Source organism: Bartonella bennetti, assembly GCF_045945445.1.
Taxonomy (GTDB): domain Bacteria; phylum Pseudomonadota; class Alphaproteobacteria; order Rhizobiales; family Rhizobiaceae; genus Bartonella.
Genome location: NZ_CP174576.1, coordinates 57672 through 115342, shown reverse-complemented (window position 1 = coordinate 115342; position 57671 = coordinate 57672). Strand labels below are relative to the sequence as shown.

The 57671-nt window shown below is 35.3% G+C and carries 49 protein-coding genes, 3 tRNA genes and 3 pseudogenes (2 of these 55 cut by a window edge); 18 read left to right on the top strand and 37 right to left on the bottom strand.

What is annotated here, in order from left to right:
• The 3 genes from ACJTDF_RS00530 to ACJTDF_RS00520 form a co-directional block, all read right to left on the bottom strand.
• Positions 1 to 1410, bottom strand: the 5' portion of a protein-coding gene (locus tag ACJTDF_RS00530; RefSeq protein WP_407965674.1) for a glutamine synthetase family protein. Its footprint begins 18 nt before the window's first position; the window shows 1410 of its 1428 coding nt (coding positions 1-1410); it begins with the start codon at positions 1408 to 1410; the stop codon falls past the left edge of the window.
• Positions 1411 to 1585: 175 nt separating this feature from the next.
• Positions 1586 to 1662, bottom strand: a tRNA-His gene (locus tag ACJTDF_RS00525).
• Between the two features lie 102 nt (positions 1663 to 1764).
• Positions 1765 to 2853, bottom strand: a complete 1089-nt coding sequence (locus tag ACJTDF_RS00520) for a quinone-dependent dihydroorotate dehydrogenase (RefSeq protein WP_407965673.1) — start codon at positions 2851 to 2853, stop codon at positions 1765 to 1767.
• Between the two features lie 440 nt (positions 2854 to 3293).
• On the opposite strand from ACJTDF_RS00520, the gene mscL reads away from it, so the two are divergent.
• The gene (mscL, locus tag ACJTDF_RS00515) at positions 3294 to 3707 is read left to right on the top strand and encodes a large conductance mechanosensitive channel protein MscL (protein WP_407965672.1); all 414 of its coding nucleotides are present in this window, start codon (positions 3294 to 3296) and stop codon (positions 3705 to 3707) included.
• 467 nt (positions 3708 to 4174) lie between these two features.
• On the opposite strand, the gene ACJTDF_RS00510 is transcribed toward mscL, so the two are convergent.
• Positions 4175 to 6769 (bottom strand): DNA translocase FtsK, encoded by a 2595-nt coding sequence (locus ACJTDF_RS00510; protein WP_407965671.1) that lies wholly within the window; start codon positions 6767 to 6769, stop codon positions 4175 to 4177.
• 267 nt (positions 6770 to 7036) lie between these two features.
• Here ACJTDF_RS00510 and ACJTDF_RS00505 point away from each other — a divergent pair, with 267 nt between their 5' ends.
• From ACJTDF_RS00505 to rpoH, 3 genes are all read left to right on the top strand, one after another.
• Positions 7037 to 8467, top strand: coding sequence for an aldehyde dehydrogenase family protein (locus tag ACJTDF_RS00505; protein WP_407965670.1), 1431 nt, complete (start codon positions 7037 to 7039; stop codon positions 8465 to 8467).
• Positions 8468 to 8504: 37 nt separating this feature from the next.
• Complete coding sequence (locus ACJTDF_RS00500; RefSeq protein WP_407965669.1) at positions 8505 to 9506, top strand: RluA family pseudouridine synthase; 1002 nt, start codon at positions 8505 to 8507, stop codon at positions 9504 to 9506.
• Between the two features lie 154 nt (positions 9507 to 9660).
• Positions 9661 to 10536, top strand: coding sequence for an RNA polymerase sigma factor RpoH (gene rpoH, locus ACJTDF_RS00495; protein ID WP_407965668.1), 876 nt, complete (start codon positions 9661 to 9663; stop codon positions 10534 to 10536).
• Between the two features lie 113 nt (positions 10537 to 10649).
• Here rpoH and ACJTDF_RS00490 read toward each other — a convergent pair whose 3' ends face one another.
• Positions 10650 to 12071 (bottom strand): hypothetical protein, encoded by a 1422-nt coding sequence (locus ACJTDF_RS00490; protein WP_407965667.1) that lies wholly within the window; start codon positions 12069 to 12071, stop codon positions 10650 to 10652.
• A gap of 221 nt (positions 12072 to 12292) precedes the next feature.
• Positions 12293 to 13582 carry an adenylosuccinate synthase gene (locus ACJTDF_RS00485; RefSeq protein ID WP_407965666.1) on the bottom strand — a complete coding sequence of 430 codons (1290 nt, stop codon included), beginning with the start codon at positions 13580 to 13582 and terminating at the stop codon, positions 12293 to 12295.
• A 746-nt stretch (positions 13583 to 14328) separates the two neighbouring features.
• Here ACJTDF_RS00485 and ACJTDF_RS00480 point away from each other — a divergent pair.
• Positions 14329 to 14404, top strand: a tRNA-Phe gene (locus tag ACJTDF_RS00480).
• Positions 14405 to 14460: 56 nt separating this feature from the next.
• Here the strand turns inward: ACJTDF_RS00480 and ACJTDF_RS00475 are convergent.
• Positions 14461 to 14553: pseudogene (locus ACJTDF_RS00475) on the bottom strand (DNA-binding protein); the annotation flags it as partial.
• On the opposite strand from ACJTDF_RS00475, the pseudogene ACJTDF_RS00470 reads away from it, so the two are divergent.
• From ACJTDF_RS00470 to ACJTDF_RS00450, 5 genes and pseudogenes are all read left to right on the top strand, one after another.
• A pseudogene (locus ACJTDF_RS00470) lies at positions 14552 to 14786 on the top strand (hypothetical protein); the annotation flags it as partial. The pseudogenes ACJTDF_RS00475 and ACJTDF_RS00470 sit on opposite strands and share 2 nt — an antisense overlap.
• A gap of 244 nt (positions 14787 to 15030) precedes the next feature.
• Positions 15031 to 15732 (top strand): enterotoxin A family protein, encoded by a 702-nt coding sequence (locus tag ACJTDF_RS00465; protein ID WP_407965665.1) that lies wholly within the window; start codon positions 15031 to 15033, stop codon positions 15730 to 15732.
• A gap of 631 nt (positions 15733 to 16363) precedes the next feature.
• A complete protein-coding gene (locus ACJTDF_RS00460) occupies positions 16364 to 16678 on the top strand; it encodes a hypothetical protein (RefSeq protein ID WP_407965664.1) in 315 nt (104 codons plus the stop codon).
• Positions 16679 to 16801: 123 nt separating this feature from the next.
• Positions 16802 to 17056, top strand: coding sequence for a hypothetical protein (locus tag ACJTDF_RS00455; RefSeq protein WP_407965663.1), 255 nt, complete (start codon positions 16802 to 16804; stop codon positions 17054 to 17056).
• A gap of 339 nt (positions 17057 to 17395) precedes the next feature.
• Positions 17396 to 17689: pseudogene (locus ACJTDF_RS00450) on the top strand (lysozyme); the annotation flags it as partial.
• A 391-nt stretch (positions 17690 to 18080) separates the two neighbouring features.
• On the opposite strand, the gene ACJTDF_RS00445 reads toward ACJTDF_RS00450, so the two are convergent.
• Positions 18081 to 18153 (bottom strand) — tRNA-Thr (locus ACJTDF_RS00445).
• 468 nt (positions 18154 to 18621) lie between these two features.
• On the opposite strand from ACJTDF_RS00445, the gene ACJTDF_RS00440 reads away from it, so the two are divergent.
• The gene (locus tag ACJTDF_RS00440; protein ID WP_407965662.1) at positions 18622 to 18828 is read left to right on the top strand and encodes a SlyX family protein; all 207 of its coding nucleotides are present in this window, start codon (positions 18622 to 18624) and stop codon (positions 18826 to 18828) included.
• Between the two features lie 454 nt (positions 18829 to 19282).
• On the opposite strand, the gene ACJTDF_RS00435 is transcribed toward ACJTDF_RS00440, so the two are convergent.
• On the bottom strand, positions 19283 to 19426 hold the full coding sequence (locus ACJTDF_RS00435; protein WP_407965661.1) for a hypothetical protein: 144 nt from the start codon (positions 19424 to 19426) through the stop codon (positions 19283 to 19285).
• A 176-nt stretch (positions 19427 to 19602) separates the two neighbouring features.
• On the opposite strand from ACJTDF_RS00435, the gene ACJTDF_RS00430 reads away from it, so the two are divergent.
• Genes ACJTDF_RS00430 through ACJTDF_RS00415 form a run of 4 tightly spaced genes read left to right on the top strand, consistent with a single transcriptional unit; the run spans position 19603 to position 22930 of the window.
• Positions 19603 to 21036 (top strand): amino acid permease, encoded by a 1434-nt coding sequence (locus ACJTDF_RS00430; RefSeq protein ID WP_407965660.1) that lies wholly within the window; start codon positions 19603 to 19605, stop codon positions 21034 to 21036.
• A 37-nt stretch (positions 21037 to 21073) separates the two neighbouring features.
• Positions 21074 to 21751, top strand: coding sequence for an energy-coupling factor ABC transporter ATP-binding protein (locus ACJTDF_RS00425; RefSeq protein WP_407965659.1), 678 nt, complete (start codon positions 21074 to 21076; stop codon positions 21749 to 21751).
• On the top strand, positions 21748 to 22371 hold the full coding sequence (locus ACJTDF_RS00420) for an energy-coupling factor transporter transmembrane component T family protein (protein ID WP_407965658.1): 624 nt from the start codon (positions 21748 to 21750) through the stop codon (positions 22369 to 22371). Before ACJTDF_RS00425 ends, ACJTDF_RS00420 begins: the two co-directional genes overlap by 4 nt.
• Positions 22372 to 22375: 4 nt before the next feature.
• A complete protein-coding gene (locus tag ACJTDF_RS00415; RefSeq protein ID WP_407965657.1) occupies positions 22376 to 22930 on the top strand; it encodes a biotin transporter BioY in 555 nt (184 codons plus the stop codon).
• A 557-nt stretch (positions 22931 to 23487) separates the two neighbouring features.
• Here the strand turns inward: ACJTDF_RS00415 and lldD are convergent.
• Together lldD and ACJTDF_RS00405 are read right to left on the bottom strand one after the other, a co-directional pair.
• A complete protein-coding gene (lldD, locus tag ACJTDF_RS00410; protein WP_407965656.1) occupies positions 23488 to 24639 on the bottom strand; it encodes an FMN-dependent L-lactate dehydrogenase LldD in 1152 nt (383 codons plus the stop codon).
• A 91-nt stretch (positions 24640 to 24730) separates the two neighbouring features.
• A complete protein-coding gene (locus ACJTDF_RS00405) occupies positions 24731 to 25819 on the bottom strand; it encodes a 2'-deoxycytidine 5'-triphosphate deaminase (RefSeq protein WP_407965655.1) in 1089 nt (362 codons plus the stop codon).
• 327 nt (positions 25820 to 26146) lie between these two features.
• Here ACJTDF_RS00405 and mutL point away from each other — a divergent pair, with 327 nt between their 5' ends.
• Both mutL and ACJTDF_RS00395 read left to right on the top strand, forming a co-directional pair.
• Positions 26147 to 27985: a DNA mismatch repair endonuclease MutL gene (gene mutL / locus ACJTDF_RS00400; RefSeq protein ID WP_407965654.1), complete on the top strand. Its 1839-nt coding sequence runs from the start codon at positions 26147 to 26149 to the stop codon at positions 27983 to 27985.
• Positions 27986 to 28105: 120 nt separating this feature from the next.
• On the top strand, positions 28106 to 28339 hold the full coding sequence (locus ACJTDF_RS00395) for a DUF2093 domain-containing protein (RefSeq protein ID WP_078679830.1): 234 nt from the start codon (positions 28106 to 28108) through the stop codon (positions 28337 to 28339).
• A gap of 43 nt (positions 28340 to 28382) precedes the next feature.
• Here the strand turns inward: ACJTDF_RS00395 and lpxK are convergent, their stop codons facing one another.
• The 9 genes from lpxK to ACJTDF_RS00350 all read right to left on the bottom strand — a co-directional run bounded on the left by lpxK (position 28383) and on the right by ACJTDF_RS00350 (position 37251).
• Positions 28383 to 29405, bottom strand: coding sequence for a tetraacyldisaccharide 4'-kinase (lpxK, locus tag ACJTDF_RS00390; RefSeq protein ID WP_407965653.1), 1023 nt, complete (start codon positions 29403 to 29405; stop codon positions 28383 to 28385).
• A gap of 2 nt (positions 29406 to 29407) precedes the next feature.
• On the bottom strand, positions 29408 to 30718 hold the full coding sequence (waaA, locus tag ACJTDF_RS00385) for a lipid IV(A) 3-deoxy-D-manno-octulosonic acid transferase (protein ID WP_407965652.1): 1311 nt from the start codon (positions 30716 to 30718) through the stop codon (positions 29408 to 29410).
• A gap of 10 nt (positions 30719 to 30728) precedes the next feature.
• Positions 30729 to 31484: a lysophospholipid acyltransferase family protein gene (locus ACJTDF_RS00380; RefSeq protein ID WP_407965651.1), complete on the bottom strand. Its 756-nt coding sequence runs from the start codon at positions 31482 to 31484 to the stop codon at positions 30729 to 30731.
• A gap of 75 nt (positions 31485 to 31559) precedes the next feature.
• Positions 31560 to 31805, bottom strand: coding sequence for a DUF4170 domain-containing protein (locus ACJTDF_RS00375; protein ID WP_407965650.1), 246 nt, complete (start codon positions 31803 to 31805; stop codon positions 31560 to 31562).
• Positions 31806 to 31851: 46 nt separating this feature from the next.
• Positions 31852 to 32661 carry a 3'(2'),5'-bisphosphate nucleotidase CysQ gene (locus ACJTDF_RS00370; protein WP_407965649.1) on the bottom strand — a complete coding sequence of 270 codons (810 nt, stop codon included), beginning with the start codon at positions 32659 to 32661 and terminating at the stop codon, positions 31852 to 31854.
• Positions 32648 to 33982 carry a TldD/PmbA family protein gene (locus ACJTDF_RS00365; RefSeq protein ID WP_407965648.1) on the bottom strand — a complete coding sequence of 445 codons (1335 nt, stop codon included), beginning with the start codon at positions 33980 to 33982 and terminating at the stop codon, positions 32648 to 32650. The genes ACJTDF_RS00370 and ACJTDF_RS00365 overlap by 14 nt, the downstream gene beginning before the upstream one ends.
• A 94-nt stretch (positions 33983 to 34076) precedes the next feature.
• Positions 34077 to 34910 carry a patatin-like phospholipase family protein gene (locus ACJTDF_RS00360; RefSeq protein ID WP_407965647.1) on the bottom strand — a complete coding sequence of 278 codons (834 nt, stop codon included), beginning with the start codon at positions 34908 to 34910 and terminating at the stop codon, positions 34077 to 34079.
• 417 nt (positions 34911 to 35327) lie between these two features.
• A complete protein-coding gene (rsmD, locus tag ACJTDF_RS00355; protein WP_407966191.1) occupies positions 35328 to 35882 on the bottom strand; it encodes a 16S rRNA (guanine(966)-N(2))-methyltransferase RsmD in 555 nt (184 codons plus the stop codon).
• A 1-nt stretch (position 35883) separates the two neighbouring features.
• Complete coding sequence (locus ACJTDF_RS00350) at positions 35884 to 37251, bottom strand: pseudouridine synthase (protein ID WP_407965646.1); 1368 nt, start codon at positions 37249 to 37251, stop codon at positions 35884 to 35886.
• A gap of 269 nt (positions 37252 to 37520) precedes the next feature.
• Here ACJTDF_RS00350 and ACJTDF_RS00345 point away from each other — a divergent pair, with 269 nt between their 5' ends.
• The gene (locus tag ACJTDF_RS00345) at positions 37521 to 37973 is read left to right on the top strand and encodes a nucleoside deaminase (RefSeq protein ID WP_407965645.1); all 453 of its coding nucleotides are present in this window, start codon (positions 37521 to 37523) and stop codon (positions 37971 to 37973) included.
• 114 nt (positions 37974 to 38087) lie between these two features.
• Here ACJTDF_RS00345 and ACJTDF_RS00340 read toward each other — a convergent pair whose 3' ends face one another.
• The 17 genes from ACJTDF_RS00340 to gshB all read right to left on the bottom strand — a co-directional run.
• Entirely contained in the window at positions 38088 to 38654 is a 567-nt protein-coding gene (locus ACJTDF_RS00340; protein ID WP_407965644.1) for a hypothetical protein, read from the bottom strand.
• 211 nt (positions 38655 to 38865) lie between these two features.
• Positions 38866 to 41781 carry an isoleucine--tRNA ligase gene (ileS, locus tag ACJTDF_RS00335; RefSeq protein ID WP_407965643.1) on the bottom strand — a complete coding sequence of 972 codons (2916 nt, stop codon included), beginning with the start codon at positions 41779 to 41781 and terminating at the stop codon, positions 38866 to 38868.
• Positions 41782 to 42032: 251 nt separating this feature from the next.
• Positions 42033 to 42917, bottom strand: a complete 885-nt coding sequence (locus ACJTDF_RS00330) for an outer membrane protein (RefSeq protein ID WP_407965642.1) — start codon at positions 42915 to 42917, stop codon at positions 42033 to 42035.
• Between the two features lie 130 nt (positions 42918 to 43047).
• Positions 43048 to 43860 carry an outer membrane protein gene (locus tag ACJTDF_RS00325; protein WP_407965641.1) on the bottom strand — a complete coding sequence of 271 codons (813 nt, stop codon included), beginning with the start codon at positions 43858 to 43860 and terminating at the stop codon, positions 43048 to 43050.
• 146 nt (positions 43861 to 44006) lie between these two features.
• A complete protein-coding gene (locus ACJTDF_RS00320) occupies positions 44007 to 44843 on the bottom strand; it encodes an outer membrane protein (protein WP_407965640.1) in 837 nt (278 codons plus the stop codon).
• A 396-nt stretch (positions 44844 to 45239) separates the two neighbouring features.
• Entirely contained in the window at positions 45240 to 45566 is a 327-nt protein-coding gene (locus ACJTDF_RS00315) for a hypothetical protein (RefSeq protein ID WP_407965639.1), read from the bottom strand.
• A gap of 626 nt (positions 45567 to 46192) precedes the next feature.
• Complete coding sequence (locus tag ACJTDF_RS00310; protein ID WP_407965638.1) at positions 46193 to 46813, bottom strand: ribonuclease D; 621 nt, start codon at positions 46811 to 46813, stop codon at positions 46193 to 46195.
• Positions 46806 to 48200 carry a M20/M25/M40 family metallo-hydrolase gene (locus ACJTDF_RS00305; protein ID WP_407965637.1) on the bottom strand — a complete coding sequence of 465 codons (1395 nt, stop codon included), beginning with the start codon at positions 48198 to 48200 and terminating at the stop codon, positions 46806 to 46808. Before ACJTDF_RS00305 ends, ACJTDF_RS00310 begins: the two co-directional genes overlap by 8 nt.
• 74 nt (positions 48201 to 48274) lie before the next feature.
• Positions 48275 to 49150, bottom strand: coding sequence for a bifunctional DNA-formamidopyrimidine glycosylase/DNA-(apurinic or apyrimidinic site) lyase (gene mutM, locus ACJTDF_RS00300; protein ID WP_407965636.1), 876 nt, complete (start codon positions 49148 to 49150; stop codon positions 48275 to 48277).
• Between the two features lie 29 nt (positions 49151 to 49179).
• A complete protein-coding gene (locus ACJTDF_RS00295) occupies positions 49180 to 50427 on the bottom strand; it encodes an aminopeptidase (RefSeq protein WP_407965635.1) in 1248 nt (415 codons plus the stop codon).
• A 32-nt stretch (positions 50428 to 50459) separates the two neighbouring features.
• Positions 50460 to 51308 (bottom strand): cell wall hydrolase, encoded by an 849-nt coding sequence (locus ACJTDF_RS00290; RefSeq protein WP_407965634.1) that lies wholly within the window; start codon positions 51306 to 51308, stop codon positions 50460 to 50462.
• A 475-nt stretch (positions 51309 to 51783) separates the two neighbouring features.
• On the bottom strand, positions 51784 to 52500 hold the full coding sequence (gene phoU, locus ACJTDF_RS00285; RefSeq protein ID WP_249677105.1) for a phosphate signaling complex protein PhoU: 717 nt from the start codon (positions 52498 to 52500) through the stop codon (positions 51784 to 51786).
• 27 nt (positions 52501 to 52527) lie between these two features.
• A complete protein-coding gene (gene pstB / locus ACJTDF_RS00280) occupies positions 52528 to 53286 on the bottom strand; it encodes a phosphate ABC transporter ATP-binding protein PstB (protein ID WP_249677184.1) in 759 nt (252 codons plus the stop codon).
• Positions 53287 to 53326: 40 nt separating this feature from the next.
• Positions 53327 to 54619: a phosphate ABC transporter permease PstA gene (pstA, locus tag ACJTDF_RS00275; protein ID WP_407965633.1), complete on the bottom strand. Its 1293-nt coding sequence runs from the start codon at positions 54617 to 54619 to the stop codon at positions 53327 to 53329.
• Positions 54616 to 56064: a phosphate ABC transporter permease subunit PstC gene (gene pstC, locus ACJTDF_RS00270; protein WP_407965632.1), complete on the bottom strand. Its 1449-nt coding sequence runs from the start codon at positions 56062 to 56064 to the stop codon at positions 54616 to 54618. The genes pstA and pstC overlap by 4 nt, the downstream gene beginning before the upstream one ends.
• Before the next feature lie 62 nt (positions 56065 to 56126).
• A complete protein-coding gene (locus tag ACJTDF_RS00265; RefSeq protein ID WP_407965631.1) occupies positions 56127 to 57170 on the bottom strand; it encodes a PstS family phosphate ABC transporter substrate-binding protein in 1044 nt (347 codons plus the stop codon).
• Positions 57171 to 57265: 95 nt separating this feature from the next.
• Positions 57266 to 57671 carry the end of a glutathione synthase gene (gene gshB / locus ACJTDF_RS00260; protein ID WP_407965630.1) on the bottom strand. 533 nt of this gene lie beyond the right edge of the window, so the window shows 406 of its 939 coding nt (coding positions 534-939); its start codon lies off the right edge, out of view; it ends in the stop codon at positions 57266 to 57268.

Genomic DNA, 57671 nt, shown 5'->3' with positions numbered 1-57671 from the left:
ATATTCACGCTCCCACGGACTAATAACTTCCATAAAAATTTCAAACTCTTGTCGTTTAATAGCGGCATAAGTGCTTACAAATGTATCTCCTAAAATAGCACGCAATTCTTTATCTTGTTCAAATAAATTGACAGCTTCAACGAGGCCACGTGGTAATTCAATATTATGAGAATTTACAGTTTTTGTTGTTGGTTTATCCGGCTCAAGTTTTTGTTGCAAGCCAATAAGACCACAAGCCAAAGAAGCTGCAAGTGCCAAATAAGGATTAGTATCTGATGAAGGAATTCTATTCTCAACACGCCGACTCTGTGGAACAGAACGTGGCACACGAAAAGCTGTTGTACGATTATCATATCCCCATCGCAAATTAACCGGTGCTGAGATTCCAGGCATGAGACGTCGGTAAGAATTAACATAAGGAGCAAGCATAACAAGAGCTGCTGCCATATGTCTTTGTAATCCACCAATAAAGTAGTGAAAATATATACTTTCTCCACCATCCTCTTCTGTAAAAATATTCACACCTGTTTCTTGATCTATAACAGATTGATGAATATGCATAGCAGATCCTGGCTGCCCCTGGATAGGCTTTGCCATAAACGTTGCATACATATTATGTTTAAGTGCTGCCTCACGGATAGTTCGTTTAAACATAAAAACTTGGTCAGCTAATTCAATAGGATCCCCATGACGTAAATTAATTTCAAATTGGCTTGCTCCTTCTTCATGAATAAGTGTATCAATTTCCAATCCTTGTGCTCCAGAAAAATGATAAATATCATCAATTACCTCATCAAATTCATTCACACCAGCAATCGAATATCCCTGTCCTCCTCCAATTGCACGCCCAGAACGACCAACTGGAGATACCAAAGGATAATCAGGATCGGGATTCTTTTGCACAAAATAAAATTCAATTTCTGGTGCAACAACTGGCTTTAAACCCATCTGAGTATAAAAATCAACCACTGTCCTCAAAACATTACGCGGAGTATACTCAACAGTCTGTCCATTTTGATAGATAATATCACAAATCACTTGTGCTGTAGGAGCCTCTTCCCACGGTACAATGGTCAATGTAGAAAGATCAGGCTCAAGGCGTAAATCACCATCTGCTTTTGGATATTCAAAACCGTTGCCATCTTCAGGATAATTTCCTGAAATTGTTGACATAAAAACAGATGAAGGTAACGCTAATGATGTATCTGATGTGAACTTTTTAGAAAGCATCATCTTGCCACGTGCTACCCCTGCCTGATCGGGTGTAATACACTCGATATCTTCTACGTTTCGGAATGCAAGCCATTGTGAAACTTGCTCCCAATCTTTTACACCACGTAAATTGTTGAGAAAATCAGAAATAGACTTACAATTTTTGTTCTTCATCTGTTTATCATTTTTCAAAGTCATAACACGCCAATTCAAGAAAAATTAAGCTCTCTTTGTTATAACATAATTTTATATAATCTATTATGCAAAAATTGCTCAGCTTAATTTTTATTTAAAGAATGTAATAACGTTTATCAAGATAAATACATCTAACGGTTTTCCAAAACACCGTTTAATTTACTAAAATAGTGTGAGATGGTACGGTTGGTGGGATTTGAACCTACGACCTCTGGTGCCACAAACCAGCGCTCTAACCAGCTGAGCTACAACCGCATAAATACTTACTTTTTGTTTGTGTGACATACGGAAGATCAAAAGAGTTTGCAAGCCTCTTTAAAAAAAACTTACACTTTTTATCAAAAAACAAAAATTTTATTATAAAGAAAGTGCGCATTTTGCCCAATTGTCAACATGATAATCACGATAAGCTTTTATATTATCAGTACCATCTTGCTGCATCAACTGCAAAATTTCTTTCATAATGGTCACAGCAATATTTGGTCCTTCATAAATCATTCCACTATAAATTTGTATCAAATCTGCGCCAGCTTTAACTTTTTCCAAAGCTGTTTGTGCATCCCTCACACCACCAACACCAATGATTGCAATATTTTTCCCTAATTTTTTACGCATTTTTGCAAGAACAATAGTAGAACGTTCAAATAATGGACGCCCTGATAGCCCACCTTCTTCAGCAGCCCATCTGTTATCCGTAAGTCCTCGACGTGAAAGAGTCGTGTTAGAAACAATTAAACCATCAAAATCAGAAGCACTTATTTCTTGAGCCACATCATCCAATTCTTTCTCCGTCAAATCAGGAGAAATTTTCAAAAAAATTGGAATAGAGAATCCATGTTTTTCCTTTTGTTCGCTGCGTGCTTGCGAAATTGCCTGAATCAAAAAACGCAAGCTATCACGTATCTGTAAATTACGTAAGCCTGGTGTATTAGGAGAAGAAACATTAAGCGCAAAATAATCAGCAACACTGTAAAAGTAAGAAATACCAGAAACATAATCATCAATCCTATTTACTGTATCCTTATTCGCACCAATATTGACTCCTACAATACCAACTCGTTTACGCGCACAAAGCTTACGATAAACAATTTGATATCCGTCATTATTAAAGCCCATTCTATTAATAATAGCTTCATCTTCTATCAAACGGAAAAGCCGTGGTTTTGGATTTCCAACTTGTGGTTTTGGTGTAACTGTACCAATTTCAGTAAAACCAAACCCTAAGCGTAAAATAGAATCTACAACTTCTGCATTTTTATCAAAACCTGCAGCAAGACCAATAAAATTTTCAAATGCAAGTCCTAAAATATTGACACATAAGCGCTTATCAAAAATCTTCTGACAACAACCCAATCCACTTTTTAGTCCAGAAATAGCTAAACGATGCGCGCGCTCTGGATCTAACATAAATAAAGCGGAACGACCAATACAACGAAAAAAACTCATGAAACTGCCTTTATACGATAAAATCTATCTTTTGCATTTTATTGAAATTTTTGCACATCAAAAACCACCAATAAAGACAAAATAGCATATAAATGAGGAAATAAATCTCTATAGTACAAAAATGTACAATATCACTAAGTGATTAACTTTACTCTATAAATATTGGAAAAAAGTTAGATAAATCACTGAGGTGAGTTTATACATCTCACATATTTTCATAATTCATGATTTTTAATATAGCTATTTTAATATAAAATACCTTTAATATTAACCTAAAATGAAACATTCATTAGAGAATTTTCATTTATCATAAGAATTTTGTAAAATATTGTTGATATTTACATTATAATTGATCAAGAAAATTAAAATTACTCTTTTCTTTTTTATTAAAAGCGATAGTTAAAATTGTTATACATCGCAGATATAAATAGGAAAACACAATGCTTAAAGAATTCAAAGAATTTGCTCTAAAAGGAAATATGATTGATTTAGCTATCGGTGTCATTATAGGAGGCGCTTTTGGTGGTCTAATTAATTCAATTGTTAACGATATTTTTATGCCAGTAATTGGTCTTATCACAGGTGGCATTGACTTCTCTAATATGTTTATTCAACTCGCTGGTGAAAAAAAAGCGACTCTACATGCTGCGAAAGAAGCAGGTGCAACCATTAGCTACGGAAATTTTATAACACTTCTTATCAATTTTCTGATTATTGCTTGGATTCTTTTCCTTTTTGTCAAAGGAACCAATAAAATTCGCCGCCAACAAAAAGAAGCAGAAAATCCAACAGATATGTCTCTTGAAGAGAAACTTTTAACAGAAATCCGAGACCTATTAGCCGATAAAAAATAAGTTCACACACATAACTTTAATCATGGAATACAAAAACAATAATTTCTATCTTTGTTCCTACCTTTGTTCCGTGATTAAGTTTTAAAAATAATAAGTTTGGCTCCCGATCTCTTCTAACACTATCTGATAACTAATGAAACCCAAGCCAGTTTCCGTAAATATACTGTCACAATACCTACTATCTATTTGATCATAAAGTTGAATCGTTCGTACAATTTCTTTATCATATTCTATTGTTAACTGTTATCTCTCATTACATTTTGAAGTACGTTTTTCCTCTATAAGAATAGATGGATAACAAGTTATTGAACTGAAATCTTCAAATAGTCTTTCTGCTTTGTCACTCTTTATTTAATCTTATGAAAATTCACGATAAAAAAATAAGCGCGGAATCATGCTCGCGCTTAAAAAAATGAACATTTAGCTCCTAATATAGATCTGATAGTTATAGGATTTTAATATTGTCTTTAATTGCACTTACTAAGCAAAATTTCACGTTTTCCTACATGATTGGCTGCCCCAACAATACCCTCCTCTTCCATTCTTTCTACAAGAGAAGCTGCTTTATTATAGCCGATTGCAAGACGACGCTGAATATAAGATGTTGAACATTTTTTATCACGCAATACAATTTTAACCGCTTGTACATAAAGCTCTTCACCATCTTCGCTAGAACTTCCTACTGAAACAATTTCAGAAACAGAATCAGCAATTTCAGCATCGTTATCATTCTCCTCACTATCCGTTACTGTTGTTAAATAATCAGGTTTTCCCTGCTTTTTAAGGTGTGCAACAACTGATTCTACTTCTTTATCAGAAACAAAAGGTCCATGCACACGCACAATACGGCCACCACCAGCCATGTGAAGCATATCTCCCTGCCCTAAAAGGGTTTCAGCACCTTGTTCACCTAAAATTGTACGACTATCAATTTTCGATGTAACTTGAAAAGAAATGCGGGTAGGAAAATTTGCCTTAATTGTGCCCGTAATCACATCCACAGAAGGACGTTGCGTAGCCATAATAAGATGAATACCAGCAGCCCGAGCCATTTGTGCTAAACGTTGAATAGCACCTTCAATCTCTTTACCAGCCACCATCATGAGATCTGCCATTTCATCAACAATAACTACAATATAAGGCAACTGTGTCAAATCCATAGTTTCTTCATGATAAAGTATTTCTCCGCTTTCCTTATCAAAGCCCGACTGTACAGTACACATAATTGTTTCACCTTTTTCCACAGCAAGTGCAATCCGTGCATTAAAACCATCAATATTACGTACACCCAATTTAGCCATTTTTCGGTAACGCTCTTCCATTTCACGAACCACCCATTTTAAAGCCGTCACAGCTTTTTTGGGGTCAGTTACAACAGGTGTTAGAAGATGTGGGATACCATCATAAATAGAAAGTTCCAGCATTTTAGGATCAACCATAATCAAACGACATTGCTCTGGCGAAAGTCGATAAAGAATCGACAAAATCATTGTATTAATAGCAACTGACTTTCCTGATCCTGTCGTTCCAGCAACTAACAAATGGGGCATTTTTGCCAATTCTGCTGTTACAGGATCACCATTAATCCCTTTCCCTAAAGCAAGAGCTAATTTAAATTCACTATCACTAAAAGTACTTGATTGAATTAATTCGCGCAAATAAACAGTCTCACGAACTGCATTTGGCAACTCAATTCCAATAACATTCCGTCCAGGAATCACAGCAACACGAGCAGAAATAGCAGACATAGAACGAGCAATATCATCAGAAAGACCAATAACCCGCGATGATTTAACCCCAGCAGCTGGTTCAAATTCGTACATTGTCACCACTGGTCCTGGGCGAACATGAATAATTTCACCCTTAATGCCAAAATCCTCTAAAACGCTTTCCAAAAGTCCTGCACTACACTCCAATGTTTCCTGCGAAATAATTGCACCTTCCTGAAAAACAGGCTCTTGCAATAAATCAATTGGAGGAAATTCATAAGCATTGCAGTTTACAGAATGAAAACTTGGTACAAAAGCTGAATCATGACCACGAAACGGTATACTCGTAGTTTTCTGTTCACTTTCTTTTTTGCTCATTAGAGAAACGTCTACTGTATTCTCTCTTGCCGTTATGCAATCAATAACATGAAGCGAGTCATTATGCGCTACAGTATCCATTATATTGTTTATTTCATGAATAGATTCTTCAACAACAGATGAATCTTGTCTCTTTACAACTTCTTTATTACCTTCATTATCTTCGTCCTTCAAAAAAGATTCAACGTGACACATTTGAATCTCTTGAACAACTTCACTTTCCGCACAATTCATATCAAAAGTTTTCTCAGAATCCTTTATCTCTCCTGTTGAATCTTTTGATACACTCATATTACAAAGCTGAGGATAACGACATTCAAGCACACGATAAAAAGCAGTAATTGATTCATCAACGACAGAATCAGTCTCTAATAAATCTTCACTATGAATAAAATTAACTGATATTTCTTCTCTTGAAGCCTTCTGATTAATTTTTCCTAATGTAAAAGAATCACACTCAAAAAATGCATCATCAGATAAATAATTAGATAGATACAATGTATGATCTGTTTTTTGGGTTACATTTTCTACTTCTACCAAAGATGAATGATGTGCTCTATTTTCTTCAATTGGTGTAACCATAGTCTGTTGTATAAATTGCTTAAAAGCAGCTGAAGAATAAAGCGATGCTTTCTTTTCAGACAACGAAATATTCATTTCATTCTCTGTCAATTGAGGTTCCATTGCTACTTTATCCAATTTTGTTATATTTGTAAGTCTTTGCTGCTTTTTCTCTGCAAAACCTTTAAATTGTTTTGCAAAAATTGGATCTGTTTCTATACGACGACGTAAGATCTCCACTTCTGGTGTTCGAGTGAAACGTACGTTCTGCCCAAGAGAAAATGCTTTTTTCCACACCGCAGGATAAGAAAGTATTTCAACAACATTAGCTGATGAATTTTTTTTTGATACATCTTCTGTACTTTTATCAGCAGGAAAAGACGTAGAAATAGATTTTTTTTCCAAATGACGCATAATACCCAACAAATTATAGAAATGAAAATAACTATTTTACAATGAGAATATATAAATGTTATATTATGAAAGTTAATAACCTTTTGCCAACGGTCAATTTTTTTAATTCGAAATAAAAGAATTTAATTAAAGAAAAATACAATCACTGATATGGTAGTATGGTATTATTCCTTTACTTTAAACCCGTTCGCATTTCAGTGAAGAGCCTCTTGTTACAAAAGCAAGCTGTACTCTGCAATTTGCAGACAAAGAAATGGTAAATAGATTATGCTAAATAAGAGACAATTTTATATCAACGGTCTATGGGAAAACCCGAGTACAAACAATGATCTTCATGTTATTAACCCATCAACAGAGGAAATCTGTGCTGTTATCAGTGTTGGGAATGTCAAAGATGTAGATAAAGCAATTACTGCTGCCAAAAATGCTTTTCAAAATTGGAAAACAACTACACCAGAGCAACGTCTTGCCTTTATTGAAAAAATTTTAGAAATTTACGAAAAACGCTCCGAAAATATCGCCAAAACTATTTCAATGGAAATGGGTGCACCTATTGATATGGCGCGAAATTCTCAAACTGCTGCCGGTAGCTACCATATTCGCAATTTTATCAAAGCTTTCAAAGATTTTTCTTTTCAACAAGTTTTAATAAAAGACTATAACCATGCAATCTTGCAATACGATCCTATTGGTGTCGTCGGATTGATTACACCATGGAATTGGCCCATGAATCAAATAACTTTAAAAGTCATTCCTGCGTTATTGGCTGGCTGTACTATGATCTTAAAACCCTCTGAACTTGCTCCTCTTTCTGCAATGCTTTTCGCTGAAATTTTAGATGAAGCTGCTTTACCTGCTGGGGTTTTTAATTTAATCAACGGTGATGGAACCAACGTAGGCTCTTATTTATCTTCACATCCAGATTTAGAAATGATCAGTTTCACGGGCTCAACAAGAGCAGGAAAAGCTATTTCTAAAAATGCTAGTGATACCTTAAAACGCGTCTGCTTAGAACTGGGGGGAAAGGGGGCTAATCTTATTTTTGCTGATGCTGATGCTGATGCTCTTCAACGTGGCGTAAACAACTGTTTTCATAATAGTGGGCAAAGCTGCAATGCACCAACACGTATGCTTGTGGAACATTCGATCTATAATAAAGCTGTAACAATAGCACAACATATTGCTGAAAAAACAATGGTAGGACTAAGTTATCAATCAGGGAATCACATTGGTCCCGTTGTATCAAAACAACAATACGATAAAATTCAAGCCCTTATCCAATCTGGAATTGACGAAGGAGCAATTCTTGTCGCTGGTGGTACAGGTCTTCCTATAGGTATGAAACGGGGCTATTATGTACGACCAACAGTCTTCGCTGATGTAAAACCACATATGCGCATTTTCCGAGAAGAAATATTCGGCCCAGTTCTTTCAATTATTCCCTTTAATACAGAGGAAGAAGCTGTAACCTTAGCCAATGATACAAAATATGGTCTCACCAATTATATACAATCACAAGATCGAAATAGATGTCAACGCATTGCTGCACAACTACGTTGTGGTATGGTAGAAATTAACGGATACGATTTGCCTGATGGCAGTTATTTTGGGGGTGTAAAACAATCTGGACGGGCTCGTGAAGGTGGACGTTGGGGAATTGAAGAATTTTTAGATACCAAAGCGATTTCATATTGGTAAAAAAATCCCATCAAAATCTCAAAAAAGGGATCATGTAGTGGCACAACATATAACAAATGAAAATGCATGTGGACAACGAATTGATCAATGGCTTGCTAAACAATATAAAGGGGAATTATCACGTTCACGTTTGCAAACTTTAATCCGCGAGGGTTATTTAAAAATTGATAGTCAATTAATAAAAGAACCAAAAATAAAATTAAAATCTAATCAAATAATCGAATTGACAATACCTACTCCTAACGACGCACAACCTCGAGGTGAAGCTCTAGCTCTTGATATTTTATTTGAAGATAATCATGTTATTGTTATTAATAAACCATCCGGTCTTGTTGTTCATCCTGGCAATGGTAATTGGACAGGTACTTTAGTAAACGCACTTATTTATCATTGTAGCGATAGTTTATCTGGTATCGGAGGTATTAAACGTCCTGGCATTGTTCATCGTCTTGATAAAGACACAAGCGGTGTTATGGTTATTGCTAAAAACGACCTTGCTCATAGAAATCTTAATGCCCAATTTGCTGATCATGGACGAACCAGCGCATTAGACCGACGTTACCATGCTGTCATTTGGGGCTCTCCTAATCGCAATATTGGGACAATTGATACATTCCTTGCCCGTTCTTCCCGTGATCGAACAAAGCGCACTGTCGTTCATAGTGAGCACACTCATGCTCGTCGTGCTATTACGCATTTTTCTTTATTAGAGAAATACGGAGCTTGTAATGATGCAACAGCTTTAGCTAGTCTTCTGGAATGTCGTCTAGAAACCGGGCGCACACATCAAATTCGAGTTCATATGGCGCATATTGGCCATCCCCTTATAGGAGATAAAGTATACGGAAATGCTTTTAAAACAAAGTCAAATACTCTTGATCCTGAAATTAAAAACATAATCGATCAGTTCAATCGGCAAGCGCTTCATGCAACTAGCCTTACCTTTGAGCATCCAGCTAACAGCAAAGTTATGTCTTTTTCCTCGCCATTTCCCAAAGATCTCACTAACCTTATCAACTATTTAAAAAAACTTAATTGAAACCTTTAATCATTACAAGATTTTATAATAAAATATCTAGTTTCAAATAAAATTGCGAATTATAAGTGTAAATAAAACAAGAAACGTGTTATATATATAATGTTTGTAAATAAAATTCGCCTTTAAGGGAATTCATGCAAAAGGAGGGTGCTGTATGGCCCATATAAATTTACCATCGTTTATAGCAAATGATAATAGTCTGAACCGTTATTTAGAAGAAATCCGCCGTTTTCCAATACTTGAGCCACAAGAAGAATATATGTTAGCTAAGCGTTATCATGAGCATAATGACCCAAAAGCGGCTCATAAATTGGTAACCAGTCATTTACGTCTTGTAGCGAAAATTGCAATAGGATATCGAGGTTATGGTTTACCTATTGGAGAAGTCATTTCAGAAGGAAATATTGGACTTATGCAAGCTGTTAAGCGTTTCGAACCAGAACGTGGTTTTCGTCTTGCGACTTATGCAATGTGGTGGATTAAAGCATCAATTCAAGAGTATGTTTTACGGTCCTGGAGTTTAGTGAAAATAGGAACAACTGCTAATCAGAAACGTCTTTTTTTCAATCTTCGTAAATTAAAAAACAAATTGCAAATGCTTGATAGTGGTGATCTCAATGCACAACAAGTGAAAGAAATTGCAACACGATTAAAAGTTACAGAAGACGAAGTGGTATCAATGAACCGTCGACTTAGTGGTGATGCTTCTCTTAATGCTCCTCTTCTTACAAATAAAGGTGAAAGTTATGAATGGCAAGATTGGTTGGTTGATGATTCAAGTAACCAAGAACAAATTTTAATTGAGCAAGATGAATTAGAGAATCGTTATTCCTTGTTAATACAGGCTATGGATAATCTTAATGAACGCGAAAAACGTATCTTTAAAGCACGCCGTTTAAGAGATGAACCGCTAACGCTAGAAGAACTCTCGAATGAATTTAATATCAGCAGAGAGCGTGTTAGACAGATTGAAGCACGCGCATTTGAAAAAGTACAAAATCGCATTTGTTTGCATAAATCTGAAAAATAAGAGAAACTTGGCATCGTAACATATTCATACTGCGAAATAGGTCTATTGAAAGTAGGTTGAGAATAACTGTTACATTTTATTTTCTCTATATCAGCATTTTTTAAATAAAAGGCTTATGATTGATTTTTTTTCATAAGCCATTGTCCAATAACTTCATTAAAAATGGTTTGGCCTGCTGGGCCTTTTGTAAAAGTTAATTCATACATACGGCCGTTTTTATCACTTATCACTAAACCAAGCCAATCTAGATCACGTATTAGCTGTAGATTTCTATCAAGAAACGGATGATTACCAATCAATGCAAAAACAAAAAAATCATTATCAATCTTAGCAGTTACAGTTCCAACTAAAGTTTGACCGATCGATTTTTCATTTTCCTTAAAAGTCAATGATTTAATATTATTGATTGCTTGTCCTGAAAATTTATCAGAAGTAATAAAAATTAAATCTATAATATAAGCAGCGTGCAAAGATTCATCAGTATTACGACGTAAAGTTAACCGTAATGATAATCCTTCATCTGGAATTATGATATCGCCTCTTATAGCTAATTCTCCTTGAAGCCCTTTAACAGAATCTTCTGTTATAAATGACCATGATGCACTACCCTTCGCTGCTTTTCCTGAATCATGTTTCGTAGGCATTTGATATAATACAGCTTCACCTACCTGCCTAAACGACTTTAAATTAGTCGCAATAACTGTTGATATCCCTTCTGAACTTGGAGATTCGGTTTTTTCAGCTGGACCAACATCAACCTCACTTCCATCCTCTAATAAGCGTTGTGTTAATTTTCGATTTGTTTGAATTGCCTTTTGTGCTGTGTTAGATATCTGCGTATTTTTCTCCTGTAAATTTTGATCATCTGATATAAATATACGTCCGCTAATAAAAAAAATACTACTAAACAAAATAATAATACTAAAAAAAGAAATAATACTTACTAAAATACGCTTTTGTAACGTTGAGCGATTAGCACGCCGTAAAGCTTGCGAAAAGATATGTGACACAATATGAGAATTATCTACTTGCGAAGTAGAAACCAAAGGAGCATTCTTAGACATATCTTTTTCAATATTTGGGCCCTCTTCATGGGCATTAAAAGCATCTACATTAACAAGCTCCGCATCCGGTATATCTGATATTACAGATACCTCATCAACAATCTCATTATCAACTAAATTAGTAATAGATAATTGGTGTTGTTTTTCTATAGCTAAAACCGCAACATCATTTTCTAATGATGATAGAGAGCTTTGCGCATTTTTCTCATCACTGTTTTTTTCTGTACAATTCCATCCCATAATTGAAGAAAGTTGTTCTTTTTCAACAGCTAAATATTCTTCTTCAACAGTTGTAATAGCATTTTGCAAAGCACGTCTTTGCTCTTCTATTGTTGCTTTTGGCAATTTCATATTTACAATTTTATGCTCTAATATTTTAGTAGCCCGCTCATAAATTTGTTCCCGTAATTTAGGCGTAAGCTCTTTTTGCGCATTAATTGTATTTTTTAAGATCCCAACGAAATCTATCATATTCTACATAGTCTTTCTTAAACTTAAGAGGAAAATTTCTCAGTTTATAAAACTAAAGCACTATCCATTCATTACTTTAGCCCTCAACTAACGTAATTGATATTAGCACAAACGCCATAGTAATTTAGATGAGCACAAAAATAAACAATGCTATTTTGTACCTTTCCTGTTATATAGTCTTAGATGCTTATTTTTGCTATAATTTAAGATATAAGCAAAAATTAATCTGCAAAAGGATCAGCAATGAGGATTGTATCTTTTCGCTCAGGACTAGTTGATAATAAAACAACTGGTATACCAATTAATTCTTCAATATAGCGCACATATTTTATAGCTTGCGCTGGTAGTTCTGCCCAATTTGATACACGTGCCGTTGTTTCTTTCCAACCTTCTAATGTCTCATAAATCGGTTGAACACGTGCTTGTGCTCCCATAGAGGATGGCAAATAGTCTATTCTTTTACCATCAAGTTCATAACCAATACAAACTTTAATTTCATCTAAACCATCAAAAACATCAAGCTTTGTCAGTGCAATACCATTGACGCCACCAATAGTTACCATCTGACGCACTAAAACAGCATCAAACCAACCACATCGACGTTTCCGACCCGTCACAACACCAAACTCATTTCCGCGCTCTCTAAGAAATTCACCAATTTTATTCATTTCTTCTGTTGGAAATGGCCCTTCTCCCACACGTGTTGTATAAGCTTTCGCAATACCCAACACATAATGAATTGAACCAAGGCCCAGACCAGAACCAATAAAAGCTTGCCCAGCAACTGTGTTAGAAGAGGTTACATAAGGATAAGTTCCAAAATCATTATCCAATAATGCACCCTGTGCGCCCTCAAATAGAATACGCCGCCCTATACGATAACTTTCATCCAAAAGACGCCACGTACACTCCATAAAGGGTAAAATTTCATCTGCCACTTGCATTAATTCATCATAAAGTGTTTGTGGATCAATTTCTGCAACTCCCATACCACGACGCAAAGCGTTGTGATGCCCCATCAACCTTTCAATCTTTGGCATTAAAGTATCAGCCTCTGCCAGATCCACTACGTGTATGGAACGACGACCTATTTTATCTTCATAAGCAGGACCAATACCACGTTTTGTTGTGCCAATTATCAAACCAGAAACATTACTATCCCGAGCTGCATCAAGATCACGATGCACCGAAAGAATCAAAGGAGCATTTTCAGCAACACGCAAAATTTCCGGTGTAATTTTTATACCCTGAACACGTAATTTTTTTAATTCTGCAACAAAATGATGAGGATCAACAACTACACCATTACCGATAATTGATAGCTTTCCACGAACTACACCAGATGGTAAAAGTGATAATTTATAACTAACCCCGTCAATAACCAATGTGTGACCTGCGTTGTGCCCACCTTGATATCTTACCACAATATCTGCCCGCTCAGACAACCAATCTACGATCTTACCCTTGCCTTCATCTCCCCATTGTGTGCCGACAACTACTACATTGGCCATAACTTTCTCCGTTGTATTTGGAAAATAACACCAGTGTTCAAAAACAAGTGGTTCTTTATAGTAAAATTTTATAGCAAGTGTGACTCTTCATTTCAACTTTTTGCTTATTTGCATATGAACCAACATTTTTGATCACCCAAATAGACTACATGTCAATATCAAAAAAATATCTCTCCCTTCATTCAAACACACCACAACTGCTTAAAAAGCCTGTACTACAATATCAACAGCAGCAATAACAGAGACCATCGTCGTTACACAGAAAAAGTATTAATACATATTTGAATAACTCTTCTTAAAGATAAGGTCAAATCATCACTGTCACCACCAATAACCTTTCTAATAACAAAACAATGTAAATTAAAGGTGATGTAACTTCCCTAAAATTTAGCTTTCCAGTTTTAAACTTGATAATATTATTATGATTTTTTTCAAATTAGTCATTAAGAATGAAAAATATTCTAATATTTTTTTTAAAGATTTTGAAAAATTTCTCACTGTACTAATAATGAACTTTCTTCTAACCTAGATCATGTATTATGCTGATATTATACTGATGATCACTTTATATTTGATATACTTGAGTGTTGCTCTTCCATGTGAAAAAATAAATTATAGCGTAACTCTATATTTTGGATAGGTACTCGAGAATAAATTGATAAAAAACAGATTATTTTTATTTGGCGACTAGACAGAAAGAATTTTAATGTTATAACCTCACGGAATCCATGAATTTGTTGAGATGTGCCCAGATAGCTCAGTTGGTAGAGCAGCGGACTGAAAATCCGCGTGTCCGTGGTTCGAATCCGCGTCTGGGCACCATTTTTTTCTTTAACTGTCTGTTTTTAGACTACCTCTTTTAGTTTATATAATTTTACCTAATTTGTTCTTATTTGCTCCTTATTTTTCTTTGGAGTGAATGCTAAAATCTCTTTCTCTCTCCACCTCACTGCTCTACCTAATTTATAGGGTGGGAGTTTTTCAAAGCGTGTTGAATTAAAAAAGATGAAAGGTAATGTGTTTCAAAGAGTGGATGGAGATAAATTTCCCATTGCAAAACAAGAAGGCCCTTCAATTGCTGCGGTGATGTCAAAGCCAGAAATTGCAAGTGCTATCGCACAATATACCAATGAACCATTAACCAAAAACATACAGCACCAACTTGCTTGTCAAGAATCTTGCTGCTAATAAGAAAGCTAAATAATCTCCTTAAGCTATGCTTACGCACTCCCCACTTTAATTGTAATTTTTAAAGAAGATTATCGCTTGTTTTTAGATTTTTCCCAAAAAAATTAATTAGAATTTTACTCTTGTTTTACTTCAATTTTTATATTAGGAGAATAAATGAGACATTTAATGAGAGAAATGAGTAAGTAAGAGCTTACTCATATATTCTGTTAAAGCGATCAACTCGTCCTTAAGGGTGAAAAGAGGGGGGGTGGGGGAAGATGTTTAAATTATTTGTTTCTGTAATAATTATTATGTTTTCACAATCTGTCTTTGCAGATGATGTCCGTAAAGTCTATCGAGCGGCTATGGAATCTCCTGAAGAAATAAAACGTGAGGGTGGTTTCATGCCGCGAGGAATGGATGGAACACGGCCTAATCAACCTCCACCAGATATAAATTTATGGAATCATGTGCATGGAAGTGAAACAGGAATGTCACGCCATAATTCTGGCTATGTATCTACAACAACATCTCGAGGATTTGCAATTAATTGGGTAAATGATCACCTTAATCATAATGGTTATGTTTATCATATTAGAGCTACTCCTAATTTCATTGATGTTAATGCATCGTTAAGGCATTATTCTCCACATCAAGAAGAGCTAGAAATGGCTGCGTTGGGTATGATTCATTGGAATCAAGTTATAGGATGGGAAAGAGTGAGAGGGGGAACTGTTGGTGAGTTTGTTCCGAATCCAGATTATAGAGAGCGATTATATATGTATTATGCAGCAGGAGGAGCTCAACCGCAACTAGCTGCTTTCCCTGATGGACATCCGGCTTGGGCGCACGATCCATGGATTACATATGCTCAGTGCGAATTAAAATCATCCTGTTCTCCTAAAAAATCATCACTGCAATTTGGAGTAGACTGGTTTTGGAAATCTCATCACACTGTACGTACAATAATTAGTCATTAATCTTGATGATGAGCAGATTATAAGTGTATCTACTATAAAAAAAATTATTGCATAAATAATAACAGAATAGTTTTATCCTTCATATTGTGAAACCTTGTTTTAGGGTATGAATATAAGATGTGCATTAATTAAAACTTGCAAAAAGTAGCTTGGAAAGATTGGGGAAACAAAGCAAAATAGAAATCATGTTTAAATTACTCTATCTGAGATTAACCTTGGTGTGAGTTTAACTAACGATTTGCTTATTAAAGAGCTGATGGGGAGATAGTTTTTAATATTAGCATCACTGTACAATACAAACCGCATCTATTTTTTCACAGTCATATATAGAGAAAATGAGTAAACGCAAGCAAATTTTGAACATGTAAAGGAGAGAACATAATGATCATGCAAATGATGTTGGTCATACTAAATATATTGTTGCATAGCAATCAGCCACACAAATCTATAATTATTGAGAAGGAGGACTTACCCATAGAGCCTATGAAGCGACTTGCATAAGTAATCAGCAGTAAGAATCTATCGAAAGAAGCTGGTTTACTTACAGATTGGAGATCTTAAGAATCTTTGTCCTTTGTGATGAGAAGGAAATTAAATTCTACTATTTTAAATTTTAGAGAGGGAAACTATTATGAAAATTAAAAAAATACTTCTATCCTTGATCCTGACAATCTTAATGATAGGATCATCTATCAGCGGATCTTATGCACAAGAAGGTTATATAGATGAGGTTTCAATTAATGCAGAGACATCTCGCTGTAGTTTACGAGTAAAGTATACATCTAGTCCATCTATGGGTTTTGGAATGTGGAACTGTAATAGCATAGCAGGAAAAGCCATTCTTGATTTGGCTAAAATAGCAGCCATGCTAAACAGACCAGTAGAGGTAACTCTTGAGGATAGCCCAAACCTATTTAAAGAATTATTATACCTTACGTTAAAATAAAGTCAATAATCGAAATTGAGTTTAGGAATACTGGTATTTCTGCAGATGTCTTAGATGTTATTTTCCTCTCCGTTATAATAAAAAAGTAAGTCGACTAATAAGAGCTATGTTATTTAAAATAATATGACAAAAGCACTCCCAATAGTTGAATGCAATACAAAAGAACGTCAAGTACGTCGTTACTTTATTGAGTGTGAAAAGAAACTAAGAAGCCAATCTGTTAATCATAACAATAATGCACATTTTTCTTTCCCAAAAGATTGGGATAAAATGTCTCCTACTAAAAAAGCGGTTTACATTTATGAACCGCTTTACATGTGTCTTGTTAAGGCTGTTACGTTAGCAGAAGAGAGCAAACACTACACAGTCCTCATTTGAAAAGAAAAACAAATCTTAGCAAAATCTGTCGTGAAGGCTGCTTAGATTTAAATATGATCTCATCTTTTCCACTTTCAGAGTGGAGAGGATATTAATTTAAAGAAGTCTGCCAATTATGCCTCTCTTATTTCCATAAAAAATCAATAAAATCAATGTAAAAGGTATTTCCCAGCGGATGTGGTTGCTTGTGGGGCGGGCTAGCGCAAACTATCGCTAGCGTTAGAACTTTCAAATTGACTGTACATTGTACAGTATATAATTATTTTTATTCTTGATATTACTGCGTCAATGTATATTTCCAAGTTAGATACTTGAAAACACCCTGAACTACAGAAATGAACCAAAGCCGGTGGGAAGCACTTACAAGGTCTCATCCATCGGTGTGTAGCAGAAGCAGAGTTATAGGTGAGAGGTGGTTTTGTTCCCTCCAACTATCAAATAGTGGAAACCAAAAAACTAACAGGCCTTTTTAAAGCAGAAGCCCTTGCACCAGTCATTGGTTCTTTTTCAGGTCTTGGCGGTTTATCGGCAGGAAGTGATCCAGTGTAACGGGCACTAGCCGGCATTATGGTTTTAGCAACAGGTGTTGCTATTTTCTTTGTCGCTAAACGCTTTCAGAAGCATCGCCTATGATCTGGTTTATTAGAAAAATCTGCTGATAATAGATGCATCTTTAGCTGCTTTTTTATGACTTTAGCAAAAACTTTTACCCTTGGCAAAAAAATTGAACAGAAAAAACTGTAAAAGCAACAACAACACGACTGAAGGTGGAAAACGAAGTTAATCAAAAAGCGATGCCAATGTGCGGGCTGCTCTTTCTCGTTGGTTACGTAACAAATAAGCATATTTCTTGTGTTGGTTGATTAGCCATTATAATCAATCACAGAAAAATATGGAATAAAGAGTAAATAAGCATAAATTAGGTAAAATTATATAAATCGCAAAGGATGACCGAAAGGTGATCCTCAAATAGTAATTTAAAGGAGAAATCTATATATTTCAATGTATTAAAGACAAAAAACGGTGCCGCATGCCGGATTCGAACCAGCGACCCCATCATTACGAATGATGTGCTCTACCAACTGAGCTAATACGGCATAGACTTGTATATTACTTAAAACTAAAGGCTATTTCGAGGGTAATAACTAAAAGTATGTATAAAAGCAAGCAGGTAATTTTTTCAATAATTTATAAAATGCCACGGTTACTAAAATAGCAAAATAGATCCTTATAAGGAAAAGAAATAAAATTATATTTCTTGAGCTTTTGCTATTTTAAAGTGAATTAAATATTTCTTCAATTTATAATCAATCCAATTTTAAAAGTAGGACTGAAAATAAAAATTTTTGTGTAATAAAATGATGCTAAATGTTCTGTTTAGAAGAGTGTTTGTAATTTTGCGAAGAATGAAAAAATTTATTTGACAAGTTATTTTTTGAATGAAAAAAATACGAGTGTTTGTGTTTTTATACAATCAAAACCATACTAATATGATAATTATTTGATAGAAAAGGTTTCTCATTTCTGTACCTATAGATATAAAGTTAAAATGGAGTTAGAAGGCAATGTCATATGAAAATAGAATAACAGAATTAGAGATTAAACTATCTCATCAAGAAAAGCTTATTGAGGAACTTTCTTGTGTGGTAACTGATCAATGGAAAAGTTTAGATGAAATGTCTAAAAAATTAAATGCTTTAACAAAACGATTGCTAGATTTAGAAGAGCGAGATTTCTCTGAAGTTCCTGTTGAACGTCCTCCTCACTGGTAAAAGTATAGTGAAATTAGCGTGTTTATTCTTCATAGCTTACAAAAGTATTTTTTGTGTTTTATTAAAAAAGTTTGTTTAGTAACTGATTCAAATTATTATTCTTGTTGTTACATTTCTTGTAATTTTTCTTTAATGTAGTGTAAAAAATATCTTTAATTTTGATTTACTAACATAGCTAATTTCTATTACCTTTAAAAATGTAAATGCTTGAGATACTATTTTATGAGTGGACATAATAAATCTTAGAAAAAATTCTTTAATACTGAATATGTTTTCCTTATTGATACGAAATTTTATGAAAAGGTTTTCGTGATTGGTAACTTAAGATATAAAATGTTACTGTCAAAATGCCAAATATAAACCATGCTGGTAAATCAATAAAAGTAATACAAATTGAAAATAGAAGAAATGGCAGAATACTACATATAAACTGATTGAGACTATTAATATCTGTCTAAAAAAAAACTGCTAATATTTCACTAAATGGATTTATAATCCAACTTGATACACTAATAGAACGTACACCATCAATGACTAATGTCATACATGTCAATGTAACAAAAATAAGGGTTGTTAATTTAACTAAAGGCTGAAACATATCTTATTCCTATTATTTTAATAGAATATTTGATACAATCCATAAAAAAATAGAAAGCTGCATTATCATGAAAATAAAAATGAATTAATTTTTATTGTAATTTTTTCTCTAAAACAAAAATGCATAGAAAATATATTTTTCTTTTATATAAAATTTAGGTTAAATACATCAGAATAATGAACAATGTTGAGCTAAAATACAATGAGTTAAAACGTGGCCTTAAAAATCGTCATGTTCAAATGATTGCCTTGGGAGGTGTTATTGGAACAGGCCTTTTTTATGGATCAACAGAAGCTATCCAATTAGCTGGCCCTTCAACTATTTTAGCATATCTTATTGGAGGGTGCATTATCTATCTTATTATGCGAATGCTTGGTGAAATGTCAGCTGAAGAACCAACTTCAGGCGCTTTTAGTTTCTTCGCTTACAAGTATTGGGGATGTCTTGCTGGTTTTATAACAGGTTGGAATTACTGGTTTCTTTATATTCTTGTTGGTATGACCGAGCTGACAGTTATTGGATTTTATATTGATCACTGGATTTTGATTGATCATTGGAAATCATCTTTGTTCGTTCTCTTGTTTATTACATTGATTAATCTTATTGATGTCCGTTTTTATGGAGAATTTGAATTTGGTTTAGCTTTGATTAAAATTATTGCTGTTGTTGGTATGATCGTATTTGGAATTTTTATCATTATAACAGGGATGAATGGAAGTCAGGCTAGCATTAATTATCTTTGGGATCACGGCGGTTTTTTCCCTTATGGCGCAATGGGAATTGTATTTGCTACCTCTATACTCATGTTTTCTTTTGGTGGCACAGAGCTTATCAGTATTGCAGCTGGAGAAACATCAAATCCACAAAAAACAATTCCAACAGCTATTCGTAAAGTTATGTGGCGTGTTGTCATTTTTTATATCGGTTCTATAAGTGTAATTATGATGATAAGCCCATGGAATATGATTAGAAAAAATGGCAGTCCTTTCGTCACTATTTTTGAAACTATAGGTATTCCTGTAGCTGGTCATATTTTGAATTTTGTTGTGATTATGGCTGCTATTTCAGTTTACAATAGTGCCATTTATTCTAATGGCCGTATACTTTATAGTTTAGCAGTGCAAAAAAATGCGCCACGTATTTTTAGTAAACTTAATGCTACTCGTGTTCCTTATATTGCCATTCTTTTTTCATCAATTTGTACTGCGACAATTATTGTCATTAATACTTTTATACCAGATAATAGTTTTATGAGAATTATGTCGATTACAACTGTAACAGTAGCTATTACTTGGACAATCATTGTTATTGTACATTTTAAGTTTCGAAAAATACATAAAGGCAAAGAAAAATCCTTTGTTTATGCATTTGGCTTATATCCTTATGCAAATTATCTTTGTCTTTGTTTTCTTGTACTATTGTTTTGCATCATGTTTGTAAGTGGCTTAGGGAAAAATGGGTTAATTGCTCAACTCTTTGAAATGGTAGGAATAAAAGTAAACTTTATCGAATCCTATATTCCTCTACAAATGCCTGATATGAGCTTAGCAGTTATTATCATTCCTATATGGTGTTTACTTTTGTTACTAGGCTATAAACTTAAACGATAGCTCTGAAATCATATAAAGAAATTGATTGGAATAAGTTTTGGGGATAAAATTTGATAAGGTGACGCAAATCTTTGATGATTTATGCGTTTTAAAAAATATTAACATAAATCTCACTGAAAAAAGGATTGCAATTATTGGTGCAAATGGTTCTGGAAAAAGTACATTTGTTCGCCTTATTAATGGTTTACAGCTTCCATCAATTGGCTCTGTAAATATTGATGGATTGGATACAAAACATGATATAAAAGCAATAAGACGTAAAGTAGGATTTGTTTTCCAAAATCCCGATAATCAAATTGTATTACCTTTAGTGGAAGAAGATTTATCCTTTGGTCTTAAAAACTTAAAATTGAGTAAAGATGAAATAAAAAGACGAGTAGATGAAGTTTTACAGTATTATGACCTCCAGGCATTTAGAAACCATGCCATTCATTTATTAAGTGGTGGACAAAAACAATTAGTTGCTATCTCAAGTGTGGTAGCAATGAAACCAAACTATATTGTTTTTGATGAACCAACAACATCACTTGATTTACAAAACAAACGCCGCGTTACACAAGCCATTAAAGAATTACCACAAAAAACTATCGTTGTATCACACGATTTGGAATTCCTAAAAGAATTTGATAGAGTGCTTGTTTTTGATAAGGGAGAAATAGTCCTTGATGATATACCCTTGGTTGCAATCAAAGAATATATAAGAAGAATGTCATGATCAGTGCATATATATCTCAAGACACATTTATTCACCGGCTTAGACCAGGAGTAAAATTATCACTTCTTATCTTGTGTGGAACCACTATCTTTATGGTTTCATCAATATCTACTTTTTTATTTTTTTTATTATTTATATCCTTATTATATAGAATAGCTAAAATTCCTTTCAATAAAATAATAAAACAGTTTAAATCAATATGGCTGTTTTTAATCTTTATATTTATTTTTCAAGCTATTTTTGATAATTGGCTTACAGGTCTTTCGATTATATTGCGCTTGATTATTCTTATTTCTCTAGCATCACTTATTTCGTTCACAACAAAAGTTTCAGATATAATAACTTCGATTGAAGTAGGGTTTCGATTCTTTTCATTTTTGGGTATAAATTCATCAAAATTAAGTATTGCCTTATCTATGGCAATTAGATTTATTCCGGTTATTAATGAAAAATTCAATGAGATATGTGAAGCGCAGAGAGCGCGTGGACTTAATATAAACATTATAGCTCTTGCAATACCCTTAACTATACGAACAATAAGGATAGCATCAGAAGTAGCAGAAGCATTAGATGCACGCTCTTATGATTATGATGATAACCAATTTTATTTAAAGGAATAATTCAGTGAAAACAAAAGATTTAACTTATATTGCTTTATTTGCCGCCCTTTATGCAGTTTTAGGTTTTTTCCCTCCTATTTTTCTTCCTTTTTTTCTTGGTCTTCCTATTACTGCCCAGTCTATGGGACCAATGTTAGCTGGATCTATTCTTGGAGCAAAAAGAGGCGCTGCAGCATCAGCACTTTTTCTTTTCTTGGTTGCTATCGGTTTGCCTCTGTTGGCTGGTGGACGTGGAGGTATTGGTGTTTTTTTGGGAGTTGGTGGTGGCTATATGATTGGTTATCCATTTGCAGCGTTCTTTATTGGTCTTATGGTTCAATCGTTTTGGCGACGACTAAATTTTATAAAATTGGTTATCATAAATAGTATAGGTGGAATTGGGATTATCTATTTTTTTGGAATATTTTGGATCGTGTACCTTTTTAAGATTCCTTTATTGACAGCTTTAACAATGTCATTAGGATTTACGATAGGTGATTTTTTAAAAGTTCTGGTTGCCTCATTTATTGCGCTTACAGTCAAAAAATCCGTTCCACTCATTGCTTCCTCAAAAAAGTAACAGCCATTCACATCAACTACAAGAATTCTATTCTAAAGGTTGCAAAAAATAATTGAAATATTATCAAAACAGATAAAAATATGTTTATGCTTAAAATATTGATGTTTTGTTTAAGCTGTTTGACATCTAATTCTTAGAATTAATGAATTCGTACTGAAAATGACAGGTAAAATTTTGAATGAGAAAAATATTCCAGAATTAATTTTCTATAGTCGAAACAAGTTATTAATATGCTACATCGCAACACAACTATCTTTATAATTTTAGACTTTTGTTGTAGCATCAATTGTATAATTTTTTCCCAATTCAAGAGCCGTTTCGGAAGCTTCTTACAGAATATAAAGTATTTTTCATATTAGTATAAATCACCACTCTGCAGTTAAACAGAACATGCAATATCCAGCCTAATCGTCTTTATTGAATAGATTTAATTTTTAGAAAAAATTATCAATATCGATAATGGCAAAAGGAAACCAAATAAAAGTATATCATACTCCTCTCGCATTTAATCAAAATAATTTTACACAATCTATAATGCTAAACTCTTCTTATCTTGATTATCCTTGTAGACCCTCTGAACTAACTAAATTTTCACGTGTAATTTCTTTAATTGTACGCACACCAGTTAATGTCATAGCCACGCGCATTTCTTGAGCAAAAAGCTCAAGGAGATGGATGACACCTTGCTCACCTGCTGCAGCAAGCGCGTAAACAAAAGCACGACCGATCATCACAGCATCCGCACCTTGTGCTATCATACGAATCACATCAAGACCAGAACGAACACCAGAATCAACTAAAATAGTTAAATCGCCTTTTATAATATCCGCAATTTTCGGCAATGCTTGTGCGGTTGATAATACCCCATCAAGCTGACGTCCACCGTGATTGGATACAACAATACCATCAGCTCCAAATCGTACTGCCTCACGTGCATCCTCTGGATCAAGAATACCTTTTAAAATCATCTTTCCTTTCCAAAAGTCTCTAATCCATTGCAAATCACTCCAGCCAATTGATGGATCAAAGTTTGCACCAAGCCAACCAATATAATCTTTTAGTGTTGTTTTCTTTTTAAGATAGGCAGAAATATTTCCAAGATCATGTGGATGACCCATAATACCAACATTCCAAGCCCAATGCGGATGAAAAACAGCTTGTATAATACGGCGCACTCCAGCATAAGACCCAGACATCCCTGAATGAGCATCACGATAACGTGCTCCAGGAACTGGCATATCAACTGTAAAAACTAATGTACGGACACCAGCAGCCCACGCTCTTTCCAATGCATCACGCATAAATCCACGATCCTTGAGAACATACAGTTGAAACCAAAATTCTTTTCCAACCGCCGCTTGTATTTCTGAAATAGGACAAACTGAAACTGAGGACAAAGTAAAAGGAATATTTTTCGCAACAGCTGCACGTGCAGCCTTTACTTCACCACGACGTGCATACATACCAGTTAACCCAACAGGTGCAAGTACAATTGGCATACCAAGTTTTTGATCCAAAATCTCAGTTGAAAGATCAACATCGCCAATTTGTTTTAGAATCCGTTGACGCAATGCAAGTTTTTGAAGATCTGTATAATTACGCCGCATTGTTTCTTCAGCATAAGCACCACCATCAATATAATGAAACAAAAAAGAAGGTAAGCGACGTTTTGCTGCTTTACGATAATCAAATGTTGAGGAAATAATCATAATAACACCATTAATCTAAATACAATACGAAAAGCTTTCTTCAAAGAAGAGAATTCTTGCATATATTACATCAAAATCTGTATTTCTAAACTCATTTAAAATGCTTAGACAATTTTAAACCTTGTCCCTGATAATGTGAACCAACATCATGCCCATAAAGTTTCAATGGTCGATTAAGCATATGTTCATAAACCAAACGGCCAATGATTTGTCCATGCTCTAAGATAAATGGAATTTCATGGTTCCTTACTTCTAAAACTGCACGTGCTCCTTTTCTACTTATTTCCATATTTCCAAATCCTGGATCAAAAAAACCTGCATAATGTACTCTAAATTCTCCAATTAAGGGATCAAATGGTTTCATTTCAGCAGCACAAAAGGGAGGAATATGAATCACCTCCCGTGAAACCAAAATATAAAATTCATGAGGGTCAAGAACTATTTCTTTCATTCCATGATCATAAATAGGCTCCCAAAAATCTAAAATATGAGCAACAGCACTTTTATCCACATCGATAACATCAGTATGACGTTTACCACGATACCCAACAAGTCCATTTTCATTACCTTCTAAATTAACGGAAATTCCAATACCACCATCATTAATATTAGGAGTATCATCAGATACAAGCATTTCATTTTTATGCAACTCATACAATTCAACTTCTTTTAAATAACTATGCCCCTTACGAAATCGAAGTTGTGATAAGCGTGAACCCGTGCGAACCAAAATCGGAAATGTTCGTGGACTAATTTCAAGATACAGTGGCCCATGATAACCCATACAAATTTTATCAAATTCCTGAGTATAATCTGAAATCACGCGCGTAAAAACATCCAACCGCCCAGTAGAACTTTTTGGATTAGCAACTGCAGAAAGAACTTTTGATAAAGCTAAATTTTCTAAAAGAGGAACAATATAAACGCAACCCGTTTCTAAAACTGCCCCATCTTGTAAATCAAATTCGTACAGCTTTAATCGTTCAAGTTTATCAATAACTGTCGCATTAGATCCCGGCATAAAAGAAGCTCGTATACGATATGCCTTATCTCCTAAACGTAAATCAAGGCTTGCAGGTTGTATTTGATCCTTATCAAGCGAACAAATGGCATTAATAGTACCATTGTTAACTAAAACCTGTATATCACTATCTGCAAGAATACCATTCATGCGCGTCATACATTTTGCCTTCCATCTTTTTTATTCTTTTTTGATCAGTATTAGTGCTTGAAGCAAGCACTTTCAAAGATAACAAATGATTTATACCCAATTTAACAATTTAGTTCACAACCACAATTAATAATTTTGAACTATAAAATGATATTTAGTAAAGCATTCTCCTGTAAGAGAAACTCTGGATATCCATCATAAATGAACTTTTACCAAAAGCTTATATATTTCTCTTAGAATATATTTTCAGCTTTTTCTCTTCGAAAAAGTTATAAATATTGCTATTATAGTTCAAAGTTTCTATACAGTGAAAGGGAAGGCTATTAAAATTTAAATATGATTATACGTCATCTTAGCGAAACTATTATTAATCAAATTGCAGCAGGTGAAGTTATTGAACGACCCGCTAATGTCGTTAAAGAGCTTGTTGAAAATGCTATTGATGCAGGAGCAAGCCGTATTGAAATCGTCATAGCAAATGGTGGAAAAAGCCTGATAAGAGTAAGTGACAATGGCTGTGGTATTCCAGAAGATCAATTAATTTTGGCAATTTCTCGTCATTGTACATCTAAAATTATTGACGATGTACATAATATCTGTTTCCTCGGTTTTCGTGGAGAAGCGTTACCCTCTATTGGCTCTGTTGCAAAACTTAAACTGACCTCACGAACACAAAATTCCAATAGTGCTGCTGAAATTATTGTTACTGCAGGAAGAATTGAAGAACCAAAACCTTCTGCTGCTAATCCTGGAACTATTGTTGAAGTTCGTGATCTTTTTTTTGTTACACCAGCACGACTGAAATTTATGAAATCTGATCGTGCTGAAACAAATGCTATCACGGACACAATTAAACGAATTGCAATCGCCTTTCCACATATACGTTTTTCTCTTGCCGGTATAGATCGAGCGCCCATGGAATTCCCTGCTATGGAACAAAATACCCAAGGGCAATTACAACGTATTACACAAATCATGGGAAAAGAATTTGCTCCAAACAGTCTTCTCCTTGATGCTAAACGTGAATCTGTTCACCTAACTGGTTTTATCGGTTTGCCATCTTTCAATCGCAGTAACAGCCTTTATCAATTTGCTTATGTTAATGGCCGTCCAGTGCGTGACAAACTTCTATGGGGAGCAATCCGAGGAGCGTATGCTGATGTTATTGCTCGAGATCGTCATGCTGTAGCCATTCTTTTTATTCATTTACCGCCTACCGATGTAGACGTTAATGTACACCCTGCAAAAATGGATGTACGGTTTCGTGACCCAAGTCTCATTCGTGGTTTAATCATCGGAGCAATCCGTGAAGCATTGCATCAAACTGGCATTCGTCCTACGTCAACAGGATCTGAAGCAATGTTGGCTGCTTTTCGAACACAACCCTTAGAAACTGTAAAAATGCATCAACCTTTTTCTGATAATACACCACCATATCATTTTGGGTCAAAGATAACATCAATATTTCATAAACCATTAGATATGACCAGCTCTATTGATTTACAAGAAGATACAATCCCTATTATCGATCACCTTAGCACACCAAGTGGCGATACACGCGCTGCAATTAATAAATCAACATCAGAAGAATTACATTATCCATTAGGAGCGGCAAGAGCGCAAATCCATAAAAACTATATTGTTGCTCAAACTCAAGATAGTCTTATCATTGTAGACCAGCATGCTGCTCATGAGAGACTGGTTTATGAATCACTTAAAAATGCTCTGTATTCCAAACCACTTCCTTCACAATTATTGCTTATTCCTGAAATTGTAGAACTCTCTGAAGAAAATGCCACGTGCCTTTTATCTCACAAAGATGCTTTGAAAAAATTTGGATTAGGAATTGAGTCCTTTGGAATTGGGGCAATCGCCGTACACGAAACACCTTCTATGTTAGGAGAAATTAATGTACAAGCTTTAATTAAAGATCTCGCCGATGAAGCAGCTGAATATGATACAATAGATAATTTAAAAGGAATGCTTGATTATGTTGCAGCAACTATGGCCTGTCATAGTTCAATACGTTCAGGACGTCTTTTGCATCCTGAAGAAATGAATGCACTTTTACGACAAATAGAAGCAACACCTCATTCAGCCACATGTAACCACGGACGTCCTACTTATATTGAACTTAAACTGGCTGATATAGAACGCCTTTTTGGTAGAAAATAAACTTTCATAAACTATTCTGGCTAAAAACTACTTGCTTCATTTATGCTTAACTCTATAAAATGTCTGTAATATTTTATCTGTATTATTTTTTCATAAGTACATAGAAAGGGCACATAAAATATGTTCTCTCAAAATGAATGCGAAGCAACAATTCATTACTTTAATAATAGTTATAAAATTGTTAAATATGGAACTTATACTGTTTGTGCAGTTAGTGGACAAAAAATCCCTATCGACAATCTAAAATACTGGAATCATCAGCGTCAAGAAGCATATGCCAGTTGTGAATTATCCTATCAACGTGAACTTGAGTGTAACCCCTATCTTAGTGAATTACTAAAAAACATAAAATAGCCCATAAGAAATTCTGAAATAGTATCCATATGCTTTTAATATATTAATTAAAGGTGATATTTCGTTTCTTAAAACGAGCAATAGTTTCCTCAAGGAGCATATGGCAAAAATCTCTTTGAACAAAATCAACTTTGACATCAAAGACAATAAGCTTTTCTAAGCTTTTATGTAAGTCATTAGCCTGTATGCGTATATAATCCTTAGCGGTCGTAGTCAACCATAAATTATGAATTTTGGCCTTCCGTATCAAATTCTTTAGATCCGTAGCTGTAAAAAAATAGTGATCTGGATAAGAATAAGCTTGAACAACATGACCAGACATTTCTTTAATGGATTTGAAAAATTTATCTGGATTGCCAATACCTGCAAATGCTAAAAAAGATTTTCCAGCAACTTCATCATCAACAAGTGATTTAAGATGCGCATAATGCAAAGGTTTTCCAGTACGTGAAACAAAAAGAGCTACATCATCACTCTCATCCAAACAACCAATGACTAAAACACTGTCCATCAAAGATAATTGCGTTTTTAACGGTGCACGCAAAGGTCCCGCTGGAAAAACAGCCTTATTACCAAAACCACGCATCGCATCTACAACAAGCAACGCATAATCCATATAAAGACGACGACTTTGAAACCCATCATCCATTAAAATAAAATTACATCCTTTTTCTTTAAGCAGTTGTGCTGCTGCATAACGATCAGGTGATATAGCAACAAAAGCATGACGTGCAAGCAAAAGTGATTCATCACCAACGTCATATGCATTATCACATTTAACATCAACGAGGCGCACTTTTTCGGCTCTTCCACCATAACCACGTGATACAATACCAGGTATTAAGCCAAGTTCCTTGGCCACTTGAGCAAAAGCAATAACAACAGGTGTTTTACCTGCCCCGCCTAATGTAAAATTTCCAACACACAAAACTGGCAAATCAATAGCAAGAGGCTCTCTTTGCATACAGTACCGTGCACAATAACCGTAAACCTCAGCAATTGGCGCTAATAAAAAACGCAAAAAACTTTTATTTTTCCACCAAAAACGCGGAGAGCAAATATGCATGCCTATTTTTGACACTGCCTTAAACCCGTCTGTATCACAAGTGGCTGTAAAAATGGATCAAGAACCTTTAATGTACACTCAAGTGCACCAGCCATACTTGTTGCTACTTCATAAGCTTTATCAACTACTTCTTGTCGCAAGGTTTCATTTGTTAAGAATTTATTCACTTGGATCGCAAGTTGCATCGTATCTTCAACTATAGAAGCTGCATCACAGGATAAAAATCGCTCAAACGTATTTTGAAAATTTGCAATATGAGGCCCAGTTAAAATAGCTACTCCAAGCAAAGCTAACTCTAATGGATTATGCCCACCATAGTTACACAATGATTTTCCAATGAAAGCAACTTTCGACAAACGAAGAAAAAGACCCATTTCTCCAATTGTATCTCCTAATAAAATATCCGTATCCATATCTGGAATAGTATTGCTGCTTCTAAGAACAAAACGCAAATTTTCATGACCACATACTTTAATAATATCTTCTGAACGTTCAGGGTGACGTGGGACAATAATCGTTAATAAATCTGGAAAATGACTCTTGAGAATTTTATGAACTTCACAAGCAATTCTCTCTTCTCCTTCATGGGTTGAAATAGCTGCCCAAACTGGACGATTACCAATAGCCTTACAATAACGCGCAAGCAATTCCTGATCTCCAACCGGACACACCTCAGCCTTAAGATTTCCAGAAAGTGCAACTGATTTTACACCAAGTGTATAGTAATAAGTTACATCCGTTTCATTTTGACCAATAGCCACATCAATATGTTTAAAAATATGCTTAGCAAGAAAAAGTCGTTTGTGCCAAGCTTTAAAAGACTGTTCTGACATACGAGCATTAACCAAAATCTGTGGAATGCGCATTTTAGCAAGTTCTTTAATACGTAAAGGCCAAATCTCTGATTCACAAATCAATGCCAAGTCAGGTTTCCAATGACTAATAAAATGACGCACAGCTAATTCTAAATCCAATGGAGCATATTGATGAATTAATCGATCGCCAAAATATTTCTTGACAAGAGTAGAAGATGTCACAGTACATGTTGTCAATAATACCTGTATTTTTAAAGATAAAATATAATTAATGAGTGGTAAAAGAGCTACTGTTTCTCCAATACTCGCCGCATGAAACCAAATTAATGGACTTTGAGGACGCACTTTTTGGCTTTTCCCTAAACGCTCTTTGTGTCGTCCTCGTTCCTCTTTCCCACGCATCGCTCTAAAAAACAAATAAAATGGCACCACAGGATGTAAACAAAAACCAACTATCCGATAGATTGAAAGGGCCACACGTGCCTTTAATTCCATCATTTTAAACCCCTTATTTTCTTGTTTTGAGATAGCTGTAAGCCTCATCCGTCAAACGATTCATTATATTTGTTAATTGTATACGTTTTTCTTCTAACAAAGAATTATCTGCGTCTTTAGGAACAAAAAACGCTTCACCTGTGAGAACAATTGAACGCCCAAAAGGAAGTGGAATTGCAGTTTTATCCCATGTTTTTTCAAGAATTTTTTCTCGCGAAAATGCATACACACAAGGTATAATAGGACGGCCAGATAATTTAGCTAATAAAATAATTCCTTTTCCAGACTCACGTGCTTTTCCACACGCGATATCTGCAATCATAGCTGCTGTTTTACCAGATTTAAGAGCATTTTTAAGCGTTAATAATGCTTTTGCTCCTCCTTTATGAACATGGTGCGTTTTGCCGCGCCCCCCTGAGCCACGGACAATTTCAAGTCCTAATTTTTGGGCTAATTGTGCATTTATTTCTGCATCAGCAGAACGAGAAAACATAGCAATAACTTCTTCACTTTGAGAACGTAAAAAAGGCCCCATAATATGACGTCCATGCCAAAAGGTTATAATAAATGGATTATAAGCATTATATATTTTCCTAATATCATTTGAATTTTTTAACCGCGGATTCGTCCAATAAACAAAACGCAGATAATTCGCCAAAATCCACACAACAAAAACTTTTATAAACCATGTTTTCATTAATGCATGACGATTATCCCGCCACATTTTTTTCAAAACGCTATTTTTTTTCTTGTTAAAAGTTTCTCTCATACCGATATCAAAATTAGTAAACTCAATCTTGTAGTATTCTCGTAGAATAAAAAACAATAATTGAATATTTAAATTTTATGATATATCGCTTGTTGCGTGATCAAGAAACTGATGTAAAGGCACAACATAATAACGTTGCAATGCATTATCTACACTGCTTTGTGCTTTTGCCCGCCATACTTCCTGTGCTGATTGATAGTCTGGAAAAATACCAACCACATCCAAATTATTGAGATCTTTAAATTGATTATCATTCAGATTTTTTAATTCTCCACCAAATACAAGATGCAATAATTGTCTCTTTTCGTTGACTTCAGCCATATTTGCCCTCCGTATCGTTTAAATAATTTAATATGTTTTTATTTGATTAAACTAACTTTGCTTGACGAACAACATTTATCATATTTTGACAGCAATTACTTTCACCAGCAACTAAAAAACCATCTTGATAAGCTTCAATCCCATAAGAAATAAACGGTGCCTCAAGCGGCATAAAACATCCACCACACTCCTGTAAAATAAGATCAGCAGCAGCAATATCCCAATCATGACAATTCGGCTGAACCAATACAATATCAATTTCACCTTGAGCAACAAGAACAATACGGTAAGCAAGAGAAGGAATATAACGAAAAAAACTAATTTGATTGCTAAAATCATATGGTAATTTTTGAGCAATTAATTGATCAATCGAAACCCTATATTTTCGATTGATGTTAGATCTTAAAAGAGGCAGTCTTACACCATTCAATGTTGCTCCTTCCCCTGTCATAGCTGCATATATTTCACCTTTAGCGGGACATTGTAAAACACCTACAACAGGACGATTATTCTCAATAATAGCAACCGAAATACACCACTCAATACTTCCGGAAAGAAAACCTCGAGTCCCATCAATGGGATCAACCACAAAATAGCGTTTATAAATAGCTTCCCCCCTATTATCTTCTGTTTCTTCTGAAATCCAACCATAATTTGGACGTGCACCAAGAAGTTTTTCTTTTAAAAAAACATCTACAGCAACATCGGCTTCACTAACTGGTGAATTACCATCTTTAAACCGAACATCCAATTCACATCCAAAATACTTCATTGCTAAATCTCCTGCCTCCCAACAAACATCGAGCAAAAGATTTAAATCGGCATAATCATAATAATGTGCATTATTTTCCTGCAAGTATCATTCCTTCAATTAATAATGTCGGTGCCGATGTACTATAACGTCGATCAATATCATTCGCAGGTATTAAATGCGCCAACATATGGAGTAGATCAGAGCCTAGTGTTACTTCACTCACTGGATAAGTGATTTCGCCATTTTCAATCCAAAAACCAGAAGCTCCACGGCTATATTGCCCCGTAATAAAATCAACACCATGCCCAAATAATTCTGTAACATAAAAACCATTCTGCACACTTTTTATCATATCATGAGGTGATACTAAACCTGGTTCAATAGAAAAATTAGTGCTTGCTGGCTGGACAAGCGATGCAGAACGTACACCACGGCCATTTGTTTTAAGTCCTAATTCACGAGCCGAAGATGATGAAAGAAGCCAGTTTTTTAGAACACCATTTTCAATAATATTCAGTGTATGTCCTTCCACCCCTTCACCGTCAAAAGGACGAGAAGCATTTCCGCGTAATCTTAAAGGCTGATCCATCACATTAATACCGGCCTGCATGATCCTTTTCCCCTTTAAATTTTGTAAAAGACTTGTTTTGCGAGCAATCGACGCTCCATTAACCATAGACGCAATATGACCAGCGATTCCACGAGCCACACGTGGATCAAAAACAACAGTCACAACCCCAGTTTCTGCACGAACTGCTCCTAAACGTCGAACTGCACCTAATCCAGCATTTTTACCTATCGTATCTGCTGATACTAAATCAGAGAAATGTAAAGCTGTCGTATAATCATAATCTCGCTCCATTTCTGTTCCCTTACCAGCAAGTGCGCTACAAGAACGCGAAAAATAGCTGGAATGATAAGATCCGTAAAAACCATCACTGTTTACAAGCACAAACCCATTCTTGCCATAAGCTGTTGCTGCACCGCCAGAATTGCTCACACCCTTCACATCAAGAGCTGCTGCTTCCATTTGCAAAGCATCTTCTGTTAAAAAATGACTTTGTGGAGTAAAATGATCAAAAAGATCAAGATCCTTAGGATGAGTAACTAAACATTCTTTATCCGCCAAACCTTCAAATACACTATCAGGTGAAGCTTTAGCCATTGCAATAGCACGTTCTGCTAATTCCCGCGGATCAACAACAAAATTAGCAGAAACACTTGCCACCTTTTTACCAACAAAAACCCTCAATGTAAAATCATCACTTTCTGAAGCTTCAGTGGATTCTACTTTGCCAAGACGAACTGCTACACAAACAGAATTTGAGCGGATAACAACAGCATCAGCAGCATCAGCTCCAAAACGCTTTGCTGCTTCAACCAACGAACTAGCTTTATCAAGCTGTTTTTTGTTTATCTTCATAAATATCCTTTAAATAATAATTATTCATCTTAATTAAGAAATTTTAAATGAAAAATATAATTTTTGTCTATTCATAGTTAAAAGTTATGCGCTACTAATGTATCATTTTTCTTTCAACTAATTCTGAAATCTGCCTCTTAGCTTTTTCACGAAAAGGCTCTACACGTTGTAAAATTTCTTTGACTTCAAAAAAATTTAAAATTTGTATCCCATTAACAGGAGGGCATAATAAAAGATCTAACGTTGCAGACTGCAAACGTGCTGTCACAAGCGCTTGTTGTCCTATAATACCTGTAGCAACAAGACTTTCAGAAACTGAAAGGTGTCCATTTTTACATTCAATAATTGGAAGTCCTGTAACATCAATACCAATTGAAAGATCAACTGGTTCAGTAAAACAATCAAAAGGTACTGGATTACAAACCGCCCCATCAATCAAAAAATCATGATTGCGTAAAACAGGCCTAAATAAACCAGGAAGAGCAGAAGAAGCTGCCAAAGCAGAACGCAAATCTCCTTCTTGAATAACAACCATCTCTGCTGTTTTTAAATTTGAAGCTACAGCACAAAAAGGTATTTTTAATGCACAAAAATCTCGCGGAAAGTTCAATGGTAAAAAATTTTCTAAAATTAACTCCAAATTAAATTGAAAAAGATGCAAACTGCATTCGCAAAACTCTCTCCATGACGTTGGTATTAAAGACCATAAACGCTTCAAAATATCATTTGAGTTAGAAAAAGTTGATAGACAATACTCTTTCCAATCAGTCTCTGTCATTCCAAAAGCTACACCAGCACCGACAATAGAACCGATAGAAGATCCTGCAATAACATTTGGTTTCAAACCCAAATCCTCAAATGCCCCAATAACTGGAAGATGACCTAAACCACGAGCTCCTCCACCACCGAATGCCAAACCAATTTTCACTCTATTTCTCCTACATCATGCTTTAATTCCCAAGTAAGTACAAAAAACGTTGTCTCCTATGATTACTTTCTCTTATGTTTATAGAAGTCTCTTAGAAACGACAATAAAAAATATGCAATCTTTATCTTCCTTTTAGTTCATCCACTAATCTTAAATAATGCGAAATTAATCTGTATGATAACTCGAATACCAATTCTTCAATCATGCTTGCTTTAATCCATTAGCTAAAACGAAACTTTGAAACAAATTTTTTTATTCAATTGCAAAAAACAGCTATTTTCTTTCTCTCAAAATCTTTAACTAAACTGGAAAAAATTCTGCAATAACGAAACAACTTCTCCATAAAGAAATATGGTAAAACTATGCAAAATAATCTTGTTTGACTTTATAGAGAAAAAATTTCTCAAGTGTAAATTACTATTGAAGTTTATAGATCCGTATTACTGTATCACTATAAAAACGCTCATCATCCAAATGAAATAGATCAGGCAAATTAATAATCGCTTCTTTTGTCTCTTCAAGAACAAAAAATGTTTCAGTTTTTGCCCATCCTCCTTTAAGAGCTTGAATAAAAGCCTTCTCACCTAAAGAACAACCATAAGGAGGATCTGCAAAAATAACATCAAATGCACGTATTGTCCCAATATTTCCAAGTTTGGTTGCATCACGGCGTAAAATTCGCCCAACGCCTTGTAACCCCAAAGTTTCAATATTTTTTTGAATTAAACTACGTCCCTCTATTGAATTTTCAACAAAAACAGCTGCCTTTGCTCCCCGTGAAAGCGCTTCAATCCCTAAAGCACCAGTACCTGCAAAAAGATCAAGAACACGCTTATCTGTCCAAAAATTTTCTTCCCGACTCGTAAGAATATTAAAAATGCTTTCACGCGTACGATCACTTGTTGGGCGAATGGATCGACCAAGAGGTTTTGCCAAAACATGCCCTGAAAACTTACCGCCGATAACTCGCACGTTATCCTCCGGATCGCTTAGATATTCTTGCACCATGATCATATCTCTTAAACTGTTTCATGGTCTTATCAAACAACCTAGATTTCCGTTCATTATTTAAAAAATATCCATCATGATCATCTTTAATAACCTTCCCCTCCCTTTTAAATAATTGATCTTTTTTGCTAAGAATACGTGATTCAACGGAAGTTTTTTTGCTGCGTTTTTTAGAAAAATCAATACACTTATCTTTTTCTACTCGTTTTTCCTTTCCTCTATCGGTAGATTTCTTATCAATCCAATTGCTCTTACGATCATGATGATTATCTGCATTAGAAGAGGACTTCTTACGTGTAATCTGCGGACAAGCACCAGGAGCCATCCAAACATTAGAACAACGTGAACGTAAAAAAGAACGCTCTTCCTTGCCGTCCTTGTTTTGATCTTTCCCTCTTAATTTTTCATCAATTTTTTTACTTAATTGTGCCTGACTATGCCCAGAAAATTTTCTTTTTTTTCCATATAACAGACTTTCTTTGCTAGAGATAATCCAATTATCCTTAATCACAGGAGCTTTTGTACTGTTTTGTTTTTCAACAACAGCAGAATTTGAAAAAGGTTTAAGAATAGGCGCATCAAAATCCGCATTAGCTTGCAAAATCAAACGCTCTCCTAATTGATCACGCAACATTCGGCCTTTTAATTCACGAACTGCACCTTCTTTTAAATCAGATAATTGAAATGGACCATACGACACGCGAATTAAACGATTCACCGATAACCCTAAAGCTCCCAAAACATTCTTAATTTCACGATTTTTTCCTTCACGTAAAGCTACAGAAAGCCATACATTTGATCCCTGATCGCGTTCAATCGAAGCTTCAATTGAACCATAAAAAATCCCGTTAACTGCAATACCATTCTTTAAATCTTGAAGTGCACTTTGTTTAACTTTTCCATGAGCACGAACCCGATATTTGCGTACCCATCCCGTTAAAGGAAGCTCCAATACACGTGCTAAACCACCATCATTGGTTAAAAGCAAAAGTCCTTCTGTATTAATATCAAGCCTCCCCACAGAAAGAACACGAGGCATACCTTTTGGCAAATTATCAAATACTGTTGGTCTTCCTTGAGGATCACGATTGGTTGTAACAAGCCCTGTTGGTTTGTAATAAAGCCATAACCGTGTTCGTTCTATAGGGGGTAAAGACTTACCATCAACTGTAATAACATCAGAGCGAGTAACATTAAAAACAGGTGTAGTTACAACTGCACCATTAACAACAATACGACCTGCAGCAATCATCATCTCTGCATCACGCCGTGACGCTAATCCGGCACGTGCTAATCTTTTAGCAATTCTTTCACTTTCACTTTTTTCACTCATTTTCTTTTCATTTCGATTTTTTTTAATTGTATAGAAAATTTATCATGCACACTATGTCGTTTATTCTGAAAAGAGGAGAAGTGCAATCGTTCATCATATTCTATCATTTAATTCCTAGTCCCCATTTACTTTTAAGGTAGCTCTAAACACTTTTAAGACGTAATGAAACCCTTTCATTGCACAATGTATAATAATAAAAAAAACTTGCTCACTTCATAGACCTCTGTAATATAACTTTTTAGTTACTTATACTTCAACGGAAGAATAATATGAGACTTACTCCTATGGAAATAGCTCTTTTAGAAGCACAATCAGCAAAAAAACAAGATGAAATTCCCGTAGGAGCAGTTATCACACATGGTCAAACAATCATTGCGCGTGCTGGAAATTACACAAAAAAATCACATGATCCTACAGGACACGCGGAAATGCGTGTTATTCGCATAGCTTGTCAAATCTTCAAAAGTGAAAGAATTCCTGAATGCGATCTTTATGTAACACTCGAACCATGCGCTATGTGTGCCGCAGCCATTTCATTTGCACGCATAAGAAACTTGTATTATGCAACCAAAGATTCAAAGGGCGGCGCTATTGAACACGGACCGCGTTTCTACCAACAATCAACCTGTCATCATAAACCTAATGTTTATTCTGGTTTTAAAGAAAAAGAAGCCTCTCAATTGCTTAAAGACTTTTTCATACAAAAACGACATCAAGAATAAACTTTACTTCAATCTAAATACCCTAATCTTTAAACAACAAAAACCCTTTTTTTCTTACTGCTTCCTACTTGCAAACTGCGGTTTCTTGTCTCATTTTTTTATTTATTTTTCTTTTTATTCCGCAGGTGCAGTTACTGCTGGTTGACGATAAATTAAAGGTGGCTCACTAAGGTAGCGACGATAATTTGCATTCCCACCAACAGCTTCCTTTCTCCGACGCAAATATTCCTCACGTTGTTGTTTTTCATTAAGCTGTACAACACCCTTTGGATCATCAAAATTTGCATGATCTCTTGTTACTACTTTTTTATCTGGAGAAAAAGAAACCTTACCATTAGAATGCATTTTATTAGCTCCTACTCCATTTCGAAAATTTTTCTGAGACTGCTCTGACATCTCTATCTCATTATGAGAATTAATCTCCGTACTATCCACCTGAGGTAGAGGTAAAACTACATGCGCATTAGGTTCTGGAAATACAAGTTGCCGGCGCTGTTTCATCACAAGCTGACTATTCTTATTTTTTGATCTTAACGAAGCAAGATTAGTTATATCATCAAAAAATTGTAATGAAACTGTTTTATCCGTACCGTAAGTAGGACCAGATAAATTACACCCCGTCAATATATAACATACACTCAGCGTACTTGCTAAAAATATTTTCATTGCATATTTATTCATTGCTCACCCACTTTCCTAAGCGCACAGTTCACTGACATTATACTGCCAATAACGTACAAATTGCCTATTCATAGATAAAACAACACATTTTATTTCTAACATAAATTTCCTCTCCATCAATGATAGAATTTAAGTGATGTTAAAACTATCGAATACCGCCCTTTCACACTGCCCTGCTCAAAGCATCTTCTACTAAAATAGGTTGAATCTTTTAAACTTTGCCAAGTGCTTTTAATTCTCGTAAAGCAGCTGCATCACGGGCAGAGACATCAGGATAATTGGGATCACTCCCAACATCTTGTGTATAACGCCATGATCGAGCACATTTAATACCCACAGCCTTATTCGAATATACACCAACACCTTCAACATCGCTCAAAGCAAAAGCATCTGAAGGAGGTATATCTTGAACGATTGTTAGAGCACTGGTAATACAAATCTCTGCCATATCTAAATTGTCCAAAGATTCTAATAAAACCGGATTAGAAATAAAAACAATAGGTGCTGCTTCTAAAGATGACCCAATACGTCTATCTGCTCGCTCAATCTCTAAAGCACCCGTCACAACTCTACGAACCTGTCGGACTTTTTTCCAACGCTCTGCTAAAAGTTCATTTTTCCATTCTGCTAACACAGGACGAAACTGCTGCAAATGCACCGAACAACTTTCTGGATAACGCTCTAACCAAGCTTCTTCCATTGTAAAAGGTAACATTGGAGCAAGCCACGTTACCATTCGATCAAAAATTTCACGAATGACTTGTAAAGAGGCTTTACGTTTTCTTGATGAAGGCGGATCACAATAAAGAGTATCTTTACGAATATCAAAATAAAACGCCGATAATTCAACGATTGAAAAATCTAATAATGCACGCATAATTTTCTTAAAATCAAACTCATCATAGGACCGATTAATCAACTGATCAAGTTCATAAAGCCGATGCAATATCAATTTTTCAAGATCTGGTAGCGTACAATAGGGTATTTCTTCTCCTTCATCATAAACTAAAGTGCCAAGCATCCAACGAATTGCATTCCGCAATTTGCGATATGAATCCACATTCGTTTGAAGAATCTTTTTACCCAAACGCTGATCTTCCCAATAGTCAGTTGTCGCCACCCAAAGACGAAAAATATCAGCACCAGATGTTTTAATGATATCTTGTGGCATAATTGTATTGCCCAAAGACTTAGACATTTTTTTGCCATTCTCATCCAAAGTAAAACCATGTGTAACAACAGCTTTATAGGGTGAACAAGCTCGTGTTCCACAACTTTCTAAAAGAGAAGACTGAAACCATCCACGATGTTGGTCAGATCCTTCAAAATAAACATCAGCAGGCCATTTCAAGTCAGCACGGTCTTCTAATACAAAACTATGACTCGCTCCAGAATCAAACCAAACATCTAAAATATCATAGACCTGTGTCCAAGTTTCATGGACACGTTCACCTAGAAAACGTTCACGAGCTCCTTCTGCAAACCACGCATCTGCCCCTTCTGCTTCAAAAGCTTTTAAAATACGTTTATTCACTTGCTCATCTTTAAGAATAACCCCCTCCTCATCAACAAAAATACAAATTGGAACACCCCAAGCACGCTGACGAGAAAGGACCCAATCTGGACGATCTGCAATCATAGAAACCAAACGATTTTGAGCGGAAGGTGGAACAAAACGTGTCATCATAACAGCTTCCAAAGCTCGGCTACGTAAGGTTGAACCATCACCAAGATCTTTATCCATTGCAATAAACCATTGAGGCGTGTTACGGAAAATAATTGGTTTTTTTGAACGCCAACTATGCGGATAAGAATGTTTTAAACGACCACGTGCAAATAATAGCCCTGCTTTTATTAAAGCATTAATAACTTCTTTATTAGCATTACCCATTTTTCCATTATCATCAATAACACGGATAGCTCCTTCTTTACGATCTGGTCCAAAACCCGGGACATCTTTCGTATAAAAACCTGCATCATCAACAGGAAAAGGTATAGTAGTGTCAATACCAGCTTGCTCCAACACAGACCTATAAGCATTCCAAATTTCAAAATCCTCACGCCCATGGCTAGGTGCTGTATGGACAAAACCTGTACCAACATCCTCTGTCACATGGGAGCCATCAAGCATCGCAATCCTATGGTTATACCCCCCAGCTAAACCTTTAAGTGGATGAGAAAGAATAAGAGTTTTAAGTTCATCAGCGCACACAGAACGCAAACGCTTTAAAATAAGTTTTGCTTTTTCTGCACAACTCTCAACTAAAGCATCAGCAAAAAGAAGTTTTTCCCCAACCTGAGAACCAAAATCATTTTCTGCACTTTCAACAAGATAAACACCATAAGAAATGTGTGAAGAGTAACTAACCGCACGATTACCAGGAATTGTCCATGGCGTTGTTGTCCAAATCACAACATAGGCATCACATAAATCACAAGAACGCGTTTCCAAAATAGGAAATTTAACCCAGATCACATCAGATTCATGGTCATGATACTCAATCTCTGCTTCAGCCAAAGCTGTACGCTCAACAACAGACCACATCACAGGTTTTGAACCACAATAAAGTTGATCAGACATGGCAAATTTTATCAATTCGCTAGCAATGCGTGCTTCCGAATGAAAAGCCATCGTCGTATAAGGATTTTTAAAATCCCCCACAATGCCAAGTCTCTTAAATTCTTCACTTTGAACTATTATCCAAGACTGCGCAAAATCACGACATTCCTGACGAAATTCACTAAGAGGAACATCATCTTTGTTTTTCCCTTGAGCGCGATACTTTTCCTCAATTTTCCACTCAATTGGAAGTCCATGACAATCCCAACCAGGGACATAATTCGCATTAAAACCTCGCATTTGAAACGAACGAACAATAACATCCTTTAAAACTTTGTTTAAAGCATGCCCAATATGAATATTGCCATTTGCATAAGGTGGACCATCATGAAGAATGTAAGGTGGACGATCTTTCGCTTGTTGTCGCAATTGAGTATAAAGATCTATCTCTTCCCATCGTGTTATTAATTCAAGCTCTTTTTGCGGCAAACCTGCACGCATAGGAAAATCAGTTTTGGGTAAATAAAGAGTTTTTGAGTAATCTATTACTTCATTTTTCACAGACATTGTGAAATATTCCTGTTCACTTTTACTATTTTATTTTTATCATTTCCCTGAACCCTGAAAATATAGTTATCTAATCTATGAAGGAAGCTAGACTAATAATTCGTACTCAGCAGTGATCAAGAATATATAATACCACAAATTACGTGGCTTTATCATGAAACCATTAAAAAAGAAAACAAAAAAATAACTCTTAAAAAAAAGACCCTACATAAGTAGAGCCTTGTTATAATGAAAGTTTAAATCTCAATAAACTAGAATTTGTAAGCTACACCGACACGAAAGTCATTGGTTCTATAACCAAGCTCAACTTCTCCTTTTGCAAATTTCTTTTTACCAAAATCTGAGTAACGATACTCGGCACGCATAACAACATTATCAATCATTGCAACATCAACACCACCACCAAAGGTATAACCAACCATTTTCTTTCCTTCAATTGTCTCAGCCTCTCTCTCAATTAATGATATCGAAAAAGTATCTTTAAGGTCCACATAAGAAACACCAGCAGCAATATAAGGCATAATATGACCAGCAGAAAAACCTATACGTACCCGCGTAGCACCAGTCCATTTTTCTTTTAAAGTGTGATTTAAAATGGTGACACCCCCTTCTGCACTGTTTGCTTTAAGAATATGATGATACATCGCGCTCTTATTTCTGTGACTTCCTAAAGGATTAAATATCACCTTCCCACTTCCATTTAAGCTCCTGTTCCGATACATTGGTATACCACCATTATCAATGATAACAGTTCGGCTATCTTCTTTTTCGGACCACATTATATCCGTATCAACACCTACAATGAGATTATTACCAATACCAATATTGAGACCCGTATAAACACCACTCCTTATACCCAAGGGTTTAGGCAAAAAAATCGAATCAATTGCATACCATTTATCATTTTTATTACCATCCCTACTATCTATTAGAGGCAATTCAAGATCCACAGCCCTTGCAGTAACCGTACTTGAAAAATTACTAATCTGACCGCCAATATAAAAACCCGTCCAAGAAAACTGAGAAGCAGTTGATGACGATACTGGTTCTTGAAATGACATACGCTCTGACGCTTGCACTATGGAAACACACGCTGAAGTAATAGTTAGTATAACAAAAAAAGACTTAACACTCATAGATCTACCTCCATGTAAATTGCGAAGCGTATTTTATATATACTTAATTGAAAATCTGTAGTAAAAATAACACAATAAAAAAATCTCTGCTTTGAAGCAGAGATTCTTTATAATCTAATCTTGCAATAAACTAGAATTTATAAGCTACACCGACACGAAAGTCATTGGTTTTATAACTAAGCTCACCATTTTCCTCCGCAAATTTCTTTTTACCAAAATCTGAATAACGATACTCGGCACGCATAACAACATTATCAGTCATTGCAACATCAATACCACCACCAATACTATAACCAACTAGAATCTTCGTTTCATCTAATTTCACTTCACTTATATCTACACTTTGTTTATTAGCCTGTCCATTGCTAACTGTATTTCCTTTCTTTACTTCAAAAACATTTTGAAGCTGCGCATAAGAAACACCACCAGAAACATAAGGCATCACACGATCTACTATAAAACCAACACGCATCCGCGTAGCACCTGCCCATTTTTCTTTTAAGATATAGTTAAATCTACCCTCATCACCACTAGTTATCCTGTAACTTTTGCTCTCTGCAATGCTTTCTGGTACATTAATCACTTTTGTATATTTTTTTCCAGACCACACCATATCAGTATCAATGCCTAAAATAAGGTCTTTGCCCAAACCAACATTCGAACCTGCATAAACACCCCCTATAAAACCTGAAAGCTCAGGTGATAGCAATTTAGAAAACTCTTCTCCTTCATCCTCTCTACCTTTTAAGGTAGCTTCACCTGAAAAACCACCAATCTGACCACCAATATAAAAACCGGTCCAAGAAAAATTGCTAGAAGATGCAATCAACGGAACTGGTTGATAGCTCTGTGACTGATGCGGTCTTATAATGTCAGCTGCTTGCGCTATAGAAACCGGAATAAAAGCCCCCATAAAAGTCATCATTAAATATCTTACATTCATACAATATTCTCCTAATTCTAATTACCCAAACCGTATTTTATAAAATACTTTATTTCGAATATCTGTAGCTCAAATGATACTTTCGCAGAAAAAATAAAGGCCCTATCTCTGACAGGGCCTCTTTGTGACTTAAATTTTATAATAAATTAGAATTTGTAAGCTACACCAACGCGGAAATCATTGGCTTTATAACTAACTTCAAATTTGTCATTATGCAATTTCTTTTTACCGAAATCTGAGTAACGATACTCTGCACGAAGCATTACATTGTCAGTCATAGCAAAATCAACACCAGCAGCAAGAGTATAGCCAATCATTGTTTTTGATTCATCAACTGTACTTGTTTGACTAGAAGGTTCTTTTTCATCAGCTCTTTGTACAGGCATTTTCCCCTGACTAACTGATGTTTCAAGAGTGTCTTGAACCTGTGTATAAGCAACACCTCCAGCGACATAAGGCATAATACGATCAGCAGCAAAACCAATACGAACCCGTGTAGCACCAGCCCACTTCTCTTTTAAAGTATGATTATATTTCGTAATTTCAGCGTCTTTTTCACTCTCTGGCTTGTCTTCTCTCTGTTTTTTTGCGTCTGGATCTTTTAATTCAACTGCCACTGTGTGTTCTTTTGTGTCTTTCTGTCCAGACAGAACAACATCCGTATCAACACCTAGAATCAGGCCGTTTCCTAAATCAACATTCGAACCTGCATAAAAACCACCCATAAAACCTGAAGGCTTAGACGACAAAGCTTTATTGACCGGATTCCATTTATCAAGATCATCACTGTCACGGCTACTGAAAGAAGTCTTACTAGAAAAACCACCAATCTGGCCACCAAAATAAAAACCTGTCCAAGAAAAAGCTGGAGCAACAACAATTGTTTCTCCTACTTCTTGAGGAACTGTAATATCCGCTGCTTGTGCCGCAGAAGCCGTCATCAAAGCAACAACAGATGCCGTCATTAAACATTTTATATTCATAAATTTGCTCCATAGCTAATATTCATGGACATATATGTTACACACTTCTTTCAAAAGATCTGTAGCAAAAATGATACAGACATAAAAAAACCATAATTATATGCGATAATTTTTGTTTTTTCTTATTTGTAGATCTAAAAATATAATATTGTAGCCATAAAGCTCGCTATTTCCAAAATTTCTTAAATTACTAAAATTCGAGTAATATTGATTATTACGCAATCAACAATATCATGAATATAATTAAATCACATCTTGAGTTATATTCAGTTATCAAGAATATTCTTCTAGCCACCCACTTTTCTCACTGACTAGAAACAAAATTAAACCTCCGCAACCAGTGATAACAAAATTTATCCCCAAAAAAAACACACGTATAAACCGCACACCTATCAACTACCAACCCAATGGACTTAACTTAGATAAACTAGGTCTTTTTTTCCTGTGATTAGCTGTCTCTGGTCCTTTCTTTTTTTTACATTTTATCTTTCTTGAATCATTCGATGCAAAAATCACACGCACTGGTTCTGTTATTTCTTCCCATTTACTGTAAACACTATGACCATAAACTAGAAAAAAATCTTTTAAAGACTTCTTATTCCATTCACTAACACGAAAAGTTGAAGAAATAAGCGGTATCTCCTCTTTAAGATCAGATCCTTGAACTGTAGAAGCTGTCATCATAGTGAAACTCGTTACTGTAATAAAATACTTTATATTCATAACTTATCTCCATGCAATAAAATACAAAACGTATCTTTTATAAATCATTTCATAACACATATCTACAAAAAAATGATGTACGCATAGAAAAAACAAAAGCCCTGTCTTTGATAAGCTCTTCCTATAAATTACCCTCATAACACATTAAAATTTACGAAATTCACCAATGCAAAAATCATTAGTAAAGAAAATTTTAAATTTTAAATAAGATCTGAATAATGTTATCGCTTAGCACTTTAAAATTAACGGTAACCCTAGAAAAAAAGAAGATATTTTTATTTTATCTATCTCATCACCAATCCAATAAGCTTTTCATAAGTTCAACTTGATTTGAAAAATACCTTACCAAATTCATTTTTCTGAATAGCACATTCACTTACCAGCCGTATTCCTAAAGATAACCCTAACAACGACACAAAATCTCATCTTCATAAAAGATTCATTTGTAACCTACTATCATATTTTATAAAAAACATAATATGTTTTACTTTTTGTAAAAATGACAGTTGACAATGCTCAAAATGATATAGGAAAATGGATAAAGAAAAATTTGTAATGTACAGATATTCTGTATAACGATATCAACCATTTCTTCTGTTTCCGATCTCAGAAATAAATTTTAAAGCTCAAACATGTGCAAAAATATCAACTTCTGACCATCCCAAAAGATCAAGCTTTGCTCTTACAGGCAAAAATTGAAAACACGCTTTTGCAATATCTTCGCGTTCTTCACGTTTTAAACGTTCTTCAAATATACTTTTTAAACGATGTAGATATAAAACATCGGATGCCGCATATTCAATTTGTGCACGCGATAAAGCATCTGCTGCCCAATCTGATGATTGTTGCTGTTTAGAAATATTAACATTCAATAATTCACTACAAATTTCCTTCAATCCATGCCGATCCGTATAAGTACGCGTCAGTTTTGAGGCAATCTTTGTGCAAAAAACAACATCGGGCATCACAGCAAATGTATGCGCTAAAATAGCAAGATCAAAACGTCCAAAATGAAATATTTTCGTAATTGTTTTATCTTCAAGCAATGCAACTAAATTAGGAGCTCTATTTTGTCCTTTAGCAATCTGTATAATATCAGCAGTACCATCCCCAGAAGAAAGTTGAACCACACATAAACGATCACGGTGTGGTTGCAACCCTAAAGTTTCGGTATCAATTGCAACAGAATCAACACAATAATTATCCAAATTTGGTAAGTCACCTTGATGAATACGAATCTCAGCCATTTATTCTCCTGTTTGCTAAGGCAGCAAGAATGCGTGCCCAAGATCTTTGCCCCTTATGAAATGATTTTAAATTATATTTCTCATTAGGTGAATGAATCCGATCATCAGCTAATGCAAATCCAACTAAAATAGTTTCCATATTAAAAATTGATTGAAAGTCCCCAACAATTGGAATAGAGCCCCCCATAGCCGTTAATAAAGCAGGCGTCCCCCATTCCTGAAATAAAGCGTCTTGTGCTACTTGAATAAAAGGCGACTTATAAGAAAGTTGAATTGCTGGAGAAGCACCATGCTCTTTAAATGCAACTTTACAATCTGCAGGAATAAGAGAGTGCACATAATTACGAAAAGCTTGGCGTATCTTTTCTGGATTCTGCTTATGCACTAAACGAAAAGAAACTTTTGCATACGCTTGAGAAGCAATCACCGTCTTAAATCCTTCGCCCTCATATCCTCCACTAATGCCGTTAATCTCTGCTGTAGGACGAGCCCATATTTGTTCTAAAAGACTCCGTCCCTTTTCTCCAGCAGGAATAGAAAGACCAATAGGATTAAGAAATGTCTCAGCATTACAACCAAGTTTATCCCATGATTGTAAAATTTGTAAAGGTGTCTCTTCTACACCATCATAAAATCCAGGAAGTGTTACTCCACCATTTTCATCATGAAGCCCTGCCAAAATTTTAGTTAAAATGCGAATAGGATTAGCTGCTGCGCCTCCAAAATAACCTGAGTGCAGATCACAATTAGCTGCCGTAACAATAATCTCTTCCTCTAAAATCCCTCGAAGACCGACAGAAATCGATGGTGTATTCGCATCCCACATTGAGGTATCACAAACTAATGCACAATCAGCCTTCAGTTCATTAATATTTTCCTTTAAAAAAGGAATAAGTGAAGGCGAACCACTTTCTTCTTCACCTTCCAACAAAATAGTAACCTTTACAGGAAGCTGTTTTGTTTCCTCTTTAAAAGAACGACATGCCTCAATAAAAGTCATAAGCTGACCTTTATCATCTGAGGCACCTCGAGCACAGATAATCTTGTTTCCATTTTTCTCTTTTAAAGAAGGCTCAAACGGATTATTCTCCCATAAATCCAGTGGATCAACTGGTTGCACATCATAATGCCCATAAAATAATACATGCAAACAATCATCACAAGGTCCTGGATGATAACCAACAACCATTGGATGACCAGGTGTATCACGGCGTGACGCTGTGAAACCTATACTCTTCAAATCTTCCACCAGCCAATCAGCTGTTTTACGACATTCATCTTTATATGCTGGATCTGTAGAAATAGATTGAAAACGTAAAAGAGAAAAAAGATGTTCAAGATTTTTTTCTAGATTCCTATCAAGATGCTCTAACACTTTATTAAGCATAAAAAAACCTTCCAATCTTCGAAAATTATAGATGTGACTTTAAGCTTGTTACAGAATTTTGCAAGACACATTATTCATTTTTGACATTGTGGACAATAAAAGCTTGAACGCCCTGACTGTAAAATACGCACAATAGCTCCCCTACAATTCAAACATTCTTTTCCTTCACGTCCATAAACTGAAAAATAATGTTGAAAGTATCCAAGTGAACCATCTGCATGCATATAATCACGTAAAGAAGCCCCCCCAGAAATAATTGCTTCAGTAATCAAATTACATATATTTTGTGCAAGAAAATTTGCAGATTCCAGCATATATACATCTTCTAATGCCAATGTAAATGCACGACGCTGTGGTGATAAATGACTACGCCAAAGTGCTTCACAAACATAAATATTCCCCAGGCCAGCAACAATAGACTGATCAAGCAAAGCTGTTTTCAGAGATGTTTTTTTATTGGCAAAAGCTTTTTTTAAATAAGCACCAGAAAGCGTATTGTTCATAGGCTCAACCCCTAGCCTTTTTAAAAGTGGATGTTCATAAAGCTTTGTTGTATCTGTTAAAAGTATAAAACCAAAACGGCGAACATCATTATAAGTGAGACGATAAATTTTATCATCTTTTGCTTGAACATTTATAATACAATGATCATGCGCAACTAATTTGCCTATAGAAGAATGCTCTTTTCTTAAAAATTCATCCTCTATACGCCACGATCCTGACATACCTAAATGACTCAAAATTGTTTCATTATGTGAAAGATAAAATAATAAATATTTCGCGCGACGACTAAGTTTTATGATCGTTCTACCCACTAATCGCTCAGAAAATGCTTCTGGAAAAGGAAAACGCAAATTTTTATGATTAATTTTAACAGATATAATTTTTGCGCCAGTTAAAAGCGGATCAAGTCCACGGCGAACTGTTTCTACTTCAGGAAGTTCAGGCATTATCTCCCCAATGATTTCATATGTATAAATTAAGCCCACTCACCCTGACGAAATACAGGAATTTTTGCACCATTCTGCCTAATACCGTCTATGTTGATTTCATTTGATCCAATCATCCAATCAATATGAATAATACTCTTATTCCCACCACGCATCGCAATCTCTTCTGTCGTCAATGCTGCTCCATTTAAAAAACACTTAGAATAACATTGCCCTAAAGCAATATGACATGCAGCATTTTCATCAAACAACGTATTATAAAAAAGTAAACCGCTCTTAGAAATAGGTGAAGAATGGGGAACAAGAGCGACTTCGCCCAATCGACTAGCACCCTCATCACTTTGTAAAACTTTTTGCAAAACTTCTTGTCCCTTTGAAGCCGATGCATTGACAATACGTCCTGCTTCAAAACGCACTTCAATATTATCAATGAGCATTCCTTGATAGGAAAGTGGCTTCGTTGAACGAACAAAACCATCAACTTTATAAGCATGAGGGGTTGTAAATACTTCTTCAGTAGGAATATTAGGGTTACAGACAACGCCATTTTGAGCAATCGAGGCACCTCCATGCCATTCATGTTCATCAGCTAAACCAACCATTAAATCGGTTCCTGGACCTGTAAAATGCAAAGCAATAAAACGTTGCTCATTAAGCCAAGATGAACGTTGTTTTAAATTAGCATTGTGCGCATGCCATGCATATACAGCATTATCCTGTGTCACACGTGAAGCAGAAAAAATAGCTTCTGCTAATTTCTGAATTGCTTCACCAAGAGGCAAATCAGGAAACATTGCTGCAGCCCATCCCGCTGTTGGATAAGCAATAATTGACCAGTTAATCGCAAAATTCGATATTTTATTAAGAGCTGGCTGATAAGCTATTGAAGTAGCCTTATTCAAACGTGAAACCTTATTCAAATCTTGATTGGAAAGCAACAACGGATTATCTCCAACAATTGCCAAACGTGCAGCTCCATTTTCAAATGCTTTTGCCATTCCTTCATAAAGCCAAGAAGGTGCACAATCAAAACTAGCAGAATGCGCATTTTCAAAACGGATAAGTGATAATGATTCATCACCAAACAATGGTGTAATAACGCCAGCACCAGCTTTATAAGCATGATAAGCTATCCGTCGAACCAAAGGTAAAGCTGTAACTGGAGCTGTCAAAACAAGATCCTGCCCTTCTTGTAAATTGAGCCCCACCTTTATTGTGACTTCTGCAAGGCGGTCAAGCATTTCAGGAGAAATCATCTCATCAGAATCAAAACGCATAACCCTCATCTCTTATTTTAACTACAAAAAAATTACCGACTCTTATATCGTTCTTCTAACATTGCAACAACTGCATTTAACTGGTGCGTTGAAGGCATAGCATACGCCAAAATTGTTGTGTTTTCTCGTAGCTCATCTTCACGACGAGGTGCAGATATAGGAATAGGGATTTTATCAAGCTGTGCAACAACAAAAGGTACAGAACTCTCTTTATCTGCTTGTGCAATCTCTATTGAAACAGGTACTTCCTGTATTTCTTCTGTTTTTATTTCTCTACTGTCTACACTTGAATTCATAAAGTTGGGCATATTACCAGAACGTTCTTGAGAAAAAGCAAACGCAACATCATAAGGACGGTCATTCACAGGAACTTGAAGCGATCCATCATGCGAACGTTTTTCATAGAAAGCGTTGCCTCCCGCGACACGAACATAGTGCATATTTTTATAAGGAAATGATAAACCAGCAGTATGAAAAAACATAGCATTTTTACTTTTCTTATCTCGCTCACCACGTAAAACAGCATCGGCAGCCTCTTTAACACGAGCAACAGATGCTTTCTCAAGCATAGGGCGTGTTAAAACACCCGGAGCAAATTGCTTGCGCTGACCAACAACACCACAAATAGTCTTTGGATAAGCACTTGAATTTACACGATTCATAACAACCGTTCCAACAGCAATCATTCCCTCACGACTTGAACGATTTGATTCAAAATACATTGCACGCATAAGACATTCGCGTTCTGTCAATGAATACTCAACTGATTTAGTTTTTTTATAATCGCTCGCTTTTTGAAGATTCACATGATTTGAGGAGCACCCTGCAATAACGGACGATATAACGCAAAGAATAATAATAACCCACTGATTTTTTTTCATTTTACAAAATACGTTCCTATGTCTTCAAATATCAAAAATTCAAATGAATTTTTAAATACAAATCAAAAAAGTATACAATTAATTGCTTAATTGCTAATTTTTCAGTTAATTTTTAACACATATAATCTAATCATCAAAAAACGCTTATACACAAAAAACAATAAAAAAATCTTAATTTAAAACATCTCTCATTGCCTAAATGATTCAATGAAACATTATGCTATTCTTAAGTTTCAAACATAACCTTACAAGACTAATATCTCCACAATTACTAGAGTATTCGATAACCAATAAACATTCACACCTCAGCACCATCCAAAAATTTTTTACACAAAAAAAATAAAGCTGAGTAGATATATAAAATTTTGCCAGTCTCAAATGCAATTCAAAACAGACTTAGAAGTCTTATAGGGCATGCCTGTTAACAACAAAGTCCATCCCTCTTTAATAATCGGTTCATTTAAAATAAAAAAGCCTAATCTGTTTTCTTCTCACTTACTCCAACTTTATACGTCATATCATCACGGGGACGACCAGACGTCATATGATGGCCTGTAATAATATAATGAAGTGTTTCAGCAATATTAGTAACATGATCACCAATCCGTTCAATATTTTTTGCGCAAAAAAGTAAGTGTGTACAAACTGTAATATTACGCATATCTTCCATCATATAAGTTAAAAGTTCACGAAAAAGAGATGTATACAAAGCATCAATTTTATCATCACTTTCACGTACTGCATCAATGCGATCTAATAAACGACTCCTATAAGCGTCAAGGACTTCCTTTAACTGATTGCGTGCTAAAGCTGTAATTGTTTCAAGCCCACGGTAAAAAGCTGCAGGTTGACGTGTTTCCGAAATAGCAACTGTCCGCTTTGCAATGTTTTTCGCCATATCTCCAATTCGCTCAAGATCAGAAGCAATACGGATAGCACCAACAATTTCACGTAAATCAACAGCCATTGGTTGGCGTTTACAAATAATGGTAATCGCTTTTTCATCAAGATCACGTTCTGCTTCATCCAAAAATAAATCATCGGCAATAACTGTAGCCGCTAACTCAGAATCATCACACACAATTGATGCCACAGCACGTTCAATCATTCTTTCAGCATGGCATCCCATTTCCGAAATCTTGGATTCCAAATATTCTAATTCTATATCATAAGAATGAACAATATGGCTCATGATAGTACCTTATACCCTTCAATTCACTTACCCAAAACGCCCAGTAATATAATCCTGCGTCCGTTGCTCTTTTGGTGAAGTAAACATCATTTCTGTTGCACCAACTTCGACCAAATGCCCTAAATGAAACATAGCCGTATATTGAGAAACACGTGCTGCCTGTTGCATAGAGTGTGTCACAATAACAATTGTATAATTTTGTCTCAACGCATCGATCAGCTCTTCAATACGCGCTGTCGCAATTGGATCAAGAGCTGAACAGGGCTCATCCATCAATATAACTTCAGGACTTATAGCAATAGCACGTGCAATACATAAACGTTGTTGCTGTCCACCTGATAAACTCGTTCCTGGCCCATGAAGGCGATCTTTCACTTCTTCGAATAATCCCGCTTGTATCAAACTTTTTTCAACAATATCCTGTAATTCAGTACGAGATTTCACTAAACCGTGAATACGTGGCCCATAAGCAACATTTTCAAAAATAGATTTTGGAAAAGGATTAGGTTTTTGAAAAACCATTCCAACACGTGCACGCAATTCTACAACATCAATACGTGAGTTATAAATATCTTCCTCATCTAAAGTAATCAAACCTGTTACTTTAGCACCTTCAATTGTATCATTCATACGGTTAAAACATCGTAAAAAAGTCGATTTTCCACAACCTGAAGGTCCAATTAATGCAGTGACTTGATGTTCAATAATATCAAGAGTGATGCCATGAATAGCCTCTTTCTTTCCATAAAAAACACGAACATCTTGACCGCGCATCTTGATCTTCATACTAGATTCAACCTCAGTTTTATACATAAACTCTCCAAAATTACCAACGTTGTTCAAACCGTCGGCGCAAAAGAACAGCTGAAATATTCATAAAAATAAGAAAAATCATTAATATAATAATAGCACCTGATGTCTTCTCAACAAAAGAACGTTCTGCTTCACTTGCCCACATAAAAATTTGAACAGGCAAAGCTGTTGCTGGATCCATTGGTGTCACAGGAATATCTACAATAAAAGCAACCATCCCAATCAAAAGCAAAGGTGCTGTTTCACCTAAAGCTTGAGCCAAACCAATAATTGTACCTGTCAAAATACCAGGAGCGGCTAAAGGAATAACATGATGAAAAACCATCTGCGTCTTCGATGCACCTAATCCTAAAGCTCCTGCACGAATAGAGAATGGAACAGCTCGTAAAGCAGAACGCGTAGCAATAATAATTGTTGGTAACGTCATAAGAGCTAAAACAAGCCCTCCAACAAAAGATGCTGAACGCGGCATTCCCATAAAATTGATAAAAACAGAAAGCCCTAAAAGACCAAAAACAATCGAAGGAACAGCAGCAAGATTATTAATATTAATCTCAATAAAATCTGTAAATTTGTTTTTTCGTGCATATTCTTCAAGATAAAGAGCTGTCGCTATCCCTATTGGCAATGAAATTACTAAAACAATAATCATCATATAAAAAGAACCAATTATTGCGACACCTAATCCCGAAGTCTCAGGACGACTTGATGCACCAAATGTAAAAAAATGACGATTGAAAGTCTTATAAAGAGTACCGTCATTAATTAAATATTTCATCCATTTTATCTGTTGATCAGAAATTTTACGATTTTTTTCTGGTACATGTAAATCAATTTGCCCTTTATAGGCCGAATCAATGTCTGATGCTGCTAAAACTTTAACTTTTTGCGTCGTTCCAATTAAGTTTGGATTTTTTATCACTATATCACGCAACTGAACGCGAACGCTCTGCGAAAACATACGGTTAACATCACGCATAGATATCTGATCATTGTGATCTACCCCAAGTTTTTTCGCCAAAGCATTCCGTACAAGAAGTGGGTAATTAGCAGTTATCAATATTTTTGGATCACTCTTACGATGACCACTAGGGTCAATCACTTTTTCATCCAAATAAACCGACAAAATCATCTCGCTTTGAAAAAAAGCTGTATAACCTTGACTAACAATAGACCATAAAAGAACTGCCAAAAAAAACAAACTAATAAAGATAGCACTTAAACCATAAGCGCGGAAACGACGCTCAGCTCGATAACGACCTCTGAGACCAATATTACGATGATGCGAAAAAAAAATTTCACTCATTCGTATCGTTCCTGATATTTACGCACTATGTAAAGAGCTAGAATATTCATTAAAAGAGTCAAAATAAAAAGCGTCATCCCCAAAGCAAAAGCCACAAGTGTTTGTGGAGCATTAAACTCAAAATCACCCGTTAATTGATTGACAATTTTAACCGTCATTGTAGTCATCGCTTCAAATGGATTAAAAGTGAAATTTGCTGCAACACCAGCCGCTAACACCACAATCATTGTCTCCCCAATTGCACGTGACGCTGTCAACAGAAGTGCTCCTATAATCCCAGGAAGTGCAGCTGGTAGAACTACTTTTTTAATTGTTTCAGATTGTGTTGCTCCTAAACCATAAGAGCCTTCACGTAAAAAACGTGGGACAGCAGTAATGATATCATCTGACAGAGATGAAACAAAAGGAATCAACATAATTCCCATGACAATACCAGCTGTCAAAACACTTTGAGCCATAATAAAACTAATCCCACCAGAAAGAGACAATGAAAGATTGTGTAGAAAAGGCCCAACAATTTTCAAAGCAAAAAAACCGTACACAATAGTTGGAATGCCAGCAAGTACTTCTAATAATGGTTTCACAATCGACCGTAATCGAGTTGAAGCATATTCAGCCATATAAAGAGCAGAAAATAATCCAATAGGTACAGCAAAAAGCATAGCGACAAAAGCAATATAAAGTGTACCAGCTAATAGCGGTATTAAACCAAATTGTCCCACACTATTGTCTGCATGATTCATTGAAAAACGAGGATCCCATACTGTTCCAAAAAAGAAATTTGAAAATGATACAGATTGAAAAAAATTCATTGTTTGAAAGAACATAGAAATTGCAATACCAACTGTTATTAAAATAGCAATTGTAGATGCACAAACCAATCCAATAACAATCAAGCGCTCAACTTTATTACGGGCACGTTGGCGCGGAGAAACTTGCATAATACCAAAAATAAAACAGCAAAGTATAATAATAAAAAACAAAATATGACCAATAAATTGCAATTTATCATAAAAAAAGTGCCATAACTCTGCAACTTTCAACATGTAATCCGGCACTATTAAAGGCAAAACAAACCCTTGCGCTAATAATTGGTTTCTCACACTCTCATATACAGTAGCAGTAAGAGCTCCTTGAAAGTGAGGTATCATTTTGCTTAACCTGCCGATAAGTCTACGATTATCTATTTCTGTCGTAGGCACCATATATGCTTCTAGTTCTCGTGAAACAATATATTCCAAATAAGCAGAACTACCACTATTCCAAAAAATTAAAAAAATCAGAGCTGGAATAATAGTTATTAAAAATGTCCACCAACCATAATAATGTGCACGAGAATGCATCTTAAATCCTGAACGTTCAAAGAAACGAGCTCGCATATAAGAAATGCAAAAGCCAACAATACTAAAAATCAACAAGAGAAAAATAATGAAAGAAACAGGCATCTTATTTTTCAATTTCTATAAAAAAACATAAAAGAATTTCACATCATCAACGCAGAAAATTATTACAAAACCATGACTTTGCCAGAAGAAAAAGCATCTCGTTGCACCTGTCTTTCTCTTTCAGAAATAGGAACTAAGCCGTATTCAGCTAACGGACTATGTAAACCAATCATTTGATCAGAAAGAAACAAATCAATATATTCCTGCATACCTGGAACAATGTTTAAATGCAATTTCTTAACATAAAAAAACAATGGGCGTGAAATCAAATATGAGCCATCAGAAATTGTTTCGACACTTGGATAAATACCATTAATAGATGCAACCTTAAGTTTATCTGCATTGTTTTCATAAAAAGACAAACCAAAAACCCCAATCCCTGTTTTACCAGAAGTAAGACGAGCAAATGTCTCAGAATAATCACCATCAATATCAATAGCTTTCCCATCTTTACGGACAGCAATACAAGCAGCATTAATGGCCTTATCACTCATTCCCAAAGCCTTCATCTGCTCAACCGCACCACTGGCTTTACAACCAACAGCAAGCACCTTTTCTTCAAAAACTTCACGAGTTCCATGCTTTTCGCCAGGAATATAAGCTGTAATTGTCCAATCAGGAAGATCACTATTGACTGCACTCCATTTCATAAATTTATTTGGTTGCAATTTTCCATCAACAATAACCTGCGCAGCTAATGCTCTGTAAAAATCTACTGGTTGTAATTTCCAATCAGGACCATTGATATCTGTTGCAAAAACAATACCATCATACCCAATACGCATTTCTTCAATATCCTTTACGCCAGTATTAAAACAAGATCGTAATTCATCTGGCTTCATTGCCCGCGAAGTATGAACAATATCAACTGTATTATTACCAATACCACGACAGAATTCCTTAATACCAGCTCCTGAACCTCCGGATTCAATAATAGGAACTTTAAAATTAGAGTATATCTCTCCAAAGATCTCAGCAACAATTTTCCCATAAGGCAAAACCGTCGATGAACCTACAATATGAACTCGATTGCGAGCATAACTAATATCAATCAATAATATAATAGAGAAAACAAAACCTATTCCAATTGATAATAATTTGCTCATCTATAATTCCTTTAAATTTAATTCACATCAATCGTATGATAAATAAAAAATGACGTTTACAATTCTTTTTATAATAAAGTATGTTTTAGTCATCTTTAATTTAAACGTTTAAGTTCAACAATGTCCCAAAAAAGAGAAGCTATATCTGCACCTCCAAAGCGTTTAATTTCACGAATGCCTGTAGGAGATGTAACATTGATTTCAGTTATATAGTCTCCAATCACATCAATTCCCACAAGAAGTAAACCACGTTTTTTCAAAGATGGGCCAATACGTGCACAAATTTCATAATCACGTTCTGTCAAATCAACACATTCTACGCGCCCTCCAACATGAATATTAGAACGAACATCAGTAGCTATAGGAATCCGATTAATTGCCCCAACCGGTTCACCATCAAGCAAAATAATTCGTTTATCTCCTTCTCGTATGCTCTCTAAATAACGCTGCACAATAAAAGGTTCTTTATAACTTTTTTCAAACATTTCAATAAGTGAGGCG

Excerpts from the sequence above, each read along its gene's own strand:
- ACJTDF_RS00435 (WP_407965661.1), bottom strand. The coding sequence starts at position 19,426 with ATGTTTCAGCCTTTAGTTAAATTAACAACCCTTATTTTTGTTACATTG.
- ACJTDF_RS00295 (WP_407965635.1), bottom strand. The coding sequence starts at position 50,427 with ATGCGTTTTGATTCTGATGAGATGATTTCTCCTGAAATGCTTGACCGC.
- ACJTDF_RS00365 (WP_407965648.1), bottom strand. The coding sequence starts at position 33,982 with ATGAAGATAAACAAAAAACAGCTTGATAAAGCTAGTTCGTTGGTTGAA.
- mscL (WP_407965672.1), top strand. The coding sequence starts at position 3,294 with ATGCTTAAAGAATTCAAAGAATTTGCTCTAAAAGGAAATATGATTGAT.
- waaA (WP_407965652.1), bottom strand. The coding sequence starts at position 30,718 with ATGATGGAATTAAAGGCACGTGTGGCCCTTTCAATCTATCGGATAGTT.
- ACJTDF_RS00520 (WP_407965673.1), bottom strand. The coding sequence starts at position 2,853 with ATGAGTTTTTTTCGTTGTATTGGTCGTTCCGCTTTATTTATGTTAGAT.
- ACJTDF_RS00440 (WP_407965662.1), top strand. The coding sequence starts at position 18,622 with ATGTCATATGAAAATAGAATAACAGAATTAGAGATTAAACTATCTCAT.
- ACJTDF_RS00325 (WP_407965641.1), bottom strand. The coding sequence starts at position 43,860 with ATGAATGTAAGATATTTAATGATGACTTTTATGGGGGCTTTTATTCCG.
- ileS (WP_407965643.1), bottom strand. The coding sequence starts at position 41,781 with ATGTCTGTGAAAAATGAAGTAATAGATTACTCAAAAACTCTTTATTTA.
- ACJTDF_RS00315 (WP_407965639.1), bottom strand. The coding sequence starts at position 45,566 with ATGAATATAAAGTATTTTATTACAGTAACGAGTTTCACTATGATGACA.
- ACJTDF_RS00340 (WP_407965644.1), bottom strand. The coding sequence starts at position 38,654 with ATGAATAAATATGCAATGAAAATATTTTTAGCAAGTACGCTGAGTGTA.
- rpoH (WP_407965668.1), top strand. The coding sequence starts at position 9,661 with ATGGCCCATATAAATTTACCATCGTTTATAGCAAATGATAATAGTCTG.
- ACJTDF_RS00350 (WP_407965646.1), bottom strand. The coding sequence starts at position 37,251 with ATGAGTGAAAAAAGTGAAAGTGAAAGAATTGCTAAAAGATTAGCACGT.
- ACJTDF_RS00265 (WP_407965631.1), bottom strand. The coding sequence starts at position 57,170 with ATGAGCAAATTATTATCAATTGGAATAGGTTTTGTTTTCTCTATTATA.
- ACJTDF_RS00430 (WP_407965660.1), top strand. The coding sequence starts at position 19,603 with ATGAACAATGTTGAGCTAAAATACAATGAGTTAAAACGTGGCCTTAAA.
- ACJTDF_RS00375 (WP_407965650.1), bottom strand. The coding sequence starts at position 31,805 with ATGGCTGAAGTCAACGAAAAGAGACAATTATTGCATCTTGTATTTGGT.
- ACJTDF_RS00330 (WP_407965642.1), bottom strand. The coding sequence starts at position 42,917 with ATGAGTGTTAAGTCTTTTTTTGTTATACTAACTATTACTTCAGCGTGT.
- mutM (WP_407965636.1), bottom strand. The coding sequence starts at position 49,150 with ATGCCTGAACTTCCTGAAGTAGAAACAGTTCGCCGTGGACTTGATCCG.
- lpxK (WP_407965653.1), bottom strand. The coding sequence starts at position 29,405 with ATGCATATTTGCTCTCCGCGTTTTTGGTGGAAAAATAAAAGTTTTTTG.
- ACJTDF_RS00510 (WP_407965671.1), bottom strand. The coding sequence starts at position 6,769 with ATGCGTCATTTGGAAAAAAAATCTATTTCTACGTCTTTTCCTGCTGAT.
- ACJTDF_RS00320 (WP_407965640.1), bottom strand. The coding sequence starts at position 44,843 with ATGAATATAAAATGTTTAATGACGGCATCTGTTGTTGCTTTGATGACG.
- ACJTDF_RS00490 (WP_407965667.1), bottom strand. The coding sequence starts at position 12,071 with ATGATAGATTTCGTTGGGATCTTAAAAAATACAATTAATGCGCAAAAA.
- pstA (WP_407965633.1), bottom strand. The coding sequence starts at position 54,619 with ATGAGTGAAATTTTTTTTTCGCATCATCGTAATATTGGTCTCAGAGGT.
- ACJTDF_RS00380 (WP_407965651.1), bottom strand. The coding sequence starts at position 31,484 with ATGAGAGAAACTTTTAACAAGAAAAAAAATAGCGTTTTGAAAAAAATG.
- ACJTDF_RS00505 (WP_407965670.1), top strand. The coding sequence starts at position 7,037 with ATGCTAAATAAGAGACAATTTTATATCAACGGTCTATGGGAAAACCCG.
- ACJTDF_RS00305 (WP_407965637.1), bottom strand. The coding sequence starts at position 48,200 with ATGCTTAATAAAGTGTTAGAGCATCTTGATAGGAATCTAGAAAAAAAT.
- ACJTDF_RS00310 (WP_407965638.1), bottom strand. The coding sequence starts at position 46,813 with ATGGCTGAGATTCGTATTCATCAAGGTGACTTACCAAATTTGGATAAT.
- ACJTDF_RS00420 (WP_407965658.1), top strand. The coding sequence starts at position 21,748 with ATGATCAGTGCATATATATCTCAAGACACATTTATTCACCGGCTTAGA.
- ACJTDF_RS00345 (WP_407965645.1), top strand. The coding sequence starts at position 37,521 with ATGAGACTTACTCCTATGGAAATAGCTCTTTTAGAAGCACAATCAGCA.
- lldD (WP_407965656.1), bottom strand. The coding sequence starts at position 24,639 with ATGATTATTTCCTCAACATTTGATTATCGTAAAGCAGCAAAACGTCGC.
- ACJTDF_RS00455 (WP_407965663.1), top strand. The coding sequence starts at position 16,802 with ATGACAAAAGCACTCCCAATAGTTGAATGCAATACAAAAGAACGTCAA.
- ACJTDF_RS00485 (WP_407965666.1), bottom strand. The coding sequence starts at position 13,582 with ATGGCCAATGTAGTAGTTGTCGGCACACAATGGGGAGATGAAGGCAAG.
- ACJTDF_RS00460 (WP_407965664.1), top strand. The coding sequence starts at position 16,364 with ATGAAAATTAAAAAAATACTTCTATCCTTGATCCTGACAATCTTAATG.
- ACJTDF_RS00395 (WP_078679830.1), top strand. The coding sequence starts at position 28,106 with ATGTTCTCTCAAAATGAATGCGAAGCAACAATTCATTACTTTAATAAT.
- mutL (WP_407965654.1), top strand. The coding sequence starts at position 26,147 with ATGATTATACGTCATCTTAGCGAAACTATTATTAATCAAATTGCAGCA.
- pstC (WP_407965632.1), bottom strand. The coding sequence starts at position 56,064 with ATGCCTGTTTCTTTCATTATTTTTCTCTTGTTGATTTTTAGTATTGTT.
- pstB (WP_249677184.1), bottom strand. The coding sequence starts at position 53,286 with ATGAAGATCAAGATGCGCGGTCAAGATGTTCGTGTTTTTTATGGAAAG.
- ACJTDF_RS00290 (WP_407965634.1), bottom strand. The coding sequence starts at position 51,308 with ATGAAAAAAAATCAGTGGGTTATTATTATTCTTTGCGTTATATCGTCC.
- ACJTDF_RS00465 (WP_407965665.1), top strand. The coding sequence starts at position 15,031 with ATGTTTAAATTATTTGTTTCTGTAATAATTATTATGTTTTCACAATCT.
- phoU (WP_249677105.1), bottom strand. The coding sequence starts at position 52,500 with ATGAGCCATATTGTTCATTCTTATGATATAGAATTAGAATATTTGGAA.
- ACJTDF_RS00405 (WP_407965655.1), bottom strand. The coding sequence starts at position 25,819 with ATGACGCGCATGAATGGTATTCTTGCAGATAGTGATATACAGGTTTTA.